This is a genomic window from Terrabacter sp. RAF57, from assembly GCF_052113925.1.
In the GTDB taxonomy this organism is placed as follows: Bacteria; Actinomycetota; Actinomycetes; order Actinomycetales; family Dermatophilaceae; genus Terrabacter.
Genome location: NZ_JBFRDT010000026.1, coordinates 1 through 43,938, shown reverse-complemented (window position 1 = coordinate 43,938; position 43,938 = coordinate 1). Strand labels below are relative to the sequence as shown.

Below are 43,938 nucleotides of genomic sequence, written 5' to 3'. Positions count from 1 at the left end.
AGCGGTCACCGCCTCCTCACGACTGGCGGGCGCACGGTCTGCCGCAAGACCTCGCAGGATCAGATTCGGAGAGTGCTGACCCGCCAGCCGCTACCGGAACCGAGCCTCCCAGCACAGCCAGGCACTCGGCTAGAACCCATGAGATCCGGATGTTGGCTGACGGTCCTCGGTACATCGGGGCCGCAGTGTGTGTTCCGGGGCTCGGCGGGACGGCACGAACGCACCTGCGCAGCCGGTCAACGCCGGTCAAGTGAACGCTCTAGTGCCAGACACCCCTTCTGGCTCAGGTGGAGCGTCAAGAGTTCAGCACTGAGAACGGCCTACCGATCAAGCCATTGACGGCTTCGTCGTAGTCGAAGGCGACCATTGCGGCTGGGCAAGGTCACGCGTTCGTGGGCAGCGGGCCCGGAGCGGCACGAGGTTGGCGAGCCCGTCGGCGGCTTCGTCGTTGCCCTTCGGGCCGCGCTGAAGGTGAGCCTCCGGAACCTTCTGGCCCCTGGTTTGCACAAAGCGTTGCTTGCCACCGTCATCTGCTTGTCAGCGACCGGGGGAAGACCCGGGGCTAACGGTCCTTGGCTAGATCGTTAGGACTGCGCACCGCGAGGTCGAGCGAGGCGACGATAGAAGTGAGCGTCCAAACGCCCGCCATAGCCAAGCCCCAAACCACGGGAACCGTCGCGTCCAGGTGCCCCTTTGCCAGGACAGCGGACGCCGTCGCGGCCGAGGCTGCGGCGGTTCCTGCGATCAGTAGTGCTTCCACGGTCAGCAGGGACACGACCGAGGTGGCGGATGTGCCGGACATGCGGTAAACGGCAATTTCGCTTGCACGGAGGCGAGTGCTGATTGCTGTGGCCAAGGCGCCCAGCGCTCCAAGAAGTAGGGGAAGCCAGCGGCTCGGGCGCTTGAGGTACGTGTCCACCGGGTCATTGGTCGGCACTAGCAATTCGGTGGACGTCACCGCGTTCCCGCTCGTGTGTAGTTGTGCGGCGAGGGCGTCCCTTGTCGTTTGCGCGTCTGCGAAGGGATCGAGGATGACTACGCAATGTTCGCTTGTGCTCGCACTGGCCCGGGGCGGGAGGGTGATGCCGAAGCCAGTGCCTAGACCTTCTGCGTGTGGCTCCGCAACCACGGCTTTTGCTGGTTCGTCACCGATGCGGACGACGAAGCCTCCGGACGCATGATCGGATAGCTTGGGTCCGACGAGCAGGTCGGCGTCCTTCAATTCGGGGAATAGGGTGATGCTGGCCCGCTGGGCAGGGAGGCGGTTGCCCACTGGAAGCACGTTGAGCTCCCGCTCTGGTTCGAGAACCCCGGCAGCCCGGACCCCGGACTGTGTCGCAAGCGCCTCACATGAGGCTCGAGAGATGAGGGTTGGTTCTTCGGGCTTCAACGCAGAGAAGGTGAGGACGTTGTGTCCGTCGTCCGCGAGGGCCTGAACTTCCTTCCGCAGTGATTCGGTTTCGACGAGTATGAAGGCACTTGAACCGGAGCCGGCGAGTACGGCGAGCGCAAGGACAGGAAACATGCGCGACCCAGCTCCGAAGACATTCTTGAATGCCTCGCGGATGAGCAGGTGCGGGCGCCAGCGGTCAGTTGCCATGGTTTTCCAGGGTCCGAAGATGGACGGCGGCTGAGGCCGAACTGACGAGGATGGGGTCGTGCGTTGCCACTACGATTGTGGCGCGAGCTCTGAGCTCATGGAGGATTTGCGCGATCAACTCAGTGTTGGTCGCGTCAAGGTTGGCGGACGGTTCGTCGGCAAGGATCAGCTCCTTGCCCGAGGCCAAGGCGCGAGCGAGCGCAAGCCGCTGCAACTCGCCTCCTGAAAGCCGGCGCGCCTGCTGTTGAAGCCGGTCACCGAGATGAACGAGCTCCAGGGCCTCGACTGCTCGCTCCCGCGCGTCGCTGAGTCGTGCGCCGGAGCTTAAGGGGGCGATGGCCACGTTCTCCAGGGCGCTTCGACGAGCTAGGGCGTTAGAACCTTGGGGCACCCAGGCAACACGGCTCGGGTCCGGAGGTAAGGGTGCGGGGCCTGAACCGTGAAACTCGATGCATCCGGCGCTGAGCGACTGGTAGCCGGAAAGGGCGGCGAGCAGTGTCGATTTGCCGCTCCCGGAGGGACCGACGAGGGCGGTCACTTGGCCTGAAGCAAAATGCGTAGTCAACCCAGAGAACACGATGCGGTTGCCAAAGTGCACCGCTGCATCGAGAACCTCGATCTGCATAGGTGAGCTCACGTGCACCCGGCGAGGACGTTTGCGGGGAGGCTGAGAGGATCCCGAGCAACCTGGTCGTCCACCAAAGCCGAGTCCACGACCACGACGCCCAGCTCGCCCGCGGCGCCCCGCAACGTCCCCAAGGGCAAGGGATTCCAAGTCCCCCTCTCCAGGCGGAAGAGGCACTGGGCGCCAGACATCGTCATGTAGACGGCAGTGCTTGGCACGACGGCACGTTCCTGGGCGCGTGAGAGCCTGATCAGGCCGCCGACGTATTGTTCCGGCGCGCCTCCGCCGCCACCTCCGGTCATCTGCGCAGCGCCGGTAGTAACGGCCTCGCGCAGGCTGGTGTAGACGGCGGTCAACTCTCCAGCGGTCGGCTTCAGACCAGACATGGCTATCTCTCGGTCGCCGAAAGTCAGGGTGAGCGCCCCCTTCTGCAGCGGCGCTAGAGACGAGCCTTGGCTCGCGGGTGTGATCGAGATGTCCGTTGGCGTCGGTGCTAGGCCAAGGACTGGGTCACCGACGGCAACCGGACTGGCGAGGGTCACAGAGGCTTCGCCAATGGCTGTCGCGGAATTCGGCACGAAAGCGACGTAGCTTGGCCGGAACACGCCGTCCTGAGGCACGCGCAGCCGCTTCTGCAAGCCCGTGACAGCGGCCTTCACCGTCGGCCCGAAGGTGCCGCTCACCTTCCGCCGGTCGAGTAAGCGGGCATCCGACAAGAATTGGCTCAGCAGGGCCACTTCAGGCCCCGTCTCGCCAGATCGAAGCTCTCGGTACAGAGGCGTTCGGCCGCGATGCGCCAGGACCGGCACGCCGTCAACGGCAAAAAGTTCCTCACCCGATTGAATCGGGCCAGCATCTTGGGCGATGCTGGTGACAATTCCGGCCACGGGCGATCGCACCTCGCCGAGCTGCTTCAGCTCGATATTTACGAGTACGGAGGTGCGGTAGTCCGTGCTACGGCTCCCCACTTTGACCAGGGACGGCTCGTCCGGTGCAACGCTGGCAACCTCGCGCTTGCTCGCCAACGGGACAGCTATAGCGATAGCCGCCACCGGCACGGCCCACAAGGTCACGAGAACCACAACCGGCACCCAAGAGCCCGCCCAAGACCTGAATCTTGGGCGGGCTCGACGACGGGCGCTCATCCGCGGATCCTAGCAACCGGGGCAGGCCCGCTAGCGAAAGCAATCACGAAGAGTGACCCCTTCTTCGCGCATCTGCATGTCCACCTTCGCCCGCGTGTCACCGGGCTCGACGCCGCGTTTCCGCAGACAGTCACGCAGGTGTTGTGTTTCCTGCGAACCGTTCTGCACTCCATCCGACGTCTGCCACAGGATGTCAACGAAGTTGAACTCGGCGTGGTAACACTTCTTTTCGGCGCCGCTCTGAACGGCAGCGTCCGGCATCGCGAACTCGTACATCGCGTGCTTTAGTTCGACCTGACCCAGTTCGTAACCAGCCGCGCTCAGGCACTCGCGGAAACGCTGGAAAGCGGCTCTGTACTCGCTGGCGTCGACCTTGTTGTCCCTGATCTCGGCGGCTTGCGCCTCGGACGCCAGGGACAGGTCCATGCCGTGGAGAGCGTTACCAGCACTCGCTGTTGGCTCCTCCACGGAGGGGGAGGAGCATCCCGACAGCATGGCGATCAAAAGCACGAGTCCGGAGCGCCATATTACTGGTTTCATTGCATCTACAGAGTGGAGTAAAAGGAGAGGGGGCCAACGGAGGTCGAGTGCTGGGCCCTAAAGGGGTTCGTTCCGGAGAGGATTTGGCTGACACCGCCCTGTCCATACGCGCAGTACTTCCACGCGGTCCAGCTCGACCCACCGATGTGGGCGTAGTTGACTCGAACTCCGAGCACCCCGCAGGTATTCGGGGCATCGTCGTAGGTGCCCCCGCCGTTGTTCTCAGTGAACCCGACAACGACGGCGGAATTGCCACAGGTTCTTGAAGTAGAACCAGCATGTGCGGGTGCGGCAAGCGCGACCGCAAGCGCGACCGCAAGCGCGGCTCCGCATGCCAGCGCCAAACCTGAATGTGCAATACGAGGCATCGTTGCTCCGTCCAGCCTTGTGCCGATTTCTTTGGGCGGCCCCTGTGCTTGGAGCAGGCTAGCAGTGGCACCCAGTTGCGTCCAGCAACCTCTCAGGTAGTTCTCAGGGTCCCCGTTCCAAAGTGCGTTGCCGCCGGATGTGGCGCTGTTGTGGTGTGGTTTCGGTAAGACGAGGTGGTGCGGCCCAGGGGGAGGGCCTGCCGTCGAGGCTTTGCTCGGGCGGCTCATGCCTCCAAGACAGTGAGATCGAGGGCACGGAGCGGATACCCGAGCGCGGTGAAGTCGGTTGACGCTGGACCGACTTGACGGCCGGGGTGCTGGGGCCGTGACGGCAGGTCCCGTTCGCGCCCGGTGCACACGACCGGCGTTCGCTAACGCCGGTGTATCGGCCGCTCCAGACGATCTCACGTCCGGAGCAATTGCCTGACGCCTGGACAGTCAGTGAGTGTCGGCGAAAGGACACCCAAATGACCCACATGATCTCCAGTCCCCCACTGAGGCAGGATCTCGAGATCTCCGATGGAAGCGGTCGGCGAGGGTCGACGAGCGCCGAGGACAACGTGTCAACGGCGGCTGAAATCGAACCCCCTTTGCGACGGGTGAAATCGGCCCTTTTCCCTGTTGGTCATGTCAGTCCTCGGCTCCCAGGGGCGTAGGGACGCGGCCAAGGTCGCGGTTCTTGAGCCGGTAGGAGTCGCCTTTGAGGTTGACGACGTCGGCGTGGTGGACGAGCCGGTCGATCATCGCGGCGGCCACGACGTCGTCGCGAGACCTCGCCCCAGCGGCCGAAGGGCTTGTTGCTGGTGACGATCAGCGCGGCTCGTTCGTAGCGGGAGGACACGAGCTGGAAGAACAGGTCGCGGCCTCGGGCTCGAAGGGGATGTAGCCGACCTCGTCGAGCTATGCGGATGTCCGCATAGCTCGACCTATACCGACAACGCGACTATGCCGAGGGGCACGCTGGCCGGCGGTGGGCAGCCTGAAGGGTGAAGCGGTCCACGACGCCGGGGGCCTGCGAGCGTCGGCATAGTTGCGGCTCAGGTCGGCGGCCTGACGCGAGGCGATCATCACCGCGAACAGCATCCGGGAGTAGCCCGCAGCCATCACCAACACCGGCGGCCGGCCCAGCTGACCGTACCCGAGCGGGACATCGACCGGCGGGAACTGAGCGAACGCACTGTCATCGGCATGTGGGTGAAACTTCGACCGCGCGACACGCGGCGTGTTTCTTCGTGGTTCGGCGCCCTGGGCGTGGATGGTGGTGAGTGCGGACACACCACACAAAAGACCTGAACTGACAAAAACTGCGGGCTTGATGCCCTGGGGGTCGGCTCCCCACCCCGGCCAGAGGCCATCCACACGAATAGCAGCCACACACAAGACACGCATCTTCTAGTCCGCGATCTTCTTCGTGATCTCTTTACGTGGCCGGCGCGTGAGCAACCCCCGCGGCGCCGGCTCTCCTTCTCAACCAGCTTAATGGCCGCCCTTTCGGACCGGGTGTGTCGTGCAGCCGCGGGGTTGCATCAGCTGCACGGCACACCCACCCGGACCGCTAGGGAAGGGGGTGGCCGTCATGACCCGGGAAACACGCGACCGCCTCTGGGGTGCCCTGCCCTTGCGCCCCATCGAACATCCAGCCGCGGAGGGTCATCCGCTGGACCTGGGCCATCTCGACGCGGCGACCGAGGCCCAGGTCCTGGCCCGGTTGCTGTCGCGGGACTTCGACGCCTGGTCCGAGGCCGCCTCCCGGGTTGGTCACTGCGCCAGACCGATTCGGCTGCATGGCTCATCGCAGACCATCGACGTAGCCACGGGTGAGGTCCTGGCCTCGTTCTCTTCAGCCGACAGTCCGCTCGGGGTGCTGCACGTCCGTTGCGGCAACCGACGCTCCGCCGACTGTCCCTCCTGCTCGCGCATCTACGCCGCGGACACCTTCCACCTGATCCGGGCCGGGGTCGTCGGCGGCAAAGGCGTCCCCGGCACCGTGTCGGAGAACCCGCTCGTGTTCGCGACCCTCACCGCGCCGTCCTTCGGACAGGTGCACGGCACGAGGAGTGGTCGCCGCTGCCGCCCCTACCGAGGTAAGGACCAGCCGGACCGGTGCGCGCATGGCCGGCCGGCGGTCTGCCATGCGACGCACGTTGAGGGTGACCCGATGCTCGGGCAGCCCCTGTGCGGGGACTGCTACGACTACGCCTCGCACATCGTGTGGCAGTGGTGGGCGCCGGAGCTGTGGCGCCGGTTCACCATCGCCCTGCGCCGTGTCCTGGCGCGGATGTTTGGGATCAGCGCGGACCGGCTCGCGAAGATCGCGACCGTCCAGTTCGCCAGGGTCGCCGAGTACCAGCTGCGCGGCCTGGTCCACTTCCACGCCCTCGTCCGCGTCGACGGCAAGGCCACCGACGACGACTCGCACGCGCCGGCCCCGGCCGGGATCACCGCGGCCCTGCTCTCGACTGCGATCGAGACTGCCGCCGCCTCGGTGTGGTTCGACGCCCCGCCCCTGTTCGGCGGGGACCTCGTCCGTCGGCTCCGGTTCGGCAGCCAGGTCGACGCGCGACCGGTCCGTGACGCCCATCGAACCGACGATCCGGAGAGGCAGCTCGAGGCCGAGCAGGTCGCCGGCTACCTCGCGAAGTACGCGACGAAGTCCGCGACCGACTCGACCGACACGACGAGCCCGCACCTGCACCGGCTTCGTTCGACGATCGCCCAGACCGTCGACCGGCAGCGCTTCGAAGCGGCCGCCACCGACGCACCGATGGCCGAGTATCCCTACGCGCTGCTCGGCAAGTGGGCCCACATGCTTGGCTTCCGCGGCCACTTCTCCTCCAAGTCCCGCCGCTACAGCGTCACCCTCGGACGGCTGCGCCGCGCCCGCGTCCGGTTCCAGCGCCGCCTCGCCACCGCCACCCGCGAGGGACGCGCCCTCGATGCCCGGGAGCTCGAGGACCTCCTCGAAGACGATGACACCGAGACCACCCTCGTCGTCGGCCACTGGACCTACGCCGGGTCCGGCTGGGACACGGACGGCGACGCCGAGCTCGCCAAGGCCGCTGCCGCCCGGGCACGCGAGTACGCACAGGAACGGGCAGCGAGCAAACACCAGAACGGCTGACAGAGAAAGGAGTTCGGACATGGAACCAGACCAGCCAAAGCAGGAGAAGGCCCCGCCCCTCCCGGTGCTGCTGACCTCTCGCGAGGTAGCAGTCGCGCTGCAGGTCTCACCGGCAACGCTGTGCCGCTGGCGCCAGACGGGACACGGCCCGCGGGTCGTGTGGCTGTCGCCGTGCGCCCCGCGCTACCGGCCCGAGGACGTGACCAAGTGGCTCGAACGGATGGCGGCATGAGCATCAGCAAGATGCCCAACGGTCGCTTTCGGGCTCGGCTCAAGAGCGGGCGGGTGGGCGTCGCCAGCAAGGTCTTCGACACCCGCCGCGAGGCCAAGGCGTGGCTCGACCGGGAGCGAGCAGCCTTGGCCGGCGGCGTCGACCCGCGCGCCGGTCGTGAACGGGTCAGGCCCCTCGTCCAGCGGTGGCTCCAGGTCCGGCGGGTCACCGTGGCCGCGAAGACCTACCGCGCCGATCAGGACCTGCCGCGCCTCATGCCGACGAGCATGTTGGCCCTCCAGGTGTCGGCGGTCTCCGGACGTGAGGTCGCCCGCTCCTTCGAGGCGCTGTTGGCTGTCGGTCTCGCGGAGGGGTCGGTCGTTCGGTACCGCGCCAGCCTGTCGTCCTTCTTCAGCTGGTGCGTGCGCGAGAAGCTGATCCTGGCCAACCCGGTCACCGGGGTGCGGGTGCCGCGGCAGTCCGACGAGGCCGACGAGATGGACCCCTTCAGCGAGGCCGAGCTCGAGGAGGTCTACGCGACGTGGCACGCGGCCTCGCCACGCCTCGCCGACATCCTCCTCGTCCTGGCCTGGACAGGTCTGCGCTGGGCGGAGGCCCGCTCGCTGCGAGTGGCCGACGTCGTCGAAGTCCCGACGCCTGGTCTTCTCGTGCGCCGGTCGCAACCCGAGGGCGGCGCGGTCAAGTCGACCAAGGGCAGGTCGTCCCGGCGCGTCCCCCTCGCCAACCGCGTGCTGCCGATCGTCCTGGGCCTGTGCGCCGGCAAGGCTCCCGGCGACCTGGTCCTGACGACCGAGCGTGGGTCGCAGCTGCACCGGTCGGCGGTCCTGCGCACCCTGCAGTGGCCGACGACCGGTCGAGGGCGTCGGATCCACGACCTGCGCCACACCGCGGCGTGCCTCTGGCTGGCCCGTGGCGTCGACCCCGGGACCGTCCAGGCGTGGATGGGTCACGAGTCCATCGGCACCACGAACCGCTACCTGCACTTCCTCGGAACGGGTGCCGATCTGGCCGGTCTGGCGAGGCTCAATGTGACCCCGGGGGACACCGGGGGGACACATCGGCAGGAGACGGGCGGATGACAAAGAGAGAACCCCGCCCCTCGCGGCGTGTTTCCGCAGGTGGGACGGGGTTTCTGTCTGGTGGAGCTGAGGGGATTCGAACCCCTGACCTTCTCATTGCGAACGAGACGCGCTACCAACTGCGCCACAGCCCCTTGGTGCGAAGGAACGATAACACCACGCCGACCGGCATACCCAATCGACCCGCGCCCGCAGATCGTGGTGGATCGTCGGCACCCAGCGCCGGCAAAGCACCGCGACTAGGACGTCGAGGACGCCTTCGGCGTCGCCGCCGACGGCGTCGGCGCCGTGGACGTCTCAGTCCCAGAAGGGCTGGGCGAAGGCGTCGGCTTGCCGGCCTCGGCGATGGCCTTCTCGAGCGCGGCGACCGTCGCGGCATCGACCGTCCCGGTGGCAGGGACGTCGAGCTCGGCCTGGAACTTCTGGAGCGCCTCCGTCAGGGCAGGTGTCCACCGTCCGTCGACGGGACCGTCCCAGAAGCCGGCGAGCTTGAGGGTCTGTTGCACGGCGGCCGTCGACGCGAGCTCCTCCTGCGCGGCCGCGCCTCCCTTCGTCTGCAGGTCGGACTGGAGGGCCTCCTGCGTCGCCTTGTCGACCGTGCCGGTGACCGGCAGTCCGTGGGCCTTCTGCAGCGCCTGCACGGCGTCGACCGTCGACGGCCCGTACACGCCGTCGACCTTGCCGGTGAAGTACCCGGCCTCGCTGAGGGACTTCTGCAGCGTGGCCGTGTAGTCGTGCACCGCCGTCTGGGCGGACTTCTGCGCCTCGTCGGTCAGACAGCCTGCGTCGGCGAACAGGGCCAGCCACGACATCTCGAGCGCCACTGCCGCGGCGTTGAACTGCTGGGAGGCCTGGCGCAGGGGCGTCTGAGCGCCGATGCCCTCCTGAGCTGCCGTGAACTCCGTCTCGGCCTGCGTGACCCGGTTCACCGTCGCCGGCGGCACGGTCGGTGTCGGGCTCTGGCTCGCCGCCGGGGTCGTGGCGCTCGACGATGACCCAGCCGTGGTGTTCCCCGCGGCCGCGGCTGCCTGGGCGGCCGCCAGCTCCTGCTCTGCCGTCACCACCGCCGCCCGGGCGTCGACCGCGGCCGTGGCGGCTGCCGTGGCGTCCGCACGCGGCTGCTCGAGGTCGGCACCTGCCGTCTGCACGTCCCCCACCGTCGGGGCCGTCGCCGTCAGCACGTCCCCGTAGCGGTCGACCGCCGTGACGTAGTCGGCCGCCGTGGTGCAGAAGTGCGCCGCTGCCGCCGCGGCGTCCGTCCGTGCCTTGGCCAGCGCCTGCTCCTTGACGGACACCCGCGCATCGGGCAGTGCCGTCCCGGTGCTGCAGGCCGCAAGGGCCAGCACGATCGCCACCGCGCAGCCCCCGACGCGGACCCGACTCCGGCGGCGCGCGCCGGATGGACGCCCTCCGACCTCCGTGCGCTCGGAGGTGTCGGACGGGCCGGTCAGGGGCAGCACGGCAGCTCACCCACGTCAGACCAGCGCCTTGGCCTTGAGAGCGTCGAACTCGTCCTGGGTGATGGTCCCGGAGTCGAGCAGCCCCTTCGCGCTGGCGATCTGGGCCGCCGGGCTCTCCGCCGCCTGCGAGCCGGCCGCCTGACGGATGTACTCGTCCTGCTGGGCCTTCATCTGGGCCATCTCCGTCATCTGACGCTCGGTCATGCTGCGCCCACGGGCGATGAGGTAGATCAGGGCGCCCAACCAGGGCACGAGGATGAGCAGAACGGCCCAGCCGGCCTTGCCCCATCCGCTGAGCTCGCGGTCACGGAACAGGTCGAAGATGCAGCGGAACCACACGGTGATCGCGGCGATCCAGATGAAGAACCAGAAGCTCCACAGCAGAACGTCCCAGAAGTTGTTCGTGATGTTGTCCATGTCAGTCCCCTCGGTGCGGTGTGGCGATGATCAGGGCGCTGACGTGCGCCGTTGACCTCAGCCTGCCCACGGAACCGGCGAGGTGCCTCAACCGCTGAGGGTGAACCGTTCCGACGAAAACCGCCTGGAGCTGCCGGCCTTCCCAAGCGTGCCCGGCCTCACGTTCCCCCCGACGTGCTGTCCGGGGCTGCCATCTCACGTGCTCTTTCATACTTTGGGGGTGATGTTCACCTCGCGCTCAACCGTGACGGTGGGATCGGTGGGAGGGCTCTCGTGGGGCCCCGGGCGGCGAGTGGACCGAATGACATCGTTCGCTCGGGGCAGCACGACACCGGACAGAAGCCACACGAGAGACAGGGCATCGGTGATGGGTTCCGACACAAGTTCCAGGCCGGGAGTCAGCGTCGGCCCCACCAGCGAGTTCAGCTTGTTCTTCCACGTCAAGCCGGGACACGGTGAAGCTCTCCACCAGGCCCTTCGGGACCTGCAGGACGCGCCCGGCTACCGACCCGGCGACTACGAGATGCCGATCGCCTCCATCCACGAGGCACGCTTCGTCCCCTTCGACGACGACACGCGGCTTCTCTTCGCCACGAGCTTCGACGGCCCCTGGGACGCGTACATGGAGGACTTCGCGTCGAAGCCGCTCAAGCTGTTCGACTCGATCTTCCAGCACGTCGTGGGCTACGAGGGACTCCCGTCGTTGCAGGCGGTCAAGGACTTCATCCTCAGTGCCCAGCAGACCGCCGGAGGCTACGCCCGCAACTACGGCGGCACGGTGAAGCAGATCCGGAAGGCCATCACGGTCAACGACGCGTTCCAGGAGGTCCTCGACGACCCCGGGGCAGCCGACGCCTTGCAGCACCCAGCGCTGCGACCGCTGCTCGACGTGGCCGCGGACTAGTCGACAGCCCTACCTCGGGAGCGTATGCATGTCCGACCACATCTCCGGCCCGCGCGCGCTGGCCGAGCCGATCGCCGACATCACCGACGTGTACGCCTTCCCGAGCCCGCAGCGGCCCGGACGTCTGGTGCTCGTCATGAACACGCTGCCGTTCGCCCAGCCCGGCGATCACTTCTCGGACGGGCTCATCTACCGGTTCCGCCTGCGCCAGCTCGCGGCCCGCGCCGGCGGCGGCGGCCCCAGACTGTTCGACATCGCCGAGCGCGAGGTCACGGTCGACGTCGTCTTCGACGAGCCGGACGCGGAGGATCCGCACGCGCAGGACGGCGTGGTCCGCACCTCGGGCGGCGTCAGCCAGTCGTTCCGTGCCGGGGAGCGGAGCGGCGGCTCCACCGACCCGTTGCGCGTCTTCGCCGGCGTCCGCTGGGACCCGTTCTTCATGGACGCTCCTGCCGCGTTGAAGACCATCGCCACCGGGGAGCTCAGCTTCGCGCAGCCCGGGACCATCTTCCTCGACGGCAAGAACGTCCTCAGCATCGTCCTCGAGCTCGACGTGGCCACCCTCCTGGGCGCGGATGCCGCTCTCGTGGGCGTCATCGCGGAGACCCTGACCCGCGGCAGGTTGAACGTCCGCATCGAGCGCGTCGGCCGGCCCGAGGTCAAGAACCTCATGCTCGCGCCGAAGCAGTTCGACCAGGTGAACCGCGACCTCGAGATCCGCGACCTCTACAACATGGAGGACGGTTTCCACCTCGCCGAGGGGTACAAGGGCGCCTACCGGGCTCGACTGGACGCCAACCTCGCCTTCTGGGACGGCCTCGACGGCAAGACGGACTGGTCGGTCGACGAGAGCGGAGCGCATGCCCTGCGCGGGGTCATGCTCGACGACTTCCTCGTCGTCGACGTCAGCAAGCCGTACGCGGAGCGTGGCACGTTCTTCGAGATCGAGCGAGCGCTGATGAACGGGGAGGCGCACCGCACCTGCGGTGGGCGCGCCCTCAACGACGACGTGATGGACACGATCTTCACCCTGCTCGTCACCGCCGGCCTCGGGCCCGCCGTCAGCGACGGCGTCGATGGGGCGAGCATGCCTGCCTCGACCTCCTTTCCGTACCTCGCCGACCCGAACCCGGAGCCACCCGTGCCGCCGGCCCACATCTAGGTCGGGCCGTGAACCCGCCGACGCCTGCCTCCATCACGAGCGCCTCCCCGGGGGCCGGCACCGCCGAGACGACCGGTGCGCCCGCGGGGCTCCCGCTCGAGATCGACGACATCCAGGGCGGCGCCCTCTACGAGCGGCCGTCGCCGTACGTCGGCACCTACCTGCTCCTCCAGATCCACGAGGCCGCCGACGGGCGGGAGCTCATCCGACGGCTGCTCCCTCTCCTGGAGCCGGGGCCGGCCTCCGCAGCACCGCGGTCCGGCGCCTGGTTGACCGTGGCGTTCACCTACGAGGGCCTCAGGGTGCTCGGTGTCCCGCAGGAGTCCCTGGACAGCTTCGCCCCGGAGTTCCGGGAGGGGATGGCGGCCCGCGCGGCCGAGCTCGGTGACGTCGGCGCGAGCAGCCCTGAGCACTGGGAGAAGCCTCTGGGCACCCGTGACGTGCACGTCGCGCTGGCCGCTCTCGCCCCTGATGCCGCCACCCTCGAGACGGTGGTCGCCCGGGCCCGCCACGCGCAGGAGGAGATCCCGGGCGTCGAGGTGATCTGGCGCCAGGACTGCTACCAGCTGCCCACCGGACGCACGTCGTTCGGCTTCAAGGACGGAATCGGGCAGCCCGCCGTGGAAGGAGTCGGGACGCCGACCACGAACCGCGGGGAGCCACCCATCAAGGCGGGCGAGTTCATCCTCGGCTACCCCGACGAGACCGGCGGCCTCGCCCCGGTGCCGACCCCGGAGGTCCTCGGCCGCAACGGCACGTACATCGTCTTCAGGAAGCTGCACACCCGCGTCGCCGCCTACCGCCAGTACCTCCGCGACAAGGCGACGACGCGTGAGGAGGAGGCTCTGCTCGGCGCCAAGATGGTCGGGCGATGGCAGAGCGGCGCGCCGCTCGTCCTCTCCCCCGACGAGGACGACCCCGGGCTCGGCAGGGACGCCGGTCGCAACAACGACTTCGGCTACACCTCGGACCTGCGCGGCTTCAAGTGCCCCGCCGGAGCCCATGCCCGACGCGCCAACCCGAGGGACTCACTCGAGCACGAGATGAGCGTCGACGTGCGACTGCACCGCATGATCCGCCGGGGTACGAGCTACGGTCCGATGCTGCCCGACGGTGTCCTCGAGGACGACGGCGAGGACCGGGGCATCATCTTCGTCTTCGCCGGGGCCCACCTCAAGCGCCAGTTCGAGTTCGTCAAGACGCAGTGGCTCAACGACGGGATCTTCATCGGCGCGCCCGCCGAGAAGGACCCCCTCGTCGGGGCGACCGACGGGTCCGGCGCCTTCACCATCCCGCAGCACCCCATCCGTCGCAGGTTGCCGGACGTGCCGCCCTTCGTGGTCACCCGGGGCGGCGAGTACTGCTTCGCCCCGGGGCTGCGAGCGCTGCGGTGGCTCTCCGAGCTCCCTGAAGGCTGACCAACCGAACGAGGAGAGCGCATGTCCGACACGACCGGCACCGACCGCTGGAAGGCCCTTGACTTCGCGCCGCCTCCCCCCGACGAGGACGCGGCCGAGCCCTCCGTGCTCGTCGAGTACGTGGCCGGGGACAGCGTCGCCGTGATCACCCTGAACAGGCCTCTCGCCGACAACGCCATCACGACCGAGATGGGCGCACGCCTGACCGAGGTGCTCGAGACGATCGCCGTCCGGCCCGCCATCCGCGTCGCCATGATCACCGGCGCCGGTGCGCGGGCCTTCTCGGTCGGCAGCGACCTGCGCCAGCGCCAGAGCATGACGAAGGAGCAGTGGCTGCGGCAGCGGCAGGACTTCGACCGCACCCTCTACACACTCCGCCAGCTCCGCAAGCCGATCTTCGCCGTCGTCAACGGGATCGCGTACGGCGGCGGTTCCGAGATCGCCCAGAGCACGGACTTCATCATCGCGTCGGAGAACGCCACCTTCGGCCAACCCGAGGCCATGATCGGGCTCTCGGCCGGAGGCGGCTCACCGGCGCTGCTCCCCCGCCTCCTACCACGGGGACGGGCCCTGCAGATGCTCCTGACCGGAGACCCCGTCACGGCGCACGAGGCCCACCGGATCGGGATGGTCAACGAGCTGCACCCGCAGGCGGACCTCATGTCTCGCGCGCTGGCCATCGCGGAGAAGATCGCGAGCAACTCGCCGACCGCCGTCCAGGCCGTCAAACGTGCGGTTCACCTGGGTGAGGGACAGCCGATCGAGCAAGCCGTCGCGATCATGATGGACGCCCACTGGCGCTCCGCCGTGCACCCCGATCGGGTCGAAGGGATCGGCGCCTTCAACGAGAACCGAGACCCCCACTTCCAGGACTCGGACTACTGACCGACCCGTGATCGACACCCCTGCTCGACCCCCTGCTCGACCCCCTGATCGACGAGGAGCCCACCATGCTGGTTGACGACAGTCTCCGACGAGCCCGGTCCGCGCTGACGATGATCCATCAACAGCCGTTCAACGCCGAGGCCCCGCCCGAAGGGCTGACGGGCGACACCACCCCGACGGAGCAGCACTACGTGCGCAGCAACTTCGCACTGCCGGAGCACGACGGCACGCTCGAGATCGGTGGCGCCGTGGGCTCTCCCACGACGCTGACGCTGGAAGACCTGCGCGCCCTGCCGTCCGTCGAGCGAGCCGTCACGCTCGAGTGCGCGGGGAACGGCCGGCTCGAGACGCGGCCGCTGCCCGCGGGAGAGCCATGGGGGGCGTATGCCGTCTCCACCGCCGTGTGGACGGGCACCTGGCTGCGCGACGTGCTCGAGCGGACGCAGCCCGACCCCGCCGGCGTGGAGGTCCGTTTCGAGGGCGCCGACAGCGGCTCCTACCTCCTCAACCCGGTGCTCGCCCAGACCGTGAAGTCCGACCTGACGTTCGTCCGTTCGCTGACCCTCGAGCACGCTCTCGACCCGGCGGCGGAGATCCTCATCGCCTACGAGATGAACGGACGCCCGCTCGGTCGCGACCACGGGGCGCCGTTCCGGATCGTCGTGCCGGGCTGGTTCGCCGTGGCCTCGGTCAAGTGGCTCAAGAGGATCGACGTCGTCACGGAGCCGTTCGAGGRCGAGTTCCAGACCGGGCACTACGTGTACGAGTGGCCGGATCGTCCCCACGAGCGCGTGACGACGATGCGCGTGCGGGCACGCGTCACCGACCCGGCGCCGGGGGCGGTCCTCACGCCGGGCACCCACGTGATCCGCGGGAAGGCCTGGTCGGGCACCGGGCCGGTCACGAACGTCGACCTCAGCTTCACCGGCGAAGGTGACTGGAGCCCTGCCGTGGTCGAGGCCCCCCAGGGTCCGCACCAGTGGCAGAGCTGGGCCTACGAGTGGGACGTCGCCCTCCCGGGGCGGTACAGCATCCGCGCCAAGGCGACCGACGCCGCAGGCAACGAGCAGCCGGACGTCCCACCGTGGAACCGGCTCGGATACGGGAACAACGCCGTCGAGGTGTCCTACGTCGACGTGCGCTGACCGCGAGCACCCGCGGCCGCCTCGTGGGTAAGGGACGGACATGCCCCACGCAAGGATCGGCGTCTCCGGCTGGCGCTACCCCTCGTGGCGCGGCGACTTCTACCCGAAGGGTCTTCCCCAGCGACTCGAGCTGACGTACGCCGCCGAGCGGATGACGTCGATCGAGGTGAACGGCTCCTTCTACTCCCTCCAGCGTCCGAGCTCGTATGCCGCGTGGCGGGCTGCCGTGCCCGACGACGTCAACTTCGCGGTCAAGGGTGGGCGCTTCATCACCCACATGAAGGCGCTGCGCGACGTCGAGACCCCGCTGGCCAACTTCTTCGCGAGCGGGGTCCTCGCGCTCGGCCCCCAGCTCGGCCCGGTGCTGTGGCAGCTGCCGGCCCGCATCGAGTTCGACCCGAACCGCGTCCGGAGCTTCCTCCAGCTGCTGCCACGCTCGACGGGCGAGGCCGCGCGGCTGGCCGAGAAGCACGACGACAAGCTCAAGGAGGGCCGCATCCTGACGACGTGCGAGGTCGACGTCCCGATGCGGCACGCCCTCGAGCCGCGTCACGACAGCTTCGACACCGAGGAGGCCCGGGCGCTCTGCGCTGAGTACGGCGTCGCCATGGTGATCGCCGACAGCGCAGGCACGTGGCCCGTCATGGACGACGCGACGAGCGACTTCCGCTACGTGCGGCTGCACGGCGAGACCGAGCTCTACGCCAGCGGCTACACGGACGAGTCCCTCGACCGGTGGGCGCGAACCTGCCACCACTGGATGGAGCAGGGGCACGACGTCCACGTCTACTTCGACAACGACGCCAGGGGGCACGCGCCGCACGACGCGGTGGGCCTCGTCCGGCGGCTCGGGCTGTCCACGGTCGCCTGAGCCGTGGACGTAGGTCGATGCGTCCGCGCGGAGACCACGCGGCATACGGTGTCGTCACGAGAGTCCTCGGACGACGGGAGACAGTCATGACCGAGCAGCACGCGGGTGAGGCGGCGTGAACCGCGACGAGCTCCGGGCCGCGCAGGAGCCTCTCAAGGCCCGCTACCGCGAGGACCCGGGCGCGGCCCTGCACCCGGTGTCGGCGAGCGCCGTCTTCGGCGAGCCGGTCACGGTCGAGGTGCGCACCGCCGCGGGGGCGGTCCGCGCCGGGCTGCACCCGGCCACGGGCGGCGACGGGTCGGATGCGTGCTCGGGCGACATGCTCATGGAGGCGCTCGTCGCGTGCGCCGGGGTGACGCTCCACGCCGTGTCGGTCGCGTTCGGCGTCGACCTGGGCGAGGTGGAGGTTCGGGCGGCGGCGACGTTCGACGCGCGCGGCACGCTCGGTGTCGACCGGACGGCACCGGTCGGGGTCCTTGGCCCGAGGCTCGTCGCCGAGGTCACGACGGACGCCGACGACGCCACCCTGCAACGGCTCGCCACCGCCACGGAGCGCTACTGCGTCGTCGGCCAGTCGCTCCGGGAGCCACCGACGATCGAGGTGCGGCGCCGGGCGCCGCGGGACCGATAGGTTCGTCGCGTGAGCCGAAGCGTCTACGTCGCCTCGCCCGAGGGGCTGACAGGCAAGTCCGCCGTGGCCCTCGGCCTGCTCGACGCCCTGTTGCGTGAGGTCGGGTCGGTCGGTGTCTACCGCCCGCTGACGACCCTCGGGGGCACCGGTCCCGACGACGAGGTCGACCACATCGTCGAGATGCTCGTCAGCCAGCCCGGCGTCGAGCAGACCTACGAGGAGGCACTCGGAGTCACCTACGCCCAGGCGCACGACGACCCCGACGAGGCGCTCCACGTCATCGTCGAGCGGTTCGGCGCGCTGAGCGCGCGCTTCGAGGTCGTCATCGTGCTCGGCTCCGACTACACCGACGTCTCGACCGGCACGGAGCTGTCCTTCAACGCGCGGGTGGCCGCCAACCTCGGCTCGGCCGTCGTGCTCGTCGTGCACGGCCGCGACCGCACGCCCGACCAGATCCGCGTCGCCGCCGACAGTGCCATCACCGAGCTGCGCGCCAACCACGCCCAGACCGTCGCCGTCGTCGCCAACCGCGTCGACCCGGCCGACCTCGACGAGGTGCGGGCCGTGCTCGGCACCCTGCCCTTCCCGGTCACCGCCGCGATCCCCGAGAACTCGCTCCTCTCCGCGCCGAGCTTCCGGGCCCTCGCCGACGCGATCGGGGCACGGCTCGTCCTCGGCAGCGAGTCGTGGATGGACCGTGACAGTCTCGGGCTCGTCGTCGCGGCCATGAGCCTGCCCAACGTGCTCGCCCGGCTCGGCCCGGACGTCACCGTCATCGCGCCGAGCGACCGCACCGACCTCATCCCGGGCCTCCTGCTAGCCCACCAGTCCGGCACCTTCCCGACCCTGGCGGGGATCATCCTCACCGGCGGCTACCCGATCCCCGAGACGATCTCGCGCCTGTCGGCCGGCGTTCAGCAGGACCTGCCGATCGCCCTCACCGACGACGGCACCTTCCGCACGGCCGAGCGGCTCATGCAGGTGCGCGGACCGATGACGAAGGGATCGCGCAACAAGATCGAGACGGCACGCCGGCTCTTCTCCGAGAGCGTCGACCAGGCCGCCCTGCTCACCGCCATCGACGTCTCGGCCTCCGAGGTGCGCACGCCGCTGATGTTCGAGTTCCAGCTCATGGAGCGGGCTCGCTCCGACCGCAAGCACATCGTGCTCCCCGAGAGCCAGGACGACCGCATCCTCGAGGCCGCTGACGTGCTGCTGCGACGAGGCGTCGCCGACCTGACGCTGCTCGGCGACGAGACGAAGGTGCGGGCCCGCGGGTCGGCGCTCGGGCTCGACCTCGACGCCGCGACCGTCGTCTCCCCCACCGACGCCGACCTCGTCGAGCGCTTCGCGCAGGAGTATGCCGCCGCGCGGGCCCACAAGGGCATGACCGTCGAGCGCGCCCGGGAGGTCGTCACCGACATCTCGTTCTTCGGCACGATGATGGTGCACCTCGGCCTCGCCGACGGCATGGTGTCCGGCGCCGTCAACACGACGGCGCACACGATCCGTCCGGCGCTCGAGTTCGTCAAGACCGCCGACGGGGTCAAGACGGTCTCGAGCGTCTTCCTCATGTGTCTCGCCGACCGGGTGCTCGTCTACGGCGACTGCGCGGTGATCCCCGACCCGACGGCCGAGCAGCTCGCCGACATCGCGATCTCCTCGGCGCAGACCGCGCAGCAGTTCGGGATCGAGCCGCGGGTCGCGATGCTCTCCTACTCGACCGGCACGAGCGGCGCCGGCGCCGAGGTCGAGAAGGTCCGTGCCGCAACGGAGCTCATCGCCCAGCGGGCACCGGATCTCGCGCTGGCCGGCCCGATCCAGTACGACGCCGCCATCGACCCCGTCGTGGGTCGGGCCAAGATGCCTGACTCCGACGTCGCCGGCCACGCCACGGTCTTCGTCTTCCCCGACCTCAACACCGGCAACAACACGTACAAGGCCGTGCAGCGCAGCGCGCACGCCGTCGCGGTGGGCCCGGTGCTCCAGGGTCTGCGCAAGCCGGTCAACGACCTCTCCCGCGGCGCCCTCGTCGACGACATCGTCAACACCGTCGCCATCACCGCCGTCCAGGCGCAGGGCGTCTCGACCGAGCAGCAGGGAGCCGGCCAGTGACGGAGTCCACCCACGACAGGCCCGTCCTCGTCCTCAACGCCGGCTCGTCATCGCTCAAGTACCAGCTCGTCGTGCCGGAGTCGGGCGAGGTCCGCGCCGGTGGGATCGTCGAGCGCATCGGCGAGGCCGGCAGCGACGTCACCGACCACTCGGCCGCACTCGAGGTGATGACGACCCAGCTGCACGCCGACGGAGTCGACCTCTACGAGGTGCCGCTCCGCGCCGTGGGTCACCGCGTCGTCCACGGCGGCCCCGACTTCTCGGAGCCGGTCGTCATCGACGACGCCGTGCTCGACCGCATCAGGGCGCTGAGCGCCCTTGCGCCACTGCACAACCCGGCTGCCGTCATCGGCATCGAGGCCGCTCGGCAGCACTACGGCGTGCCCCACGTGGCCGTCTTCGACACCGCCTTCTTCTCGTCCCTTCCGGCCGCGGCGTCGACGTATGCGGTGCCACGCGACCTCGCCGCGAAGCACTCCATCCGCCGCTACGGCTTCCACGGCACCTCGCACCACTTCGTCGCGCAGGCGACGGCCGACCTGCTGGGTCGCCCCCTCGCTGATCTGCGCCAGGTGATCCTCCACCTCGGCAACGGGTGCTCGGCGTCCGCGGTGCGCGGTGGCCAGGCCGTCGAGACGTCGATGGGCCTGACCCCCCTGCAGGGTCTCGTCATGGGCACCCGCTCTGGCGACGTCGATCCCGGGCTCCACGCCTACCTCGCCCGAGAGGCAGGGATGACGCTCGACGAGATCGACACCCTGCTCAACAAGAAGTCCGGCGTCCTCGGGCTGAGCGGTGTCAACGACTTCCGCGAGCTCGTGCAGCGGGTCGATGCCGGGGACGCGGATGCGCGTCTCGCGTTCGACGTCTTCGTCCACCGGCTCAAGCACTACGTCGGCGCCTACCTCGCGATCCTCGGCGGGGCCGACGTGCTCGTCTTCACGGCGGGCATCGGACAGCACAGCGCCCCTGTCCGGGCTGCGGTCGCCGACGGGCTCACTGAGCTGGGCATCACGGTCGACGCGGACCTCAACGCGTCGGGCTCGAGCGCGGCACGCGTCATCTCTCCTGACGGGTCGCGCGTCGTCGTCGCGGTCGTGCCGACCAACGAGGAGCTCGCCATCGCCCGCCAGACGGCCGACCTCGTCGGCTGACCGCCCACCTCCACGCCGGTTCGAGGTGATGTCGGCACCCCCGTGGGTGCCGCGCTCACCTCGACGGGCGCTGGGCCTCGAGGTACTCGCGCAGGGACGTGGGCCGGCGACCCGTCAGCCGCTCGACGTCGCCGCTGACGCCGTCGAGCTCACCCGCGGCGACGGCGGTGTACGTCGACACCCAGGCGTCCACCTGCCAGTCCGGGGCCCCGTAGACCGCGCGGGACGCGTACGCCTCCTCGACCGTCTCGTCGTGGAAGCGCACCTCGCGGCCCGTCACCTCGGTGATGACCTGCGCCATCTCGGCGAACGTCAGCGCCTCGGGCCCGGTCAGTGCGTAGGTCGCGCCTGCGTGCGACGTGGGGTCGAGCAGGACGGTGACCGCGACGCGTGCGATGTCCTCGTGCGCGACGACGGCGGCCCGGCCGTCGCCGGCGGGGCCTCGGACGACGCCGTCCTCGCCGACCATGTGGTCCATGAACTCGAGGTAGAGGTTGTCGCGGAGGAACGTCCACGCCATGCCCGAGTCGCGCAGGTGCTGCTCCGTGGCCGCGTGGTCACGAGCCAGGGTGAACGTCGCATCCGGCGCGGCTCCGAAGAACGAGACGTAGACGACGTGTCCGACCCCGGCAGCCGCGGCGGCGTCGACGAAGGCTCGGTGCTCGGCGAGCCGGTCCTCGTTCTCGGCCGCCGAGACCATGAAGAGGGTCTCGACACCCTCGAGAGCCGCTCGGGCGGCGTCGGCGTCGCGGTAGCTGCACCGAGCCGCAACGGAACCCGGCAGCTCCGGCGCCCGACTGACGTCACGGACGAGGAGCCGCTGGGCGACTCCACGGCCGGCGAGATCCTTGGCGACGAGGCCACCAAGCCACCCGGTCGAGCCGGTGACGGCGAGGGTCGGACGGGGACTGGTGGCGTCTGCGCTCATCCCCCGAGCGTACGCACGGGACGGGTGCCGACGTCAGGTTCGGCGCACGAGGCGCGACAGGTCGACACAGGAGACGCCGACCGCGTCCATGCGCCGCGTGATCGGCTCGCCCCCGTCACGCGGCACGACCAACGAGGCACGGCCTCCCCGCCGCAACGCGTCGGCCACGTCGTCGCGAGCGACGGCGAGCGACTCCCAGTCGGCCAGCCAGTCGTCGACCGGGAGGTCGTCGGCTCTGGCGGCCGGGTCGAGCCTGCGGACCTCGGCGACGAACGCGCGGATCGCCTCGTCCTGGGCCGCGATCGCCGCCACCTTCACCGGGGCCGGTGACCCCACGTCGACCGGACTGGCCGCCAGGCCGGCCCGGAGCCGGGTGCAGCCGACGTCGACGGCGGCGACCACGTCGGGTCGGTCGATGAGCTCGATCCGGTCGTGGTCGGCGTACGCCCAGACCCCGAACCCGGCGAGGACGAGGAGGCCGAGCACGACCAGCGTCACGACGGTGACGGCGATGCCCACTCCCCTCGACGGGCGACGGCGCCCCGTCTCCCGCAGCGGGGACATCCGCTCCCAGTACGTCGTCATGACCGGAGTGTCGCCGCCGTCAGGCGACGACGACGGTCGGCGATGCGCACTGATGCCCGATCGTGACGACCGGGCCCGGGCTGCCGCTCAGCGGCGGGTGATGCACCGCGGGGGCGGCCACGCGGCATACGGTGTGGTCGTGACCGACAACCATGCCGAGCCCTCTGGCACGCCCTCTGGCATGCCCTCCGACGCGACCGTGCCCGTGCGCACCCACGACGACGGCGACGCGCTGCGGGCCGACGCCCGTTCCGAGACCGCGGACCTGCCCGGGATCGTCGCCGCGGCCGTGCCACCCGGCATCCGGGTCGCGAGCGAGTGGGCGTGGCGCCTGCTGCTCATCGGCGCGGCCATCTACCTGCTGTCGCTCGCGGTGCGCTCGGTCTCCGAGATCGTCGTGCCGGTTGCGATCGCCATCCTCCTGACCGCCCTGCTGCGGCCCGTCGCGAACTGGCTGCACCACCGGATGAAGCCGGGGGCGGCCGCCGGCATCACGCTGCTCGGCACCATCCTGCTCATCGGGGCCCTCTTCACCCTCGTCGGGACCCAGTTCAGCAGCGGCTTCTCCGACCTGACGAGCCAGGTCGCCACCGGTCTCGAGCGCATCCGCGACTGGGTGCGCACGTCGTTCCACATCACCGACGCGCAGTTCGACGAGTACTTCAACACCATCCGCGACAAGGTGAGCGAGTCGGGCAACCTCGGCGACACCGCGACCTCGGTCGGGCTCACGGCGACGCACTTCATCGCCGGCCTGTTCATCGCCCTCTTCTCGCTCTTCTTCTTCCTCTACGAGGGCCCGCGCATCTGGAGCTGGATCGTGCGGCTCTTCCCGCGCGCCACCCGCCCCCGCGTCAACTCCTCGGGCATCATCGCCTGGCACCAGCTGTCCGCGTTCGTGCGCGCGACGATGATCGTGGCCTTCGTCGACGCGGTCGGCATCTCGGTCGGCGCCGCGATCCTCAAGGTCCCCTTCGCGTTCGCGATCGGCATCCTCGTCTTCATCCTGGCGTTCATCCCGATCGTCGGAGCGCTGCTCTCGGGGGCCGTCGCCGTGCTGCTCGCGCTCGTCGCGCACGGCCCGGGCGTCGCCCTCATCATGCTCGCCGTCGTCATCGGCGTGCAGCAGCTCGAGTCGCACGTGCTCCAGCCGTTCCTGCTCGGCAAGGCTGTCAGCGTCCACCCGCTCGCCGTCATCCTCGCCATCGCGACCGGCTCGATCATCGCCGGCATCGTCGGGGCGCTCGTCGCCGTCCCCTTCGCCGCGGTGCTCAACGCCGTGGGCAAGCACCTCTTCAGCGACGAGTCGGAGGGCGAGCTCGACCGGGAGATGGCTGCCTCGGCCGACGAAGGCGGAGCCCCAGCCAACGCCTGACGGGCGCCGTATGCCGTCCCGGAACGACGGACGTCCGTGACCGATGGGGCCACTCGAACCCTCGAGTGGCCCCGCTTCCACATGCGCACCACGCGCCCCGGTCGCTGCACCCCCCCGTCGCGGCGGCGGCCATCGGAAGCGCGCCGTGGCGCGGTTCGGTCGTGGTCCGGGGCCAGGTTGCCACCCATGAGTGCGCCGTGGCGCGGTTGGGTGGGGCGGGGGATGCGTTCGAGCCAGGTGTGGCTGGGATCGACGGTCCTACTGGGAGACGGCGCGGCGGGCGAAGAGGGCTCGGTCGTCGAGCTCCTCGGCCTCCTCCGCGAACTCAGGCGTGTCGAAGACGTCGGCCGGGATGCCGGACTCGGTGTAGCGCGGCTCGGCCTTGGCCTTGAGCGAGTAGGTCGGGCGCGGCACCGGGACGGGGCTCCAGCTGCCCTCGGCGGGCTGCTCGACGGCGGCCACGGCGACGGGCACCTCACCCGTGATCGGCGCCTGGACGTCGAAGACGCCGGGCTCGACGTGCTGGGCGACGACGGTCTGCGACTCCTGCGAGACCGCCACGACCTCCGACGGCGCCGCCGTGGCGGTGCTGCGGATGACCTGCGTGTCGTCACTCGAGAGGAGCGGCACGTGGTGCGCCGCGTCGTGCGCGTCGTAGGACCTGCTGTGGCGTCGACCCCGCCGGCCACCTCGAGCGCGCTGGTCCCCCGCATCCGAGCTGCTGCGCAGGCGGTCGGCCTGGGCCTCGGCCCGCAGCCACACGAGGACGGCGGCGACGGTGAGCACGGCGAACGGGATGGAGATCCACATGAGCACGTCGGTCACCGTCAGCACGACGGACACCGGCAGCCAGGCGGCCGCGACGAGGAGCAGCGCCGCGCGAAGGCGGCGCTGTGCCAGCGGAACCCGCGCAGGGGCCGTGGGTCGAGCCGGCCTCCGGTCCGCGTGGCTCGTCGGTCGCGCTGACTCGGGCATGCGGTCCACCTCGGCGGAGTAGGGGGCGATGTCGTGGTCGGTCTGGCTCAGGTCTGACGAGGAGCCCGATGCGACGGTCGAGCTCGCGAGCACCCGCTCGTCGGATCGACGTGCGACGAGCGGAGAGTGGCGGCGCGACGTGCCGGCGGGGACGGCCCGCTTCACGTCGACGGTGGGACGGCCGGTGCTCGGGGGCTTGACGGCATACGAGTGCGGGCGCGGGGTGCTCAGTGCCGTGGTCGGCAGGGCCGGTCGCTTCTCGAGGACTCGCATGGCCTCGGAGAAGCCCTCGACCGACCGGGTCGCGGCGGCGTCCTCGCGGCGGCGGGCCCAGTGCTGCACGAGATAGGCAGCCCAGATCGCCACGATGACGACGAAGATGAGGCTGCTGACTGGCACGTGACCCACGGTAGGACGCGGTTCGGTAACGGCCCCGCACATCCGGGGCGTGTCGCGCAAGAGGCTGGTGTTACACCTGTGACAGGCGAGCCGTGAGAGTCGATCCGCACAGGTCCTCGGTCGTGACGGCGAAGGAGCGGTGGTCGCGCCACGCGCCGTCGATGTGCAGGAAGCGCTCGCGCACTCCCTCGTCACGCAGGCCGAGCCGCTCGACGACGCGCAGCGAGGGCACGTTGTCGAGCCGGATGTTGACCTCGACCCGGTGCAGCCCACCCGCGCCGAGCGCGTGGTCGACCGCCAGCGCGAGGGCGCGGGTCGCGATGCCCTGTCCGGTGACGGACTCGTCGAGCCAGTAGCCGGCCGCACCCGACTGTTGCGCGGCGCGGACGATCCCGAAGAGGTGGACCTGACCCACGATGCGACCGCCGACCTCGATGCACCACGGCATGGCGCGGTCGGCGCGCGCCTCGGTGTCGAGGTCGCGGACGAACTGCCGGAACGAGACCGGGGTCCGCGCCGGCGAGCCCGGCGGGAGGGTCGGCTCCCACGGCTGGACGTATGCCGCGTTGTCGCGCCGCACGCGCTGCCAGTCACGCTCGTCGTCCAGACGCAGGGGCCGCAGCACGATCGCGGGCTCGGACGAGGCATCGCGCAGGACCACGGGCCAGCGGGCCTGACCGTCCCGGTGTGGGCGCCACGGCATCCTCATCCGAACGATCCCCCCGGGATCGGCCGACGTCGGATCACGAAGTGCCGCAAGCGGATCCGCGTCCTCACGTCAGTGGTCACTGCCGGGGATCTGGTCGAGGGCGTGGCCCAGGACCGGCTCGAGCACGTCGAGCGCGTCGGCCACGCCACCGCGCGATCCGGGAAGGTTGGCGACGAAGGTGCGCCCGGCCAGGCCGACGAGACCGCGCGAGAGCATCGCCGTCGGGACCCCCTTGGCGACGCCGGCGGCACGGATCGCCTCGGCGACGCCGGGCACGAGCCGGTCGAGCATGGGTGCGGTCTGCTCGGGTGTGACGTCGGTCGGGGTGAGGCCGGTCCCTCCGGTCGTGATGACGAGCTCCGGTTCGCTCGCGAGGACCTCGCGGAGCGCCAGGCCGAACTCGTCGCCGTCGGCCACGACGACCGGCTCGCCCACCTCGAAGCCCCAGGCGCGGAGCCGCTCGACGATGACCGGGCCGGAACTGTCGGCGTAGACGCCGGCTGCGGCACGGGTCGAGGACGTGACGACGACGGCCCGGCGGCCCACGCCCGGACCCTCACTCATGCCAGTCTCCCGACCGGCCGCCGGACTTCGCCGTGACGCGGACGTCGGTGATCCGGCCGTGCTTGTCGACGGCCTTGACCATGTCGATGAGGGCGAGCGCGGCGACCGACACCGCGGTCAACGCCTCCATCTCGATGCCCGTCCGGTCGGCGGTGCGCACCGTCGCCGTGATGTCGGCACCGTCGTCGGCAACCGTCACGTCGACCTCGACGCCGTGCACGGCGATCGGGTGCGCGAGCGGGATGAGCTCGGGTGTGCGCTTGACGGCCTGGATGCCGGCAATGCGGGCGACCGCCAGGGCGTCGCCCTTGGGGACGTTCCCCGCGCGCAACGCCGCGACCGCGTCGGCGCTGAGCAGGACGCGTCCCGCCGCGCTCGCCTCGCGGGCGGTCACGGCCTTGGCCGACACGTCGACCATGTGGGCGCTGCCGTCAGCGCGCACGTGGGTCAGGCCCGGCGCCTCGGCAGCGGCCGGGGCCTCTGACGGGGAGGCCTCGGCCCCGCCCCACTCCGGGGTCGCCACCCACGGGTCGCTCGGATCTGGCTGTGCCCCGGGTCGGTCGCTCATCACGCCTCCTTGTCGAGGACGAGGACGTCGACGACCTCACCGGCGACGAGCTCGGTGACGTCCTCGGGCACGACGAACAGGGCGTTGGCCCGGGAGAGGTCGGCGACGAAGTGCGAGCCCTGCCCCGCCACGGGGACGGCGACGAGCGTGCCTTCCGCCGACCGCGACACGACGGCACGACCGAACTGGCGCCGCCCGCCGAAGGACTCGACGCCGGAGATGAGCGTGGCCGGCCGCAACCGGCGCTTCTCGGGGCTCAGGCGCATGAGCCGGCGCAGCGCCGGGCGCACGAAGACCTCGAACGACACGAACGACGACACCGGGTTGCCGGGCAGGGCGAAGAGCGGCACCTGCTTGCCACCCGGCCCGGTCAACAGCCCGTAGCCCTGCGGCTTGCCCGGCTGCATCGCGACCTTGACGAAGTCGATGCCCTCGCCGCGCAGGGCGCTCTTGACGACGTCGTAGGCGCCCATCGAGACTCCGCCGCTCGTGATGACGACGTCGGCCTCGGCGACCACCTCGTCGAGCACGGCGAGCAGCTCCTCGTCGGAGTCGCCGACCGCCGCCCGGATCTCGGCCGACGCCCCGGCGCCGACGGCGGCAGCCCACAGCATGGACGAGTTGGAGTCGTGGATCTGACCGGGCTGCAAGGGTCTTCCGGGCTCGACGAGCTCGGCACCGGTCGACAGCACGACGACGTGCGGCCGGCGGTGGACCTCGACCTCGGCATGACCGCAGGCCGCGAGCAGCGCGATGGTGCGGGCGCCGACGACCTCGCCCGCCGAGACGATGACCTCGCCCGACGACACGTCCTCGCCCTGCGGACGGATGAAGCGACCCGGCGGGACCGCCACGCGGCACTGGACGTCGCCCGTTGCGGCCCCGTCGGTGTCCTCGACGGCGATGACGGCGTCGGCACCCTCGGGGATCGTGGCGCCCGTCATGATCCTGGCCGCCTCCCCCACACCCACCGAGAAGGTCGGGTCGGCACCCGCGGCGACCTCGCCGACGATGCGCAACCGCACCGGGGACTCACCGGCGGACGCGAGCGACTCGGCGCGGACGGCATACCCGTCCATCGACGAGTTGTCGAAGTGCGGCAGGTTGACCTTGGCCCGGACGTCGCGGGCCACGACGAGGCCGAGGGCCTCGGTGAGCGGCGTCCACTCGGTCGGGGACGGCTCGAGGGTCGAGAGGATGGCCTTGAGGTGCTCGTCGACGGTGCGCACGTCGCCGGGTGTCGTGACGGGCGCCGGCTGCGGCGTCGGCAGCTCACCGAGCACGGCGTCGTCGAGGACCCGGCGGTAGCCGTCGATGAGCACCTCGCCGACGCAACGGACGTTGCGGCCGAAGACGGGGTCACCGATGACGCGCAGGCTCGTGCAGTCGCGCATCGAGGGCACCCCCTTGGGGAAGCGCTGCTCGAAGCCCGACACGAAGCGGTAGGCCGAGTCGAGGTCGACGTAGGGCTCGGGCGCGTCGACGGTCGCGACGACGTGGTAGCCCTCGTCAAGGGCGAAGAAGTCGGACCGTATGACGAGCAGGTCGTTCGTCGTCTTGACCGGACGGAAGCGCGTGCGCGGCACGAGGATCGCCTCGGAGCCCTCGAACACCTCGATCGCCGTGCCCATCGCCGACTCCATCTGGATGACCTCGGGCGAGCCCGGGTCGGCGGGGTCGACGTTCTTGTGGTTGACGATGATCGGCAGGCCCAGGACGCCCTGCTTGGCCGTCATCCGCTCGCGCAGGACCTCGAGGTTGATCCACACGTTGTTGGCGTTGAAGGTGTTGTGCCGCTTGATGTCGCGGAAGTAGCGCTCCTCCCCCTCGGCCACCATCGCCGTGTCGCGCAGCACGATGCGGCCGTCGGACTTGCGCACCGCTAGGTGACCGCCCTTGCGGTCGCTCTTCGTGCGCTTGCACACCTCGGCGACGTAGGGAAGGCCGTGCTCGACCATCCACGCCGCGACGTCGGGGTCGCACGTCGCGCCGAGGTTGTCGGAGTTGGAGAGGAAGGCGTAGCGGATCCCCTTCTCCAACAGGGAGTCGAGCACGCCGGACGTGACGAGCGAGACATAGATGTCGCCGTGGCCCGGCGGGCACCACTCGAGCTCGGGGTCGTCGGGCCACTGCACCGGCATGAGGTCGTCGGGGCGCAGCTTGGGCTCGGCGTTCTGGATGAAGTCGAGCGGCAGCCCGTCGACCGGCAGGTCGGGGTACTTCGCGAGGATCTTGAGCGACTCCTCCGAGGTGCGGAACGAGTTCATGAGCACCAGCGGGAGCTCGACCCCCCAGCGCTCACGCAGGGCCAGCACCTGCAGGGCGATGATGTCGAGGAAGGTCAGGCCGTCCTTGACCTCGAGCGCGGACTTGGCGCCCGTCATGCCCATCCCGGTGCCGAGGCCGCCGTTGAGCTTGATGACGGCGGTGCGCGACAGCGCCTCGCGCGCCTCCTCGTCGGACACCTGGACCTCACGGAGGGTCTGCACCTCGCCGAGGGGCTCGATCGACTCCTCGGGGATCGTGCCGAGCGCCCCGGCCTGGAGCTGCTCGTAGTAGTGCTCGAACACCCTGATCGCCTCAGGACCGAGGCCCCGCTCGCGCATCAGTGCGACGGACGCGTGGAGCCCCTGGTCACTCATGGGCATCACCTTACGATGGGCCGCATGTGCGTCACCCGAGTGCGCGGAATGTGCTCCCCGTGAGCGGCCTGGACAAGCGTGACCTGCGTCACGCCGCGCGGGCCCGGCGGCGCGAGATCGCGTCGCGCCTGACCCCGGCCGAGCGTGACGCCGCCGCGGCGGCGATCGCCGGGGCGGTGCTCCGTTTCGTGCCCGACCCGGCCCGGGTGGCGGTCTACGAGTCCCTCCCGGACGAGCCGCCGACCGACCGCCTCGTCGAGGCGCTCCTCGCGGCCGGCCACGAGGTCATCGTGCCCGTCGTGCAGGGCGACTTCTCGCTCGAGTGGAGGTATGCCGTCCCGGGCACCTCGGGCGACGACGCGACCGTGCGCCGCCCCGGCCACGGCGGCCGCGCCCCGGACGCCGACGAGCGACGGGGCTGGCTCGGCACCGACGCCCTCGCCACGTGCGACCTCGTCGTCACGCCCGGGCTCTCCGTCGACGGGCACGGCACGCGCCTCGGTCAGGGCGGCGGCTGCTACGACCGGGCCCTGCTCCACCGCGACCCGGCCACACCCGTCGTGACCCTGCTCCACGAAGGCGAGCAGAGCGACGCCGACCTGCCGGCCGACGCGCACGACCTCCCGGTCGACGGCTACGTCACGACGACCGGACGCGTCGTGCGGCTGCGCTGACGCGCGCGCGTCATCGAGCCGAGCCGGTCGTGGGACCCGAGCCCACGGCATACGCCCTCGGGGGCCGAGCGCAGCCGCGCGGGTGACGCGACGGGCTACGGGTTCGACGTCGGCGACGGCGGCACGAGCGTCAGCTCGTCGTCGGTCGCCTCGCGCACCGCGGTCGGGCTGAACGGCCACCCGAACGTCTCGTTGGCCGCCCACGCGTCGATCTGGTCGGAGTAGTGGTCGTCGTAGGCGTGCCCCGACTGGCCGGTCGAGTTGACCCAGCGCGACGCGTCGAGGTTGCCGAGGTCGACGACCATGCGCATCGACGGGCCGCTCGTGACGTCGTAGCCGGGCTTCGAGGCGTTCCACGCGTTGGCGTTGACGATGGAGTTGCCGCCGCCGAGCTCGATGTCGTCGCGGTTGAAGAGGTTCTGGACGAACTCGGGCACGCCGTCGGCGCCCATGACCTGGTGCGTCAGGTCGAGCGAGTGCAGGCGTCCCCAGCGCCACGTCGCGGGCACCTTGCCGAGCTCGCGGGCGAGGTCGAGACGGGCCTCGACGAGCGCGCGCTTGAGGATCTCGCCGGAGCCCTCGGTGACGCCGGGCGTCGTCTTGTCGTCCCACCAGTCGTTCTTGGGGTCCTTGAGCAGCTGCTCCATGACGACCATCCAGCGGCTACCGCCGTCGGGGGCGATGTCGGGCGGGAGCTCGTCGAAGGTGTACTCGAGCAGGTGCTTCCACACGGCGTTGTAGTACGCCGCCGAGGCCGCGTCGCGCGTCTTGTCGTTGGGCTGGTTGCCGTCCCAGTCGCGCAGCAGTCGCTGGGCCTGCGCCGTGAAGTCGTCGACCTGCACGGCGAGGAGTCGCTCGACGAGGCCCGGCGCGTACGTGTTGCGGGTGTCGCCCTGGATCTGCGACATCGTCTCGGGCGAGACCTTGGGGGTCGCGGCGAGCAGGGTGCGGATGCGCTGCGCCCTGAAGCCGTAGTCCCACTCCGACGTGAGGAACGGCGTCGGGCTCGCGCTGACGGCCTGGTTGGCCGTGACGATGAAGCCCTCGGCAGGGTCGAAGGTGTTGGGCATGTCGTCGAAGGGCACGTAGCCCTTCCAGTCCCACTGCGAGTCCCAGCCGGGCGACGGCCAGAAGCCGGGGGGCGCGCCCGGCGTCGCCGAACGTCGCACCGGGATCTTGCCGGGAGCCTGGTAGCCGATGTGGCCGGCCGTGTCGGCGTAGACGAGGTTCTGCGACGGCACCGAGAAGAGGGCCGCGGCCTTGCGGAAGTCCGACCAGTTCGTGGCCCGGTTGAGGGCGAAGATCGCGTCGGCCGTCGTGCCCGGGGTCAGCGCCGTCCACGCGAGCGACACGGCATACCGGTTGGACTGGGGAGCACCACGCACGACGCTGCGGTCGCCCGCGGCGTCGATGGCCGGGACGATGTCGGACATGATCGGGCCGTGCACCGTGGAGCGCACGGTCAGCGGCACGTCGGCGCCGCCGGCCACCTTGATGACCTCCTGGCGCGTCTCGAGCGGCTTCGTCAGCCCGTCACGGAGGTAGCCGTCGCCCGAGACCTGCTCGAGGTAGAAGTCGGTGACGTCGGGGCCGAGGTTCGTCAGGCCCCAGGCGACCTTGTCGTTGTGGCCGACGACGACGCCGGGCAGGCCCGAGAAGGTGAAACCCGAGACCTGGAAGGGGCACGCCGCGCTCAGGGTGCGGCACTGGAGGTTGACCTGGCCCCAGATGCCGGGGATCGACAGGGCGAGGTGCGGGTCGTTGGCGAGCAGCGGCTTGCCCGTCGTCGTGCGCGAGCCCGAGACCACCCACGAGTTCGAGCCGATGCCGTCGCCGCGGCCGAGGCTCGACGGGACCGCGTTGACCGACGCGAGCGCCGAGTCGATGGCGGCGTTGCCGTCCTCGGAGCGCATCGCCTTGAGGGCCTCGGGCGCCGGGCTCGCCGCCTGGTCGCTCGCGGACGCGGGCTGCCAGTCCTGCTCCGAGAGGATCGGCTGGTTGCGGTCGACGGGGTAGGGCGGGTAGAGCAGGTTGATCTGCTTGAGGGAGCGCGTCGTGCGCGACAGGCGGGCGCGGGCGAGCTCGTCGTTGTAGTTGCCGCGCAGGTCCCACGCCATCGCCTTGAGCCACGAGAGCGAGTCGACGGGTGTCCACGGCTCGACGCGGTAGCCGGGGTTGCGCCGAGCGAGCACGGTGTACTCGAGCGACATCTTCTCGGGCGTCTCGGCCTTCTTGATGTACGCGTTGACGCCGTCGGCGTACGCCTGGAGGTACTGCCGCGTCTCGGGCGCGAGCTTCGGCAGCTCCTGCTCCGCGATGCGGCGCCAGCCCATCGTGCGGATGACCTTGTCCTTGTCGAGGCCGGCGCTGCCGACGAGCTCGGAGAGCCGACCGGCCGTGACGTGGCGGCGCAGGTCCATCTCGAAGAAGCGGTCCTGGGCGCTGACGAAACCCTGCGCCCGGAAGAGGTCGCTCGCGTTGTCGGCGTAGATCGTGGGGACGCCCTGGGCGTCGCGGTGCACCGACACCGAGCTCGTCAGGCCCTCGATCTCGAGCTGTCCCGAGGTCTCCGGGAACGACTGCCGCACCACCCCGATCGCCAGGATCCCGACGCCGACCACCGCCATGACGACGAGGACGGCGACGAGCAGGACGATCCGACGGGTGCGCTTCAACCGTGACACGCGACGAGCCTAGGCCACCGCGGACGGTGCAGCTCGCAGCCCGTGGGGCGCCGCGCGACATCGTTGCCGAACCGACGACCAACGCTCCCGACCCGGGCGCGACGCCCGCGGACCGCTCCACGGGCGCGGGCACCGGGATGGTTGGATTGCCCCACACCGGAGGAGCTGCCGTTGACCGCACTCGCGAGCATCACGTCGTCGACCATGGACCTCGACGACCTGACGCGCGTGCTCCTCATCGGGTCGCTCGTGCTCCTCGTGGCCGTCGCGGCCGTGCGCCTGTCGGTCCGCTCGGGCCTGCCGTCGCTCCTCATCTACCTCGGGATCGGCCTGGCCCTCGGCAACGCCGGCGCCGGCATCCAGTTCGACGACGCGTCCATCACCCGCGTGCTGGGGTACGCCGCCCTCGTGCTCATCCTGGCCGAGGGTGGCCTGACGACGTCGTGGTCCAACATCAAGGACTCGGTGGCCCCCGCCGCGGTGCTCTCGACGGTCGGGGTCGTCGTGTCGGTGCTCGTCGTCGCGGTGGCCGCGCACGCCTTCCTCCCGCTGTCGTGGACGATCTCGCTCCTCATGGGCGCGATCGTCTCCTCGACCGACGCGGCCGCCGTGTTCGCGGTGCTGCGCAACGTACCGATCCCCAAGCGTCTGTCCGGGATGCTCGAGGCGGAGTCGGGCTTCAACGACGCGCCGGTCGTCATCCTCGTCGTCGCCTTCGCCGCCCAGGGCGTGCCTGGCGGCACGGCCGACCCCTGGTGGGTGCTCGTGCTGCACGCCGCGGTCGAGCTCGCCGGGGGCGCCCTCGTCGGGGGTGCCGTGGGCTGGGTCGGTGGGCAGCTGCTGCACCGCGTCGCCGGCGCGTCGTCCGCCCTCTTCTCGATCGGCGTCGTCGCGCTCACCGTCCTGGCGTATGCGATCGGCGCCGCGATCCACGTCTCCGGCTTCCTCGCCACCTACCTCGCGGCCCTCGTGCTCGGCAACATGGGACTGCCCAACCGGGTGGCGTTCCAGAGCTTCGCCAACGCGCTCGGCTGGATCGCCCAGATCGGCCTCTTCGTGCTGCTCGGCCTGCTCGCCGACCCGAGGCGTCTCGACGAGCAGATCGTCCCGGCCGTCGTCATCGGCCTCGTGCTGCTGCTCGTCGCCCGGCCGCTCTCGGTCTTCGCGTCGGTGTCGTGGTTCAGGGTGCCCTGGCGCGACCAGGTCTTCCTGTCGTGGGCGGGACTGCGCGGCGCCGTACCGGTCGTGCTCGCCACGGTGCCGCTCGTCGTGGGCACGCCGGACACGGAGTGGATCTTCGATCTCGTCTTCATGCTCGTCGTCATCTTCACGATCGTGCAGGCGCCGCCGCTGCCGTGGGTGGCGCGGCGGCTCGGTCTCACCGAGCACGTCCACTCGGTCGACGTCGACCTCGAGTCGACCACCCTGATGGAGATCGGCGCGGACGTCATCCAGGTGACGGTGGGTGCCGAGTCGAGGCTGCACGGGGTGGCCGTCTTCGAGCTGAGACTGCCCAAGGGCGCCAACGTCACCCTCGTCGTGCGCGCCGGCGAGGGGTTCGTGCCCGAGCATCACACGACGATCCGGCACGGGGACCGGCTGCTCGTCGTCACGACCTCGAAGGTCAAGCAGCGCACCGAGCGCCGCATCCGCGAGATCAGCCGGGGCGGGCGCCTCGCCGGCTGGCCGTAGACTGACCCTCGGTCATCTTCCGCTCCCGACGTCCGAGGTTCACCTGTGCCCACCTACTCCTATGCGTGCCAAGAGTGCGGCCACGCCTTCGACATCCGCCAGTCGTTCACCGACGACTCCCTGACGGTGTGCCCGGAGTGCGGCGAGCCCCGCCTGCGCAAGGTGATCCACCCGGTCGGCATCGCGTTCAAGGGCTCGGGCTTCTACAAGACCGACTCGCGCGCCGCGTCCAAGGGCGCCTCGACGCCAGCGGCCTCCGACGGCGCGGGCTCGGGTGACACGAAGAAGAAGGACGGCGGATCGTCATCCACCTCGGCGTCCGAGTCGTCGAGCGGCTCGAGCACGTCGACGCCGGCGAAGACCGCGTCCACGTCCTCGGGGTCGTCGTCCGGGTCGTCGTCCACAGCCACCTGAGCCCGGAGGACGTTGTCCCCACCCGAGGGCGTATGCCGTCCGGCCGGCCGGGTGCCCGCCCTAGGCTCCTCGCATGACGACTGAGCAGACGACCCTGTCCGACCCCGCCGTCCCGGGGGTGCCCGGCGTGCCCACAGAGGGTGTGCGCGCCGAGATCGGCGTCATCGGCGGGTCGGGCCTCTACGAGTTCCTCGACGACTACGAGACCGTCGACGTCGAGACCCCGTTCGGGCGCCCGAGCGACCCGCTCGTCATCGGTGAGGTCGAGGGCCGCAGCGTCGCCTTCGTCGCGCGGCACGGCAAGGGCCACCGCTTCGCCCCGCACCGCGTCAACTACCGCGCGAACCTCTGGGCCCTGCGCGCGGTCGGCGTCCGCCAGATCCTCTCCCCCTGCGCCGTCGGCTCGCTCAAGCCCGAGCACGGGCCGGGCACCATCGTCGTGCCCGACCAGGTCGTCGACCGCACGTGGGGGCGGGCCCACACCATCTACGAGACCGAGGGTCCGGTCGTCCACGTCGGGTTCGCCGATCCCTACTGCCCCAACGGCCGTCAGGTCGCGGTGGCCGCGGCCCGGCTCTCGGAGCTCGAGGTCGTGACGGACGGGACCCTCGTGGTCGTCAACGGGCCGCGGTTCTCCTCCCGCGCCGAGTCGCTCATGCACCAGCAGGCCGGCTTCGGCATCGTCGGCATGACGACGATGCCCGAGGCGGCCCTGGCCCGCGAGCTCGCCATGTGCTTCACGACGATCGCCATGGTCACCGACCACGACGCCGGCGTCGAGGGCGGTGACGCCGTCACGCACGACGAGGTCCTGCGCGTCTTCGCGACCAACGTCGAGCACCTCACCTCGATCCTGCGCGACGCCATCGGCCAGATGCCCGCGCACGAGCCCGACGAGACGGCCAGCTGCCCGTGCCGACGCAGCCTCGACGGTCTCGAGCTGCCCTTCCCGCTCCCCTGATGACGGCCGGCGTGCTCTCGGGCTCCCGCTGGCGTCGCGAGGGCCGGCGGGCGGCGTGGCCCGACGGTCCGCGCCGACGCCGGGCCAGGCGCGCGCGCTGGCGGCGGTGGGCCGCGGCTGCGCTCGCCGCCCTGGCCGTGCTCGTCACGGTCTCGGCCCTGCGCCCGGCACCCGCAGGAGGCACCGGGCTGCCGACGGTCGTCGTGGCCCGGGACGTCGCCTCCGGGCAGACGATCGGCGTCGACGACGTCACCGTCTCGGTCCGCCCCGGCGGTCAGCGGCCGGGGACGGCGCTGTCGACGGTGGAGGCGGTGGTCGGCCGCACCGCCGCCGCTCCCCTGGCCGTCCACGAGGTCGTGACGCCCGAGCGCCTCGTCGGGGGCGACCTGCTGGCCGGCCAACCCGACGATCAGGTGGCCCTCAGCGTCCCCGTCCTCGATGCCGCCTCGGTCGGCGTGCGGCCCGGTGACCACGTCGACCTCTACGCCACCGGCTCCGGCACCCGGGCCGCGACCGATGTCGTCGTCCTCGCCGTCCGCGCGGCCGAGGACTCGACCGGTCTCGGGACGGGGGCGCCGGCCCGCGTGACCCTCGCGCTCGACCCGACGCAGGCCGCGGAGGTGGCGCGCGGTCTCAGCGCGCTCCAGGCCGGCCAGAGTCTGGTCGTCGCCGTCCGGCACGGGTCCGGGGCTGCGCAGTAGGCTCGGCATGCCCGGAGTGTCCGCCTCACACGTCACTCTCGTCGCAGCATCGCACACGGGTCACAGGCCCAGCAGACAGCAGGACCCACAGGGACGGGTCGCAACAACCCCCGTGGCATCGAGATCACCCAGTCCAGGGGCACAGAAAGGGACGCGCATGATCAAGGGTTTCAAGGACTTCCTGATGCGAGGCAACGTCGTCGACCTCGCGGTCGCGATCGTCATCGGCACCGCGTTCGCCAAGGTGGTCGACTCGTTCGTCACCGTCATCATGGACCTGATCGGCAAGCTCGGTGGCAAGCCGAACTTCTCGCAGTTCAACCCGGGCGGCGTGCACTTCGGCGCCTTCCTGACCCAGCTCGTCGGCTTCGTCATCGTGGCTGCCGCGGTCTACTTCATCGTCGTCGTGCCGATGAACCACCTCGCCGAGCGGCGCAAGGCCGGTGTCGAGCCCGAGCCCGAGGCTCCCTCGGAAGAGGTCATCCTGCTCACGGAGATCCGCGACAGCCTCCGCGCCCGCTGAGTCGGACCACACGAACGCACGTCGCAGGGGCGGGAGCCGACCGCTCCCGCCCCTTCGTCAGTCCCAGCCGTCACCTCGAGTGGCCGCCCGGCCCCACCCGTCACGTGTGACGATGGGGCCACTCGAGTGTGGGGGCACCCGTCACGTGTGACGACGGGGCCACGCGACGGGGGGGCACCCGTCATGTGTGACGACGGGGCCACTCCCGTCACGTGTGACGACGGGGCGACTCGACGGGACGTCGGGTCAGGCGGGCTCAGTGGTGTCGGACGGGCCTGCCTCCGCGATGGGCACGGAGCCGTAGGCCTCGGGGCGCTCGTAGTCGCCGAGGACCTCGGCGAGGGCGAGCGGGCGGGCGGCCTCGGCGTGCCGGCCTGCGCGCTGCAGGGTGCGACCGAGCAGCAGGTGCGCGTAGGAGTCCGTCGGCGAGTGCTCGATGACCTCGTTGAGGGTCGCCTCGGCCCGGCCGAGCTGCGCCGACTGGAAGTAGGCGCGGGCGAGCATGAGCCGCAGGTCCGTGACGGAGTGCAGCACCGCGTCGTCCGCCGTCCCGGCCGTGCGCGACGACTCGACCTCGTCGACGAGCTCGGCCAGGGCGGTCGCGGCAGCCACGTGGTCACCTCGCTCGAAGAGACCCTGGGCCCAGGAGAGGCGCAGCGAGAACGGTGTCGTCGTGTTCATGAGGCCCACAACGCCCCACGAGGTCACGGCATTCCGGCACGTCGCGCCGCCGTCGCCCGCGTCAGCTCACTCGTAGTGCGGGGGTCGCTGCTCCTCGAGCCAGCGGTCACCCAGACCTGAGCCCGCGGACCGCTCGCCCCAGCCGAGGTCGAGCTCGTCGCTGCTGCGGCCGAGCGCCGCACCGGGCTCGCTCGCATCGGCGTCGGGGGCGCCGTCCGCGTCCCCGGTGCCCTTGCGGAACACCCTGCGCCGCTTGCGCTTCGGGCGAGCAGCAGACTCTGTCGTCGAGGTGCCGGCTCCGTCGGAGGAGGCCGGGTCCGTCGCCGGGCGGGAGCCTCCGGAGGCCGCATCGGCGCCCCCGGCGGTCCGGTCGCCGTCCGCCGCGCTCGTCGAACCGGCGCCGTCGTCGGGCGTCGACACGGCCCCGTCGGTCGGCTCGACCTCGCGGGGCGGCGACGACGTGCGGGCGAGCGTCACGATGCGAGCGAGCTCCCTCGCGGGGTCGCGGAACACGTCGGTGCTCCAGACCCGCTCGTGCACCCAGCCGAGGCGGCCGAGCTGCTCGGGGCGCAGGCGGTCACGGTCACGCGTGCTGCGCAGGGCGGCATACCTGCTCCCGTCGGTCTCGACGGCGATGAGCGCGCGGCCCCGGTGGTAGGGGTCCTCGACCGCGATGTCGATGCGGTGGGTGGCCGTGCCGTAGTCCTCGTGGACGGTGAGGCCCTGGCGGCGCAGGCGCTCGGCGAGGTCGTGCCGCAGCGGGTCGACGGTCGTGGGAGCGGAGGCGAAGAGGGTGTCGTCGTCGCCGACGCCACCGCGCCGCTCGGCGTACGCGAGGAAGTCGCGGAGCATGAGCGCGCCGCGGGCCTTGAGCCGCTCGGGGTCGAGGTCGATCGCGCGCAGCGCCGACACGACGGTCATCCGTGCGCGGGCTCGGGTGATGGCCACGTTGAGCCGTCGCTCACCGCCCTCGATGTTGAGCGGGCCGAAGCGGTGCAGGACCCGGCCGTGCGGCGTCTTGCCGTAGCCGATCGACAGGATGATGGCGTCGCGCTCGTCGCCCTGGACGCGCTCGAGGTTCTTGACGAAGAAGCGCTCGTCGCGGGAGTCGTCGAAGAAGGCGGCGACGTCGGGCGCGGTGCGCAGCGCCTCGGTGATCGCCTCCTCGAGGCGGTCGGCGTGCCTGATGCCGAGGGCGATGACGCCGAGCGACTCCGTGGGACGGGTGCGGGCATGATCGAGGACGAGCTCGACGACGCGGGCCACCTCGCCGTCGGTCGTCTCGATGGTGTCGACGCCCGGCTGCACGACAGCCTGGCCGTCGACCGGCTCGAACGTGACGGCCGAGTCGAGCGACGTGCCGGGAAAGGTCGTGAGTCGACCGTCGTACATCGTGTCGTTGGCGAAGGCGATGAGGCGTTCGTCGCGGCTGCGGTAGTGCCACGTCAGGTTGCGGGTCGGCAGGGCCGCGGCGAGCACGTCGAGCACCGACTCGAAGCCCTCGGTCAGGGTCTCGTCGGCGGGGGCGGTGGCATCGGACTCGTCGTCGGAGACGACGGTGAAGAAGTTCGTCGGCGGGAGCTGTCGCTCGTCGCCGGCGACGACGACCTGGCGGGCGCGGGAGATGGCCGAGATCGCCTGGGCGGGCTGCACCTGCGAGGCCTCGTCGAAGATGACGACGTCGAACCAGCGCCCCGGCGGCAGCGTCGACGCGACGACGAGCGGGCTCATCGCCCAGCATGGCTTGATCGCCGTCAGCGTGGACGACGCCTGCGGCATGAGGTCGCGCAGCGGCTTGTGGCGGCGGGCCTTGCCGGCCTCGGCGCGCACGAGCGCCTCGTGGGCCGGGTGGTCGGCGAGGACCTCGCGGATGTTGCGGGCGACCGCGGCGCGCACCCGGTCGACGGTCGCCGACTGGTGGGCTCGGTCGGCCTCGGCGAACTCCGCGACGTCGCGGCGCAGTCCCGCGCCGTCGTGGGCGCCGTACGCCGGGTCGCGGACGGTGATCTCCTGGGCGAGGGAGGCCCACCACACGTGCTCGACCTCGGCCGTGACCTGGTCGGTGGGGATCCCGCGGGCCGCGAGGTCGTCGACGACCGGGCCGAGCCCGGTCGAGCGCAGCTCGTCGAGGGCCGACGTGACCTGGGGCAGCACGGCGATCCGGTCGGGTCGGCTCGCGAGCCCGGCGAGCCGGTCCCGCAGGTCGCGCAGCGGCAGGGACGTCAGCGTGCGCCCGTCGGGCCCGACCTGGAGGCGGTCGTCGAGCCACTCGAGGTCCGCCGTGAGGCCGGCGAGCAACGACAGCCCCTCGTCGAGGCGCGGCGAGATCTCCGGACGACCGCCGCCGCCGACGAGCTCGAACCAGTGCTCACGCTGCTCGCTGGCCGACACGAGCTCCTCGTGGAGGTTGGCCGGCGGTCGACCGGGGCGCAGGAGCCGCTTGGTCTGCTGCCGGATCTTCCAGCGGTCGAGCCAGCCCATGTCGACGTCGCGGGCCTCCCGCCAGTCGCGCGTCGCCGTGGCGGCGATGTGCTCCTTGAGCGGGATGTCGAAGACCTCGGGCCGGAACACCTCGAGGGTCTCGCGGACGCTCGACATCGTGGCGAAGGCCGACTTCCAGTCCTCCAGCGAGTTCGCCTCTGGCACATGGGATTCCGACAGTATGCGGTTGAGCTCGCGGGCCGCTTCGTCGAGCCCGCTCGTGCTGTGGCGGGTCGTGACGTCGAGGGCGCGGGCCGCGTCGTCGGCCGTGAGGATGCGGGCGCCGAACCACGGGTCGTCACCGTCCCGCGTCCACGCCCCGAGCCCCGCGGCGTCGCGCAGCCGGCGGCCGAGCTCGACGGCCCTCGGGCGGCTCAGTCCGGCGAGGTCGCGGCTGCCGAGTCGGACGTGACACGTCGGGGGAGGCGTGCGCGTGCCGAGCTCGACGAGTGCCTGCTGGGCTTCGTGCGCGGACACACCCCACGGGTCGCGCACGGCGTGGAGCGCCTCGACGTGCTTCTGCAGGCGAGCTCGGCGGTCGCGCAGCGTCGCGGTCGTGCGGTCGGTCTCGGAAGTGTCGTTCGCGACCGCGGCGTCCAGGCTCTTGGCGAACTGCTGGGCGGTCGCGCGCTTGTTCGTCGGCCCGTCGTAGGCGTCGAGCACGAGGTCGCCGAGCCCGAGACGGTCGAGGCGGCTGAGGACGGCGTCGATGGCGGCGCGCTTCTCGGCGACGAAGAGGGTCGACTTGCCCTCGGCCGCGAGCGAGGCGATGAGGTTGACGATGGTCTGCGACTTGCCCGTGCCGGGAGGCCCCTTGACGACGAGGTGGGCGCCCGCGCGTACGGCGTCGATGGCCGCGTGCTGGGAGGAGTCCGCGTCGAGGACGAGGTACTCGTGCTCCGGGTCGGGGTCCGGGTCACTCTCCGGCAGGCGCAGCCGCACCGCTGCGAGCGCCGACTCGTCGCCCGCGAGCGCCGCGACGACGTCGTGGTTGGCCAGGGTGTCGCCCTGGAGGGCGAGGTCGGCGACCATCGGCAGCTTGGCGTAGGAGAAGGTGCCGAGGACGAGCCGCGGGGTGATCTCGAACTCGGGCACGCGCTCGCACGCGTGGCCGAGAGCGGCATACACCGGGTAGGGGTCGAAGCCGTTGCCCGCCGTGGCGAGGTCGGCGAGCGCGTCCCCGTCGATCTCGATGCCCTGCTCGGAGCGGAGGTACTCGCGCAGGACGGGGTTGAGTTCGGCCTCGGGGCCGAGGTCGATCTCGAAGTCCTCCTGGGCGGCGCCCGTCGGGCGCAGCACGCACGAGCGCAGCAGCACCGGCGACGCCGGGGGGCGGGCGGCGCGAGGCACGGACCACGTCGCCATGCCGATGGCGATGAAGCCGGCCGCGATGCCGCGCTCCTCGTGCAGCTCGAGGGCCTTGGACCGGATGGCGCGCGCACGGCGGCGGGCCTCCTCGAAGGCAGCGGGCTCGCGCACGAGGTCTGACAGTCGCGTGCGACGACCGGCGAGCAGCATCGAGACGCCGCCGGGGTGCGCGGTCGTCAGGTCGAGGGTGCCGGAGGGCAGGTCGCGGTACCAGAGGAGCGTGTTGCGCCCGCCGAGGTCGACGAGCGTGCGCTGCCACGTCCTGACGGCGGCCCTGACGCGGTCGGCGCGTGGATCGCCCGAGGGCGACTCGGCCTTGGGGGCAGGGTCGGTCCTGAGGGCGTCGGTCATTCCAGCAGGCTAACGAACGAACCTTCGCGTACCCGCCACCGACAGACCATCGCGCAGAGGAATCCGTGCTGCGGCAGCCGGCGACGTGCGCTCTCGTCAGCGGTCGCCGAGCGCGGCGCGGGTCTCGCCGACGAGACGGCCCACGGCCGCGACCGCAGCCGTGAGGGACGCCTCGGTGGTGCCCAGCGCGCCCAGGGCGAGGGCGGCGTCCCGCGAGAACCGCTCCGGCGCCGCGGGCAGCATCGCGACCGCGGGCACGAGCCCCTTCTCGTTCGTCACCCAGCGTCCGGCGTCCGCGTGCAGCGCGTGGGCACACAGCAGGACCGCTCGGGCGAGCGCGAGCGACACGTACGTCGTGTCCGCGCGCCGGGCTCCCTTCTCGGCCGCGCCGACGAGGAAGTCGGCCTCCCAGAGGGCGCCGACCATCGCGTCGCGCAGGGCGAGGGGGTATGCCGTCACGGCCGTTCGCAGGGACGCGAGCCGACCGGCCGGGTCGGCCAGAACGACCCCGGTGGCCAGCTCGGCGGCATACGCCACGTCAAGGAAGCCGAGCGGGTGACCTGCCTGGAGGTGGAAGGCGAACTCACCGCGATTCGCTCGATCCGCTTGTGCTGCAACCCGATCGACGTCGCGCAGGATCCAGTCGACGGCGGTGCCCTCGACCTCGAGCCAGCCACCGGCGTCGACCCACGGGCCCCAGGTACCGGGCTCCCCCACCGCGACGTCGCGCCCTGACCACCGGCTCGCGAGACGTGTCAGCTCGGCGGTGTCTGGCACACCCTCGTAGTAGACGCCGAGGTCGACGTCGGAGGTGGGCAGCGCGTCGCCGCGGGCGCGACTGCCGCCGAGCACGACGCCGAGCACCCCGTGCACGCCGGTCAGCTCGTCGACCATCCGGCGCAACGCCTCGTCGGTGATCATCGGGCGGTCCTCGGCATGGGCCGGACGCTACCGGAGCCTCGTCCCGAGGCCGGATCGGCGAGCCTGACCGAAATGTCCGATAGCGGAGTCAACGCCCGGTCTGGTATGTACCGTCCCTCGCATGACCGCTCACTCCCCCGAGTCGCCGTCGTCCGCCCGGCCGTCGGCCGCAGCGCCGGCGCGCCGACGTGTGCTCTCCAGGCTCGGTAGCGGCGCAGCCCTCGCCGTGGCCACCGCGACGACCGCGTCCGCGGCCCCCGCCTCCGCGGCAGCGGCGCCCGCGACGGCCACCCCCGCGGTCATGACCGCAGCCGTCACGACCGACCCCGTGCTGCACCTGCTGCGACGCGCGACGTTCGGCCCGACCCCGGCGCTGGTCGCCGAGGTCCGCACGGCGGGCACGACGGCATGGCTCGACGCACAGCTCGCGCCGCTCACCAAGGTCCCCGACACCGCTATGGACGGCATCCTCAAGCGCTGGCCGCGACTAGGCTGGAAGACGTGGGAGGTGCGCGAGCGCCTCCCGGCCGATAATACGTACGCCGTCATGTACGACCTGCTCGAGTCGCACGTCGCGCGGGCCCTCTTCTCGCGCCGGCAGCTCCTCGAGACGGTCGTCGACTTCTGGACCAACCACCTCGTCGTCCCGGTGCCGAGCAGCGAGGTCTGGGACAGCGCCCACCTCTTCCAGCGTGACGTCATCCGCAAGCACGCGCTCGGTAAGTACTCCGACATGCTCAACGCGGCAGCGCGGCACCCGTCGATGCTCAAGGTCCTCGACAACGCCGACAGCACGAAGAAGGCGCCGAACGAGAACTACGGCCGCGAGCTGCTCGAGCTGCACACCGTCGGCGTCGGGAAGTTCACCGA

The 43,938-nt window shown here is 70.9% G+C and carries 37 protein-coding genes, 1 tRNA gene and 1 pseudogene; 20 read left to right on the top strand and 19 right to left on the bottom strand.

Annotated elements, in window-relative coordinates:
* Positions 1-562 precede the first annotated feature (562 nt).
* From AB4Y83_RS20595 to AB4Y83_RS20575, 5 genes and pseudogenes are all read right to left on the bottom strand, one after another.
* On the bottom strand, positions 563-1,600 hold the full coding sequence (locus AB4Y83_RS20595) for a hypothetical protein (protein ID WP_157623356.1): 1,038 nt from the start codon (positions 1,598-1,600) through the stop codon (positions 563-565).
* A complete protein-coding gene (locus AB4Y83_RS20590) occupies positions 1,590-2,225 on the bottom strand; it encodes an ABC transporter ATP-binding protein (RefSeq protein ID WP_082622740.1) in 636 nt (211 codons plus the stop codon). The genes AB4Y83_RS20595 and AB4Y83_RS20590 overlap by 11 nt, the downstream gene beginning before the upstream one ends.
* Positions 2,226-2,233: 8 nt before the next feature.
* A complete protein-coding gene (locus tag AB4Y83_RS20585) occupies positions 2,234-3,250 on the bottom strand; it encodes a peptidoglycan-binding domain-containing protein (protein WP_162260592.1) in 1,017 nt (338 codons plus the stop codon).
* 150 nt (positions 3,251-3,400) lie between these two features.
* Complete coding sequence (locus tag AB4Y83_RS20580; protein WP_056824095.1) at positions 3,401-3,796, bottom strand: hypothetical protein; 396 nt, start codon at positions 3,794-3,796, stop codon at positions 3,401-3,403.
* A 1,112-nt stretch (positions 3,797-4,908) separates the two neighbouring features.
* A pseudogene (locus tag AB4Y83_RS20575) lies at positions 4,909-5,178 on the bottom strand (ATP-binding protein); the annotation flags it as partial.
* Between the two features lie 676 nt (positions 5,179-5,854).
* Here AB4Y83_RS20575 and AB4Y83_RS20570 point away from each other — a divergent pair.
* From AB4Y83_RS20570 to AB4Y83_RS20560, 3 genes are read left to right on the top strand one after another with little or no spacing between them, the layout of a single operon-like run.
* A complete protein-coding gene (locus AB4Y83_RS20570; RefSeq protein ID WP_442298031.1) occupies positions 5,855-7,399 on the top strand; it encodes a replication initiator in 1,545 nt (514 codons plus the stop codon).
* 19 nt (positions 7,400-7,418) lie between these two features.
* The gene (locus AB4Y83_RS20565; RefSeq protein ID WP_442298030.1) at positions 7,419-7,631 is read left to right on the top strand and encodes a helix-turn-helix transcriptional regulator; all 213 of its coding nucleotides are present in this window, start codon (positions 7,419-7,421) and stop codon (positions 7,629-7,631) included.
* Positions 7,628-8,710, top strand: coding sequence for a tyrosine-type recombinase/integrase (locus tag AB4Y83_RS20560; protein WP_442298029.1), 1,083 nt, complete (start codon positions 7,628-7,630; stop codon positions 8,708-8,710). Before AB4Y83_RS20565 ends, AB4Y83_RS20560 begins: the two co-directional genes overlap by 4 nt.
* A 58-nt stretch (positions 8,711-8,768) precedes the next feature.
* Here AB4Y83_RS20560 and AB4Y83_RS20555 read toward each other — a convergent pair.
* The 3 genes from AB4Y83_RS20555 to AB4Y83_RS20545 form a co-directional block, all read right to left on the bottom strand.
* Positions 8,769-8,844 (bottom strand) — tRNA-Ala (locus AB4Y83_RS20555).
* Between the two features lie 105 nt (positions 8,845-8,949).
* The gene (locus AB4Y83_RS20550) at positions 8,950-10,065 is read right to left on the bottom strand and encodes a peptidoglycan-binding domain-containing protein (protein WP_442273780.1); all 1,116 of its coding nucleotides are present in this window, start codon (positions 10,063-10,065) and stop codon (positions 8,950-8,952) included.
* Positions 10,066-10,185: 120 nt separating this feature from the next.
* Complete coding sequence (locus AB4Y83_RS20545) at positions 10,186-10,587, bottom strand: PLDc N-terminal domain-containing protein (RefSeq protein WP_442273779.1); 402 nt, start codon at positions 10,585-10,587, stop codon at positions 10,186-10,188.
* A gap of 427 nt (positions 10,588-11,014) precedes the next feature.
* Between AB4Y83_RS20545 and AB4Y83_RS20540 the strand changes: the two genes are divergently transcribed.
* From AB4Y83_RS20540 to AB4Y83_RS20500, 9 genes are all read left to right on the top strand, one after another.
* A complete protein-coding gene (locus AB4Y83_RS20540) occupies positions 11,015-11,491 on the top strand; it encodes a hypothetical protein (protein ID WP_156415619.1) in 477 nt (158 codons plus the stop codon).
* 28 nt (positions 11,492-11,519) lie between these two features.
* Complete coding sequence (locus AB4Y83_RS20535; RefSeq protein WP_442273777.1) at positions 11,520-12,653, top strand: DUF4331 family protein; 1,134 nt, start codon at positions 11,520-11,522, stop codon at positions 12,651-12,653.
* An 8-nt stretch (positions 12,654-12,661) separates the two neighbouring features.
* A complete protein-coding gene (locus AB4Y83_RS20530; RefSeq protein WP_442298028.1) occupies positions 12,662-14,071 on the top strand; it encodes a Dyp-type peroxidase in 1,410 nt (469 codons plus the stop codon).
* A gap of 21 nt (positions 14,072-14,092) precedes the next feature.
* On the top strand, positions 14,093-14,956 hold the full coding sequence (locus tag AB4Y83_RS20525) for an enoyl-CoA hydratase/isomerase family protein (protein WP_442273775.1): 864 nt from the start codon (positions 14,093-14,095) through the stop codon (positions 14,954-14,956).
* Between the two features lie 65 nt (positions 14,957-15,021).
* Positions 15,022-16,101 carry a sulfite oxidase gene (locus AB4Y83_RS20520; RefSeq protein WP_442298027.1) on the top strand — a complete coding sequence of 360 codons (1,080 nt, stop codon included), beginning with the start codon at positions 15,022-15,024 and terminating at the stop codon, positions 16,099-16,101.
* 40 nt (positions 16,102-16,141) lie between these two features.
* Complete coding sequence (locus AB4Y83_RS20515; RefSeq protein ID WP_442298026.1) at positions 16,142-16,972, top strand: DUF72 domain-containing protein; 831 nt, start codon at positions 16,142-16,144, stop codon at positions 16,970-16,972.
* Between the two features lie 115 nt (positions 16,973-17,087).
* Positions 17,088-17,603 (top strand): OsmC family protein, encoded by a 516-nt coding sequence (locus AB4Y83_RS20510; RefSeq protein WP_442273773.1) that lies wholly within the window; start codon positions 17,088-17,090, stop codon positions 17,601-17,603.
* Positions 17,604-17,612: 9 nt separating this feature from the next.
* Positions 17,613-19,718, top strand: coding sequence for a phosphate acetyltransferase (gene pta / locus AB4Y83_RS20505; protein WP_442273772.1), 2,106 nt, complete (start codon positions 17,613-17,615; stop codon positions 19,716-19,718).
* Positions 19,715-20,872 carry an acetate/propionate family kinase gene (locus AB4Y83_RS20500; protein WP_442273771.1) on the top strand — a complete coding sequence of 386 codons (1,158 nt, stop codon included), beginning with the start codon at positions 19,715-19,717 and terminating at the stop codon, positions 20,870-20,872. Before pta ends, AB4Y83_RS20500 begins: the two co-directional genes overlap by 4 nt.
* 55 nt (positions 20,873-20,927) lie before the next feature.
* Here AB4Y83_RS20500 and AB4Y83_RS20495 read toward each other — a convergent pair whose 3' ends face one another.
* The gene (locus AB4Y83_RS20495) at positions 20,928-21,800 is read right to left on the bottom strand and encodes an SDR family oxidoreductase (RefSeq protein WP_442273770.1); all 873 of its coding nucleotides are present in this window, start codon (positions 21,798-21,800) and stop codon (positions 20,928-20,930) included.
* Positions 21,801-21,833: 33 nt separating this feature from the next.
* Positions 21,834-22,385 carry a hypothetical protein gene (locus AB4Y83_RS20490; protein WP_442298025.1) on the bottom strand — a complete coding sequence of 184 codons (552 nt, stop codon included), beginning with the start codon at positions 22,383-22,385 and terminating at the stop codon, positions 21,834-21,836.
* A 139-nt stretch (positions 22,386-22,524) separates the two neighbouring features.
* On the opposite strand from AB4Y83_RS20490, the gene AB4Y83_RS20485 reads away from it, so the two are divergent.
* On the top strand, positions 22,525-23,760 hold the full coding sequence (locus AB4Y83_RS20485) for an AI-2E family transporter (RefSeq protein ID WP_442298024.1): 1,236 nt from the start codon (positions 22,525-22,527) through the stop codon (positions 23,758-23,760).
* A gap of 258 nt (positions 23,761-24,018) precedes the next feature.
* Here the strand turns inward: AB4Y83_RS20485 and AB4Y83_RS20480 are convergent, their stop codons facing one another.
* From AB4Y83_RS20480 to AB4Y83_RS20460, 5 genes are all read right to left on the bottom strand, one after another.
* The gene (locus tag AB4Y83_RS20480; RefSeq protein ID WP_442298023.1) at positions 24,019-25,134 is read right to left on the bottom strand and encodes a hypothetical protein; all 1,116 of its coding nucleotides are present in this window, start codon (positions 25,132-25,134) and stop codon (positions 24,019-24,021) included.
* 70 nt (positions 25,135-25,204) lie between these two features.
* Complete coding sequence (locus AB4Y83_RS20475; RefSeq protein WP_056777884.1) at positions 25,205-25,837, bottom strand: GNAT family N-acetyltransferase; 633 nt, start codon at positions 25,835-25,837, stop codon at positions 25,205-25,207.
* Positions 25,838-25,912: 75 nt separating this feature from the next.
* A complete protein-coding gene (locus AB4Y83_RS20470) occupies positions 25,913-26,407 on the bottom strand; it encodes a MogA/MoaB family molybdenum cofactor biosynthesis protein (RefSeq protein WP_442298022.1) in 495 nt (164 codons plus the stop codon).
* Positions 26,400-26,825: a cyclic pyranopterin monophosphate synthase MoaC gene (gene moaC / locus AB4Y83_RS20465; RefSeq protein WP_442298033.1), complete on the bottom strand. Its 426-nt coding sequence runs from the start codon at positions 26,823-26,825 to the stop codon at positions 26,400-26,402. Before moaC ends, AB4Y83_RS20470 begins: the two co-directional genes overlap by 8 nt.
* Positions 26,826-26,974: 149 nt before the next feature.
* Complete coding sequence (locus AB4Y83_RS20460; RefSeq protein WP_442298021.1) at positions 26,975-29,617, bottom strand: UTP--glucose-1-phosphate uridylyltransferase; 2,643 nt, start codon at positions 29,615-29,617, stop codon at positions 26,975-26,977.
* Positions 29,618-29,676: 59 nt separating this feature from the next.
* Here AB4Y83_RS20460 and AB4Y83_RS20455 point away from each other — a divergent pair, with 59 nt between their 5' ends.
* A complete protein-coding gene (locus AB4Y83_RS20455; protein WP_442273764.1) occupies positions 29,677-30,291 on the top strand; it encodes a 5-formyltetrahydrofolate cyclo-ligase in 615 nt (204 codons plus the stop codon).
* A 95-nt stretch (positions 30,292-30,386) separates the two neighbouring features.
* On the opposite strand, the gene AB4Y83_RS20450 is transcribed toward AB4Y83_RS20455, so the two are convergent.
* Positions 30,387-32,918 carry a penicillin acylase family protein gene (locus AB4Y83_RS20450; protein WP_442298032.1) on the bottom strand — a complete coding sequence of 844 codons (2,532 nt, stop codon included), beginning with the start codon at positions 32,916-32,918 and terminating at the stop codon, positions 30,387-30,389.
* Between the two features lie 228 nt (positions 32,919-33,146).
* On the opposite strand from AB4Y83_RS20450, the gene AB4Y83_RS20445 reads away from it, so the two are divergent.
* From AB4Y83_RS20445 to mscL, 5 genes are all read left to right on the top strand, one after another.
* Complete coding sequence (locus AB4Y83_RS20445) at positions 33,147-34,667, top strand: potassium/proton antiporter (RefSeq protein ID WP_442273763.1); 1,521 nt, start codon at positions 33,147-33,149, stop codon at positions 34,665-34,667.
* Between the two features lie 45 nt (positions 34,668-34,712).
* Complete coding sequence (locus tag AB4Y83_RS20440; protein WP_442273762.1) at positions 34,713-35,081, top strand: FmdB family zinc ribbon protein; 369 nt, start codon at positions 34,713-34,715, stop codon at positions 35,079-35,081.
* Positions 35,082-35,154: 73 nt separating this feature from the next.
* On the top strand, positions 35,155-36,042 hold the full coding sequence (locus tag AB4Y83_RS20435) for an S-methyl-5'-thioadenosine phosphorylase (protein WP_442298020.1): 888 nt from the start codon (positions 35,155-35,157) through the stop codon (positions 36,040-36,042).
* Positions 36,042-36,743: an SAF domain-containing protein gene (locus AB4Y83_RS20430; protein ID WP_442298019.1), complete on the top strand. Its 702-nt coding sequence runs from the start codon at positions 36,042-36,044 to the stop codon at positions 36,741-36,743. Before AB4Y83_RS20435 ends, AB4Y83_RS20430 begins: the two co-directional genes overlap by 1 nt.
* Before the next feature lie 157 nt (positions 36,744-36,900).
* Positions 36,901-37,266 (top strand): large conductance mechanosensitive channel protein MscL, encoded by a 366-nt coding sequence (gene mscL, locus AB4Y83_RS20425; protein ID WP_442298018.1) that lies wholly within the window; start codon positions 36,901-36,903, stop codon positions 37,264-37,266.
* Between the two features lie 246 nt (positions 37,267-37,512).
* Here mscL and AB4Y83_RS20420 read toward each other — a convergent pair whose 3' ends face one another.
* The 3 genes from AB4Y83_RS20420 to AB4Y83_RS20410 form a co-directional block, all read right to left on the bottom strand.
* The gene (locus AB4Y83_RS20420; protein WP_442298017.1) at positions 37,513-37,947 is read right to left on the bottom strand and encodes a tetratricopeptide repeat protein; all 435 of its coding nucleotides are present in this window, start codon (positions 37,945-37,947) and stop codon (positions 37,513-37,515) included.
* A gap of 66 nt (positions 37,948-38,013) precedes the next feature.
* Positions 38,014-42,147: an AAA domain-containing protein gene (locus AB4Y83_RS20415; protein WP_442298016.1), complete on the bottom strand. Its 4,134-nt coding sequence runs from the start codon at positions 42,145-42,147 to the stop codon at positions 38,014-38,016.
* A gap of 96 nt (positions 42,148-42,243) precedes the next feature.
* Positions 42,244-43,068: a nucleotidyltransferase family protein gene (locus tag AB4Y83_RS20410; protein ID WP_442298015.1), complete on the bottom strand. Its 825-nt coding sequence runs from the start codon at positions 43,066-43,068 to the stop codon at positions 42,244-42,246.
* A 121-nt stretch (positions 43,069-43,189) separates the two neighbouring features.
* Between AB4Y83_RS20410 and AB4Y83_RS20405 the strand changes: the two genes are divergently transcribed.
* Positions 43,190-43,938 (top strand): DUF1800 family protein (locus AB4Y83_RS20405; RefSeq protein ID WP_442298014.1); only part of this gene is annotated, 749 nt, incomplete at its 3' end.

Bases quoted from the DNA above. Each gene is read 5' to 3' on its own strand.
- AB4Y83_RS20595 (WP_157623356.1), bottom strand. From the start codon at position 1,600: ATGGCAACTGACCGCTGGCGCCCGCACCTGCTCATCCGCGAGGCATTC.
- AB4Y83_RS20590 (WP_082622740.1), bottom strand. From the start codon at position 2,225: ATGCAGATCGAGGTTCTCGATGCAGCGGTGCACTTTGGCAACCGCATC.
- AB4Y83_RS20580 (WP_056824095.1), bottom strand. From the start codon at position 3,796: ATGGACCTGTCCCTGGCGTCCGAGGCGCAAGCCGCCGAGATCAGGGAC.
- AB4Y83_RS20570 (WP_442298031.1), top strand. From the start codon at position 5,855: ATGACCCGGGAAACACGCGACCGCCTCTGGGGTGCCCTGCCCTTGCGC.
- AB4Y83_RS20565 (WP_442298030.1), top strand. From the start codon at position 7,419: ATGGAACCAGACCAGCCAAAGCAGGAGAAGGCCCCGCCCCTCCCGGTG.
- AB4Y83_RS20560 (WP_442298029.1), top strand. From the start codon at position 7,628: ATGAGCATCAGCAAGATGCCCAACGGTCGCTTTCGGGCTCGGCTCAAG.
- AB4Y83_RS20545 (WP_442273779.1), bottom strand. From the start codon at position 10,587: ATGGACAACATCACGAACAACTTCTGGGACGTTCTGCTGTGGAGCTTC.
- AB4Y83_RS20535 (WP_442273777.1), top strand. From the start codon at position 11,520: ATGTCCGACCACATCTCCGGCCCGCGCGCGCTGGCCGAGCCGATCGCC.
- AB4Y83_RS20525 (WP_442273775.1), top strand. From the start codon at position 14,093: ATGTCCGACACGACCGGCACCGACCGCTGGAAGGCCCTTGACTTCGCG.
- AB4Y83_RS20515 (WP_442298026.1), top strand. From the start codon at position 16,142: ATGCCCCACGCAAGGATCGGCGTCTCCGGCTGGCGCTACCCCTCGTGG.
- AB4Y83_RS20495 (WP_442273770.1), bottom strand. From the start codon at position 21,800: ATGAGCGCAGACGCCACCAGTCCCCGTCCGACCCTCGCCGTCACCGGC.
- AB4Y83_RS20490 (WP_442298025.1), bottom strand. From the start codon at position 22,385: ATGACGACGTACTGGGAGCGGATGTCCCCGCTGCGGGAGACGGGGCGC.
- AB4Y83_RS20475 (WP_056777884.1), bottom strand. From the start codon at position 25,837: ATGCCGTGGCGCCCACACCGGGACGGTCAGGCCCGCTGGCCCGTGGTC.
- AB4Y83_RS20470 (WP_442298022.1), bottom strand. From the start codon at position 26,407: ATGAGTGAGGGTCCGGGCGTGGGCCGCCGGGCCGTCGTCGTCACGTCC.
- moaC (WP_442298033.1), bottom strand. From the start codon at position 26,825: ATGGTCGACGTGTCGGCCAAGGCCGTGACCGCCCGCGAGGCGAGCGCG.
- AB4Y83_RS20460 (WP_442298021.1), bottom strand. From the start codon at position 29,617: ATGAGTGACCAGGGGCTCCACGCGTCCGTCGCACTGATGCGCGAGCGG.
- AB4Y83_RS20450 (WP_442298032.1), bottom strand. From the start codon at position 32,918: ATGGCGGTGGTCGGCGTCGGGATCCTGGCGATCGGGGTGGTGCGGCAG.
- AB4Y83_RS20435 (WP_442298020.1), top strand. From the start codon at position 35,155: ATGACGACTGAGCAGACGACCCTGTCCGACCCCGCCGTCCCGGGGGTG.
- AB4Y83_RS20430 (WP_442298019.1), top strand. From the start codon at position 36,042: ATGACGGCCGGCGTGCTCTCGGGCTCCCGCTGGCGTCGCGAGGGCCGG.
- mscL (WP_442298018.1), top strand. From the start codon at position 36,901: ATGATCAAGGGTTTCAAGGACTTCCTGATGCGAGGCAACGTCGTCGAC.
- AB4Y83_RS20420 (WP_442298017.1), bottom strand. From the start codon at position 37,947: ATGAACACGACGACACCGTTCTCGCTGCGCCTCTCCTGGGCCCAGGGT.
- AB4Y83_RS20415 (WP_442298016.1), bottom strand. From the start codon at position 42,147: ATGACCGACGCCCTCAGGACCGACCCTGCCCCCAAGGCCGAGTCGCCC.
- AB4Y83_RS20410 (WP_442298015.1), bottom strand. From the start codon at position 43,068: ATGATCACCGACGAGGCGTTGCGCCGGATGGTCGACGAGCTGACCGGC.